This is a genomic window from Rickettsia endosymbiont of Orchestes rusci, from assembly GCF_964030945.1.
In the GTDB taxonomy this organism is placed as follows: domain Bacteria; phylum Pseudomonadota; class Alphaproteobacteria; order Rickettsiales; family Rickettsiaceae; genus Rickettsia.
In genome coordinates, this window is the sequence record NZ_CAXIQG010000005.1 from 1 (window position 1) to 51,739 (window position 51,739).

The following is a 51,739-nucleotide window of genomic DNA, read 5'->3' on the forward strand; positions in this document are numbered from 1 at the left end:
AAAAAAATGCAATTTTTTTATTGAACTGAATATTTGGAATATGAATCTCTAGTCCAATAATATTAGGAGAGCCAGTGACATTTTTCAGTGATGATTTATAGTGTTTTCGATTGGGAAAATAAGGGTTGCACTGGGTTTGACCTCGGGCAAAACCAGTTATGATGAAAATTTGCTCTAGGGCAATCCCAATCGAACATACATTTTTCATTTAGTGCTATAATATTGCACGGTAAAATTCTGTTTGAATTGAAATTATGGAATCATTGAACTTCTTGAAAATCTAATATTATGTTGTCTTTGCGTAGCGGCTGAAGTGACTCTGAACTAAACTAATTAGAAGTCCATTTCTCATTGCCAAATGACAAAATCTTGAGACCAATCAATAGTTTTGTATTATATAGATCATAGATAGGTACTAGGAACAACTTTTTTGAGAAATTAGGTATATGCACCAGATCTTAAATGAAATTAATTCCGTCTGGAGTAGGTACATGTTTTCCATAACTCGTCAACGCCAGTATTTTCTTTTTTCGGCACTACTAGATTCCAACATAATAACTCTAACTCGCAATCTGTTGTCCACTCACAGAATCACCTCACGCGACGTTTATATCCACCATTTTCATGATTTTTTTCAATTTTGCTAATGCACCAAAATTGCACTATACAAGCACGAGCTCAAAGACCTCGTGCCGAAAAATCTGCACTTAGTGCAAAACTCATTGACCCGGTTCCCCAATCGAACATAAAAATCATGTCTAAAACTGTCACCCCGTGGCTTGACCACGGGGTCCAGAAAAAATTAAAAAGCCTAACTGGATGCCGTGGTCAAGCCCACTACTGTACGAACGTTGAAAAAAGGCTGTGTCATGCCGTGACTTGATCACGGCATCCAGGAAAATAAAGCCATATTAGACTTATTTTAGAATCTTTTTATGATATTATAAGCTGGATTCCGTGGTCGTAGCCACGGAATGACAGAATTTTTACCTCTTTATTTAAACGTTCGTACAGTAGTGGGTCAAGCCACGGCATGACACCGATGCGTTTTTAAAAATACTCAAAATATAGTAATTTTTGATGTCATTCCCGCGAAAACGTATGGGTGTCAACTTAAGGAGCAAAAACGTAAGCTGTCATGGCGAGGAGGGACGTAGTCCCGACGTGGCAATCTAGGCTATCCCGAATGTAATGAGGGATTAATTAGAATATTAAACAAGTTTAGTATAACTGGATTGCCACGTCGGGACTACGTCCCTCCTCGCAATGACGGTATTTTTTGCAACGTTTTTGATCCACATAATTTTTTACTAGGAGTTAAATAAATGAATATTATTGACCAGTTTGAACAGGAACATATTTCCCGGCTTATCGCAAATAAAAAAATTCCTGCTTTTAACGCCGGTGATACCGTTAAAGTTACCGTCAAACTAATTGATAGATCAATAGAGAAAGACGGTAAGGAAAAAATAATTGAAAGATTTCAAGCTTACGAGGGCGTAGTAATCGCTAAAAGAAATAGAGGAGTTACTTCTTCTTTTCTAGTGCGTAAAATTAGCCATGGCGAAGGCGTAGAAAGGCGCTTTATGACCTACTCGCCGATAGTACACTCTATTGACGTAGTAAAATACGGCGTGGTTCGTCGTGCTAAGCTTTATTATTTAAGACAAAGAAGCGGTAAATCAGCCAGGATTAAAGAAAGGTTTGTGCATGCTAGTAAGAACCCTAAAGCTAAAGCTGTTTAATAGAAAATAGTATTATTGGATGTATGTCATTCCTGCGAAGGCAGGAATCCAGGTTTTTCTTTGTCATGCTGAAACAAGTTTAGCATGACGAGTATTAGATTGCCGCGTCTAGGCTTAAGCACCTCCTCGCAATGACATCATACTATAATACTCACAATATTCCCTAATCGGACAAATAGCACATTCCGGTTTTCTGGCTTTACAAATATATCGCCCGTGTAATACCAACCAGTGATGGGCATGTGCCAGCCATTTCTTACCGATAATTTGCAATAATTCGGCTTCCACTTTTCCGGGACTATTACCTTTGGCAAGCCCTAGCCTTTTTGCTACTCTAAATACATGAGTATCAACGGCTATGGTTGGCTGCTGAAATAAACAATTTAATATAACATTTGCTGTTTTTCTGCCTACTCCCGGCAATTTAATTAATTCTTCAAAGCCGTGCGGTACGCGGCTGTGATAATTATTTATTAGTAGGCTACACAAAGAAATTATATTTTTTGCTTTAGCGTTAAATAACCCGATAGATTTGATATAATTTTTTAGCCCTTCTTCGCCGAGCCGTAAGACTTTCTCCGGCGTGTCGTAAACCTCGAATAAGGATTTCGTCGCTAAATTTACCGATATATCAGTAGCCTGCGCCGATAATATTACCGCTACCAATAAAGTAAAATCATTCTTATATTCTAATTCCGTTTTAGGATTTTCATTATTATCGCTTAAAATTTTAAAAATTTTATCAACCCATAATTTATCTTTTATTTGTGCTTGCATAATACGCTATTAAAATGGTAAAATTTGACTTTCAAGAATAAACCTCTTGCATAACTTGCTTCTAAAGGTAATTTGTACGTCAATTCGATGCTCGAATCCTCACGTTACTTGCGTGTACGTTGCGGTTCTGCGCTTCGTGTTTCCTTCAAATTCCTCTTTATTAGCTACGTTATGCAAGAGGTCTAATTAAAGTTTACTAGGTTTTAAGATGACTGAAAACAAAAATTTTGCCAATAAGAATTTTGAATTTATAAAAAATGAAATAGACAATAATAATGTTGTGCTATTTATGAAAGGCACTAAAGAGTCGCCTATGTGTGGGTTTTCCGGTAGTGTGGTTGCTATTTTAGAAAAACTAGATGTAGAATTTCGCGATATTAACGTGCTTAGCGATCCGGAACTTCGGGAAGCTCTAAAAATTTTTAGCGATTGGCCGACCTTTCCACAACTATATATTAAAGGGGAATTTATCGGCGGTTGCGATATAGCCAAAGAAATGTATCAAAGCGGCGAACTTGCAGCGTTGTTAGTGAGAGTTTAAGAGATATTTTCTCGCACCTGTATTAGTAGAATGCATTTTGAGCAAACATCCCCGATGTCATTCCCGTGAAAACGGGAATCCAGGCTTTTCTTTGTCATGCTGAACTTGTTTCAGCATCTCTTGTAGTAGATCCTGAAATAAATTCAGGATGACTTTTGAATATTTCTCCGGATTCCCGCCTTTAGCTAGAATGACACCGAGAGCGTTTTTAACCATCCACGCAACAACGCTTGTAGCTTCTCGCAATGACGTTTTAGGTATCCACGCAACAACACCGGCTTGACCCACTACTGTACGAACGTTGAAAAAAGGCTGTGTCATGCCGTGACTTGATCACGGCATCCAGGAAAATAAAGCCATATTAGACTTATTTTAGAATCTTTTTATGATATTATAAGCTGGACTGAAGTGGTCGTAGCCACGGAATGACAGAATTTTTACCTCTTTATTTAAACGTTCGTACAGTAGTGGGCTTGACCACGGTATGATATTGTATTTATAATAACTATAAAAAATTAAAACCAATGAATAAAAATTTAATATATCCCGAAATTAACAGTAAAGAGCTACCGCCGAAAAGACTAGCGGTATTATTGCACGGCGTCGGTTCCGACGGTCACGATTTGATAGGGCTGGTGCCGTATATCAAAGATGATTTACCGGATTGTTATTTTATTTCTCCGCATGGGGTTGAGCCTTACGATATGGCACCTTACGGGCGGCAATGGTTTAGTTTGCAAGATCGCACTCCTCATAAAATGCAAAAATTACTGGAAAATAATGTTGCGCTTCTTGCAGAGATAATTAAGCAAAAACAAGCCGAGTTAAACTTGACTAATAAAGATACTATTATTATCGGTTTTTCTCAAGGCACGATGATCGGGCTATATTTAACGCTTGCTAGCCAAGAGCCGTTTTTATGTAGTATAGGTTTTTCAGGATTACTAGTTGCACCGACTGAATGCATTAATAAATCGACTCCTATTTGCTTAATTCATGGAGAGCTTGACGAGGTAGTTAGCATTAGCGAAATGGATAATGCCGCAAAATATTTATCCAAATATCAAATACCTTATGAAAGCCATAAAATTCCCAGGCTTGCCCACTCTATTGACGCAAAAGGGCTAGAATTCGCAATTAATTTTATTAAAAAACAATAGCGTTGTTGCCTGGATTGGAAAAATCTATAAACTCGTCATTGCGAGCGAGGATTGTTGCGTGGCTTGACATAAGTAGCAGTATGTCATTCCTGCTTTAGGTGCGGAATCCGGGCTAAAAAACCTTAACTTATAAGGCTTTTTTCTATATAATTGTAAGTTATCGTTACATCTTTAGTTTAATTTTTCTGGATTCCCGCCCGCGCGGGAATGACATAAGGGGCAGCGGGAATGACATCGAAAATTCAAGCTATGCAATAACGCCTTTAGTCGCTCGCAATGACGCGGTGTTAATCAAGCTATGTAACAACACTAAAAACAATAGGATAAATGAATGGATATTTTTGGCAATAAATTAGCAGATACTGATAGAGAAATTTACGAAATAATTAATAGTGAAAAGCATCGACAAAGAGACGTGGTTGAACTTATTGCCTCGGAAAATTTTACTAGCCGTGCCGTGCTAGAGGCTCAAGGCTCGGTACTTACTAATAAATACGCTGAAGGTTATCCTGGGAAGCGTTTTTATAACGGTTGCGAGGAGGTAGATAAGGCAGAGCTACTCGCCATAGAGCGAGCAAAAAAATTATTTAATTGTCAATATGCCAATGTTCAGCCTCATTCAGGCTCGCAGGCTAATCAAGCAGTTTTTTTGACGTTATTACAGCCGGGCGATACTATCCTTGGTATGTCTCTAGATAGCGGCGGGCATCTGACGCATGGAGCAGCTCCAAACATGTCCGGTAAATGGTTTAACGCGGTTTTTTACAGCGTTGATAAAGACAGCTATTTAATCGATTATGATGAAATAGAAAAACTAGCAATATTACATAAACCAAAGCTAATTATTGCCGGTTATTCCGCTTATCCAAGAAACTTAGATTTTGCCAAGTTCCGAGAAATTGCCGACAAAATAGGTGCATATCTTATGGCAGATATTGCTCATATCGCAGGACTTGTGGCTGTTGGTGAGCATGCAAGCCCTTTGCCCTTTGCACATATTGTAACTTCCACTACCCATAAAACTTTGCGAGGTCCAAGAGGTGGCTTAATTTTATCGAACGACGAAGAGCTTGGGAAAAAAATCAATCTTGCTTTATTTCCCGGAATACAAGGCGGGCCGTTAATGCATATTATAGCTGCCAAAGCCGTAGCCTTCAAGGAAGCCTTACAGCCTGAATATAAAAACTACATAAAGCAGGTTTTAAGTAATGCTAAAGCTCTAGCGCAAAGCGTGCAAGAAAGAGGATATGATATTTTAACCAAGGGTACCGATAACCATATCGTGTTAATAGATTTACGCAAAGACGGTATCACCGGCAAAATAGCCGCCAACTCTTTAGATAGAGCAGGCATTACCTGCAATAAAAACAGCATCCCGTTTGATGAAACCTCGCCCTTTATTACCTCAGGAATTAGGCTCGGCAGCCCCGCTTGCACAACTAGAGGATTTAAGGAACAAGAATTTATATTAGTCGGACAAATGATCGCCGATATATTAGATAGCCTTAAGGACCATCAAGATAATAGCGAATGCGAGAGAAAAATTCACGCACAAGTAAAAAATTTAGTCAAAAACTTTCCTTTTTATAGTATACTCAAATGATGCAGAAGAGTATTTAAGTTTTTGGAAGTTGTAAAAGTATAGTTATGAATACAAAATTAGTCTTTCCGGGATTTTCGTTAGAAGTAATTAATTTTCTTCAACAATTACAAGCTAATAATAACCGTCTATGGTTTAAAGAAAATAAACATATATTTAAGGATTTATTAGAGCCGGCAGCTAATATATTTGTTGAACAAATGACTCAAAATCTTCAGGAAATTGCCGAAGAACCTATGCAAGGCAAGATTTTTCGTATTTATCGTGATGTACGCTTCAGTAAAAATAACACTCCTTACGACCCGTCTTTAAGAATAGGATTCACCCGCCTAAATACTAAGCAAGCTCAATGTAGTGATTACCCTATGTTTTATTTCTCACTACAACCGGACAAGCTTATTCTCGCTTGCGGTCTACGTGAGTTTTCTAAAAATGGGTTAATTGCTTACCGCGAAGCGATAATTGATAATCAAAGAGGGGCAAAGCTTGAAACTCTTCTCAACAGCTATATCAAGAAGAATTTCAAACTTGATCCGCCGGACTTAAAAAATATACCAAGCGGTTACGATAAAGATCATCCTAGAGAAAATTTATTGCGTCGTAAAAAGCTTGCTATATGGAGTTATTACTCCTCCCTAGATAACATTACTACCCCGAATGCCCTAAAATTTTGTCTTGAACAATATCGTATTATGCAACCTATTTATGAGTGGCTAAAGATACTCACTAGCTTTAGAGAAGAATCAGCTATGCGTAAATATAGCTTCGCTTATTAAGGTCTATATACAGCGTCATCGCGATCGCTTGATACAAGCGAATTTTTCGGCATTCGCCTGTGCTCACGTACTTTAGTACGGTAGCTTAGCTCTTCCTCAAATTCATCTTGTCTGAAACTTTCTGAATTTAGCTGTACCTAGCGAAACCCGTCATTGCGAACGACTGGAGGCGTTGTTGCGTGGATGGTTAAATCGCTTAAAACTTGTCATACCGTGGTCAAACCCACTACTGTACGAACGTTGAAAAAAGGCTGTGTCATGCCGTGACTTGATCACGGCATCCAGGAAAATAAAGCCATATTAGACTTATTTTAGAATCTTTTTATGATATTATAAGCTGGATTCCGTGGTCGTAGCCACGGAATGACAGAATTTTTACCTCTTTATTTAAACGTTCGTACAGTAGTGGGTCAAACCGGCATTGTTGCATGGCTCAAATTTTTGATGTCATTCTAGCTAAAGGCCATAACTGTCCGAAGTTGAAAAATTAAGATTATTAAATAGTACTTTTTTTGCCGTTAATGCTAAAAATACTACTATTTTGATATATAATAGAGTGAAAAACTCAAACAGTTTCTCTATTTATTTTTCAACTTCGGACAGTTATGGCTAAAGGCGGGAATCCAGATTTTTCTTTGTCATGCTGAACTTGTTTCGGCATCTCTTGCAAAAGATCCTGAAATAAATTCAGGATGACTATTATTTTCTAGATTGCCGCGCTCCTTGCAGTCGCTCGCAATGACGATTATGGTAACCACGCAACAACGCCTCTTCGCGGGAATGACATACTGCTGCTTTTATCGAACCCTGCAATAATGCTGGTCAAGTCACGGTATGACACCATACTTGTAATAACTATAATGCGGTAAATTATGAGCCACGCAACAACACCGGCACCTTACAATGCCTCGGTATAACAAATTTTAAGCGTTTTCTTGATCAAGTTTTGCCGCAAGCTTACGCATTTTATTCATATAGAAACCTGTTCCTGCCGGTACTAAACGTCCGACAATAACATTTTCTTTTAATCCAAGCAATTTATCCACTTTCCCGGCAATAGCTGCTTCGGTTAAAACTCTTGTAGTTTCTTGGAACGAAGCGGCAGAAATAAATGATCTAGTTTGCAGCGAAGCTTTAGTAATACCTTGCAATATTGCTTGAGCTTCAGCCGGTTTTAGATTGTTTTTAATAGCTTTCTCATTTATTTCGGTGAATTCACGACGGTCTATTTTTTCACCTATTAATAAGGTAGTTCCGCCGGAATCGGTAACTTCCACTTTTTGTAACATTTGACGAATTATTACTTCTATATGTTTATCGTCAATTTTTACACCTTGCAGGCGGTATACCGCTTGAATTTCTTTTACTATGTAATTAGCAAGTATTTCTACACCCATTACTTTTAAGATATCTTGCAATACCGGATTACCGTCAATTAATAAGTCACCTTTTTTAACAAAATCACCTTCATTTATTACTACGTGCTTACCTTTCGGTACCATATATTCAATAGGGGTTGAGCTATCACCTGGGTGAATAACTATACGCCTCTTGGACTTATAGTCTTTACCGAATTCAATTCTACCGTCTATCTCGGCAATCACGGCATGATCTTTTGGACGTCTTGCCTCTACTAGTTCGGCAACTCTAGGCAGCCCGCCGGTAATATCTTTGGTCATAGTCGATTCTTTCGGAATACGCGCTACTATATCGCCTACCGATATCTGCATTCCGTCTTCCACACTTAAAATTGCCCCGACCGGTAAGTAATATCTAGCTTCCAAGCCGTTTGATAACGTAATGACTTCTCCCTTGCTATCAAGTAATTGAATACGAGGGCGTAACTCTGCGCCGCGTGAATATTGCTTTGATTCAATGATAACTTTGCTGGCAATACCCGTTGCTTCGTCGGTTACGTCACGAATTGAAATACCCTCTACCATGTCCTTAAACAAGACTTTACCGGATTTTTCGGTAATAATCGGCACGGTATAAGGATCCCACTCAGCCAATTTTTGTGTTTTAGTAACTATATCCGTATCATCAACCAGCAATCTAGCACCGTACGGTATTTTATGACGAGCTTTCTCGTTACCTTTAGTATCAAGTAACAATAATTCACAGTTACGACTCATAACAATCTTGCGCCCTTCAGAATTAATAACTACGTTACGGCTTAAGATTTTAACTTTTGCATCGTAAGAAGCTTCTACCGAAGATACTTCCGCACCCTTAGTTGCCGCTCCTCCGATATGGAAAGTTCTCATAGTTAACTGAGTACCGGGTTCGCCGATAGATTGGGCGGCAATCACTCCGATAGCCTCGCCTTCGGCTACTAACGAACCGGTAGCAAGATCCCTGCCGTAGCAAGTACTACATAGACCGGTAGCACTTTCACACGTTAAAACGGATTTAACCATGAGCCTATCTAAGCCCGCAGATTCAATTTCTTCTAATTTAGCTTCGTTAATCAGCTCGCCCCTGCTAAGAATTAAATCATTAGTAACCGGATGATAGGTATTAATAGCAACGGTACGCCCTAAAACTTGGTCGGCAAGAGCTACCATAACTTCACCGCCGTCGATAATAGATTTTACTTCAATACCTTTATTTGTTCCGCAATCTTTTTCCGTAATGATACAATCTTGCGCAACGTCAACTAATTTTCTTGTTAAATACCCTGAACTTGCTGTTTTTAGAGCTGTATCTATCTGCCCTTTACGCATTCCGTTGGCTGAGTTAAAGCACTCAAATTCAGTCAGTCCCTCACGGAAATTGGAAATAATCGGCGTTTGAATAATTTGTCCGTTTGACTTAGTCATCAAACCGCGCATACCGCCTAACTGCTTAATCTGTGCAAAAGACCCCCTCGCACCTGAAATAGCCATCATATAAATAGAATTTATTTTTTGATGACTTGGATCATCATTAACCGCGAGCGTCGCAATTTCTTTCATCATGTCATTTGCCACTCTGTCGGTACATCTTGACCAAGAATCCACTACTTTATTATATTTCTCGCCGTAGGTAATTAAACCGTTAGAATATTGTTGTTCAAATTCTTTTACCTCAGTACGCGTTTCTTCTATATGAGTACCTTTAGATTTCGGTACGACCATATCATCCATCCCGAAAGAAATACCGGAAGAACAAGCATATTTAAAGCCGAGTTTCATTAATTGGTCGGCAAAAATTACCGTAGCCTTTTGACCGCAATGACGATATACCAAATCTATTACCGCAGATATATCTTTTTTAGTTAGCGGTTTATTAATAAATTTAAATCCTATGTTAGGACTAGCCGGCAATAATTCACCGACCATTAACCGCCCAAAAGTAGTATCAACTATAGTAGAGGTCATTTCTCCTTCTGCATTTAATTGATTCCGGCGAAATTTTATTTTTGTATGGATAGTTATAAATTTCTCATATAATGCATGTTCCATTTCCGCTAAATCGGCAAATATCATCCCTTCACCGACTTCATTATCAAAAGCAAGAGTTAAATAGTAAAGACCAAGGACTATATCTTTATCGGGAACAATAATCGGTCTGCCGTTTGCAGGGCTTAAGATATTATTAGTAGACATCATAAATACCCTAGCTTCAAGCTGCGCCTCAATCGACAAAGGAATATGTACAGCCATCTGATCACCGTCAAAATCCGCATTAAAAGCGGCACAAACTAACGGATGAAGCTGAATAGCCTTGCCTTCTATCAATAACGGCTCAAATGCTTGTATCCCTAGGCGGTGCAATGTAGGAGCTCTATTAAGCAATACGGGATGTTCCCTTATAACCTCTTCTAATATATCCCAAACTTCCGGTTTTTCCGATTCAACCATTTTTTTGGCCGCCTTGATGGTGGTAGCAATTCCATATAATTCAAGCTTAGAATAAATAAACGGCTTAAATAATTCTAGCGCCATTTTTTTCGGTAAACCGCATTGATGCAGTTTAAGCTCAGGTCCTACCACAATAACCGAACGACCGGAATAATCGACCCTTTTGCCTAAAAGATTTTGACGGAAACGTCCTTGTTTACCTTTTAACATATCACTTAATGATTTAAAAGGACGCTTATTTGCATTTTTTACTGCTTTTCCGCGACGACCGTTATCAAATAATGCATCAACCGATTCCTGAAGCATTCTTTTTTCATTTCTGACTATTATGTCGGGTGCTCTTAAATCAATAAGCCTTTTTAAACGATTATTTCTATTAATTACTCTGCGGTAAAGTTCGTTAAGATCAGACGTTGCAAATCGCCCGCCGTCAAGCATAACTAGCGGTCTTATTTCCGGTGGAATCACCGGTAGGACGTTCATAATCATCCATTCAGGCTTATTTTCCGATTCAAGAAAATCTTCGACTAATTTTAAACGCTTTACTAACTTTTTCTTTTTAACCTCTGAAGTAGTATTTAATAATTCTTCATATAATTGTTCTTTTAATTTGGGGAAATCTAGCTCGGTAAGCATTTGCTGAACAACTTCAGCTCCTATAGATGCAGTAAAACTATCTTCTCCGTACTTATCTTTAGCTTTCTGCAATTCTTCTTCCGATAAAAGCTCGCCCTTTTGAAGGACTGACAGACCGGGATCAACAACTACATAACTTTCAAAATATAATATCTTTTCTATATCTCTCATCGTCATATCAAGAAGCGTACTAATTCTTGACGGTAATGATTTTAAAAACCATATATGAGCAACCGGCGCAGCAAGTTCTATATGCCCCATTCTTTCACGCCTTACCCTAGAAACAGTAACCTCAACGCCGCATTTTTCACAGGTAATACCGCGATTTTTCATACGCTTATATTTACCGCAAAGACATTCATAATCTTTTACCGGACCGAAAATTCTAGCACAAAATAAACCTTCTTTTTCCGGTTTAAAAGTACGGTAGTTAATAGTTTCCGGCTTTGTTACCTCACCGAAAGACCACGAACGTACTTGATCGGGGCTGGCTATATTGATCCTTATTTGATCAAATTGTTGAGTACTACTCAATTGCCCGTAAAAATTTACCACTCCAGTCATAAATATTTTTCCTTAAAATTTATAAGACGGTTTATATTACTCGTATTTCGTATAAGGTCGTCATTGCAAGAAGGCATTGTTGGGTGGCTCATAATTATCGTATTATGGTTATTACAAGTATGGTGTCATACCGTGGCTTGACCCACTACTGTACGAACGTTTAAATAAAGAGGTAAAAATTCTGTCATTCCGTGGCTACGACCACGGAATCCAGCTTATAATACCATAAAAAGATTCTAAAATAAGTCTAATATGGCTTTATTTTCCTGGATGCCGTGATCAAGTCACGGCATGACACAGCCTTTTTTCAACGTTCGTACACTAGTGGGCTTGACCACGGTATCCAGTCTTTTTACTAAGATTTTTTCTGGATACCGTGGGAGGGGCCACGGTATGACAATTTTAAGCGATTTTAACCATTCCATGCAACAACGCCCCGTTTTCACGGGAATGACATCGAGAACGTTTCATCGTTCCACGCAACACTACCCATTTACAATCCCTAACTTGAAGTTGTATCCTCAAGTTTTACGTTAAGGCATAACGATCTAAATTCTTTTATCATTACATTGAAAGATTCAGGGATACCGGATTCAAAATTATTATCACCGCGCACTATAGAATCATAGATTTTGATCCTACCGTTTACATCATCCGACTTAACGGTTAACATTTCCTGCAATGTATAAGCAGCACCGTAAGCTTGCAGCGCCCAACATTCCATTTCTCCAAAACGTTGCCCGCCGAAATGTGATTTTCCGCCTAAAGGTTGTTGAGTTACTAAACTATAAGGACCGATAGAACGAGCATGAATTTTGTTATCGACCAAGTGATGTAATTTTAGTAAATATTTTTGCCCGACCGTAACTCGGCGATCAAAATATTCGCCGGTTCTACCGTCAATTAATTTTACTTGACCTGAAGTATCTTGATCGGCAAGCTTTAGCATTTCCTTAACGTCTTCAACTTTTGCTCCATCAAATACCGGCGTCGCAAAATATACCCCTTTACTATTTTCTCGACAGAAATTAATAATTTCTTCATCTGACATTTTTAGTATTTGGTTAGCAGTTTCACCGTATAAATGGGATATAAAAGATTTAACTTCCTTTATACTAATTTCTTCATTTTTATATTGAGTAACTAACCCGGATATTTTTTTAGCTAAATTGACCGATGCCCAACCGAGATGCGTCTCTAAAATCTGCCCGATATTCATCCGTGAAGGAAGCCCTAAAGGATTAAGCACAATGTCTACTACTGTCCCATCTTCTAAAAACGGCATATCTTCTTCCGGCATTATACGAGAAATAACCCCTTTATTACCATGCCTTCCGGCCATTTTATCGCCGGGTTGTAATTTATGTTTAGTAGCAATAAATACTTTTACTACTTTTAAAGCCCCTTGCGGTAAATCATCACCACTTTGCACTTTTTCAACTTTAGTGGTAAATCTTTTATTAAGAATATCTTTTTTCTCATCGTAATGATGTTTTATTTGCTCAATTTCATTCATTACTGTTGAATCTTCAACTATAAGCTGCCAGAATTGACCTTTAGATAAATCTTCTAACATTTTCTTAGTAATCTCTTGACCGGCTTTTACTGATTTAGGTCCGTTAACAATTACTTGCCCTGTTAGAATTTTTTCTAATCTGGCAAAAACAAAATGTTCAATAATTGCTAGCTCATCATCTCTATCTTTAGCAAGTTTTTCTATTTGTTGTTTTTCGATAGCGATTGCACGCTCATCCTTTTCAACTCCTCTACGAGAAAATACTCTAACTTCTACTACCGTGCCGCTAACCCCTGAAGGTACATGCAATGATGAATCTTTAACGTCAAAAGCTTTTTCTCCAAAAATTGCTCTTAATAATTTTTCTTCCGGCGTAATCGGCGATTCACTTTTCGGCGTTACTTTTCCGACTAGAATATCACCGGCTTTTACTTCCGCACCGACATAAATTATGCCGACTTCATCAAGATGGCGAAGGTTTTCTTCACTAACATTAGGTATATCACGGGTAATTTCTTCAGGTCCAAGGCGGGTATCTCTTGCGATTACTTCAAATTCTTCAATATGAATAGAGGTAAAAACATCTTCTTTTACTATACGTTCCGATATTAAAATTGAATCTTCAAAATTATAGCCGCTCCATGGAATAAAGGCAACAAGCACGTTTCTACCTAAAGCAATTTCACCGTTATCGGTACTTGGTCCATCAGCTATAATATCGTTTTTCTTAACATGATAACCGACCTTAACTAAAGGCTTTTGATTGATACAAGTATTATGGTTAGATTTCTGAAATTTTAATAAATTATAGATATCAACAGAAGGTGATCCATCGGCTTTTTGCTGAGTAGTTCTAATTACGATTCTATTTGAATCAACTTGCTCAACTATGCCGTCATGCAGAGCTAATACGGACGCCCCCGAATCCTTTGCTACTACCCCTTCAACCCCCGTACCGACAAAAGGCGCATCCGATTTAATTAAAGGGACTGCTTGCCGCTGCATGTTTGAACCCATTAACGCTCGGTTAGCATCGTCATTTTCTAAAAAAGGAATGAGAGAGGCCGCAATAGACACGATTTGCATAGGAGTGATATCAATAAAATCTACTTCATTCGGTTCCGTCAAAGCAAAATTACCGCCTTCAATCCGGCAATTAATAACTTCATCCTGTAATACGCCGTTTTTATCGACTTTAGAATTAGCTTGCCCGATTTTATATTTTCCTTCTTCAATAGCAGACAAGTAAACTACTTCATTAGTTACCTTACCGTTAGCGACTTTTCTATAAGGACTTTCAATAAAGCCGTGTTTATTAATTCTAGCATAGGTAGCCATTGAATTAATTAAACCGATATTTTGACCTTCCGGCGTCTCAATCGGGCAGATACGACCGTAATGAGTAGGATGTACGTCACGTACTTCAAAGCCTGCTCTGTCACGACTCAAACCGCCGGGACCAAGTGCCGACAATCTTCTTTTATGCGTGATTTCCGATAATGGATTAGTTTGATCCATAAATTGAGATAGTTGTGAGGTACTAAAAAATTCTTTTACTACGGACACTAAAATTTTAGAATTCACTAAATCATGAGGCATTACGGTATCAACATCACCCGCCGACATTCTCTCAACTACCGATTTCTCCATCCGAACCAGCCCTATCCTAAATTGATTTTCAATCAATTCTCCGACAGACCTAACCCTTCTATTACCTAAATGATCGATATCGTCGATAATTCCCTTACCGTCTTTCAGCTCTACTAAAACCCTTAAGATATTTTTAATATCATCAGTGGTAAGAACTGTATTTTCTTCAGGAATAGTCAACTCTAATCTGGAATTCATTTTTATCCGACCGACTTCGGAAAGATCGTATCTTTCAGGCTCAAAAAATAAATTATGGAACAAGCTTTCGGCCGCTTCAATATTTGCCGGCTCTCCCGGTCTTAATACTCTAACTATATCAAATAAAGCCGATTCACGATCTTGATTTTTATCGGCAAATAAAGTATTCCTTATATAAGGACCTGATTGAGGATTTATGACTAACACGCCGATAGACGTAATTTTAAGTTCGGCAATAACCTTTAACATATCGGCAGTGATTATTTCACCGACACTCGCCAATATTTCTCCGCTAGCCGGATCTACCAAATCTTCCGATAGATATTTACCGATTAGGGATTCATGCATTACTAAAATATGCTTTATTCCTTCGCTTGAATATTTTTTAGCTAAACGCGGAGTAACTTTTTGACCTGCCTCAAGTATTATTTCACCCGTATCGGCATTTATTAAATCAGTTGTTAAACGATGAGCAGTAATAGATTTCGGCATGAACTCAACCGCCCAACCTTTATCTTTCGCTTGATAAGTTACCGTCTGATAGTAAAATTTTATAATTTCACTAGTATTCATCCCTATTGCTCTAAGTAAAGTAGTAGCATAGAGTTTTCTTTTTCTATCTATTCTAAAATAAACGATATCTTTAGCATCAAATTCCAAATCAAGCCATGATCCTCTGTAAGGAATAACTCTAGCGGAATATAAAAGCTTTCCCGATGAATGTACTTTCCCCTCATCATGATAGAAAAACACCCCAGGGGAACGATGCATTTGAGAAACTACTACTCGCTCCGTACCGTTAATAATAAAAGTGCCGTTTTTGGTCATTAACGGGATATCTCCCATATAGACTTCTTGCTCTTTAATCCCCTTAATTTCCCTTGCGCCGGTATCCTCATCAATATCCCAGATACTTAATCTTAAAGTTACTTTAAGCGGAGCAGCATAGCTAAGACTTCTTTGACTACATTCTTCTACGTCATATTTCGGGGTATCAAATTCATATTTAACAAATTCTAAATTAGCAATATTTGAAGGGTCGGAAATGGGAAAGATAGAGTTTAATATGGATTGCAATCCTTTATTTTTTCTTTCAGGATCTTTTACCGTAAGCTGTAAAAAATTCTTCTCGTAGGAATTTTTTTGAATTTCAATTAAATTCGGTATATCCGCTACTAGATTTATATGTCCAAAATTCTTTCTTATTCGTTTACTATTCGACAAGGGCTGAGTTGTGATATTATCCCTTAATGAAGCCATATAATCTCCTAATAAAACTGTTGCCAACGTTATTTTAATAACAAAAATGAGCTATTTAGTATTCTCTAAATTAACCGGCGTTGTTGCATGGCTCGATCTTACCCCGTCATTGCGAGGATATGCTAGCTATCTTCGTGGCAATCGAGTCTTTGTCATGCTGAACTTGTTTCAGCATCTCTTGCAAAAGATCCTGAAATAAATTCAGGATGACTATTATTTTCTAGATTGCCGCGCTCCGCGCAAATGCTCGCAATGACGATTCCGGTAGCCATGCAACAAAGCCAAATTAACTATAATATTTTCTAATTGTGTACAGCTAAATTCAGAAAGATTTAGACAAGATGAATTTAAAGGTGAGCCTGCGCTAGCCGTTAATAATACGTGAGCACAGGCGAATCCAGAAAATTCGCTTGTATCAAGCTTTCTGAATGACGCTGTAATAACCCTAAAAAATAAAATATCTATAAGCTTCTTCTATACAAAAGAAATTTACAGAAACTTATAGATTTAACTTTAAAAAATTGGTTATACTAAACTATTACGAAACATAATTTTATATAAAAATAATATTGAGTTGCCGATTATATCAGCATTTTTATCAATATATTTTTTTACTTTTAACTAATTAATATTACAAAAATTTATTTTTATAATTTATTTTATTCTTTAGAAAAATCAGCATTTTATATTTAAATATATAATTTACTAAATTTTAATAATTTACAAAAGTGACTTTATTTACTTTAGCAAGTTAAATAATCTAAGTGCTATGCTATAGAGTTTGCTATCCTTAAATGGACGTTGTTGTATGGCTCGATAAAGCAGCAGTATGTCATTCCTAGCTAAAGGCGGGAATCTAGAAAAAATACTTAAAATAAACAAACTTATATAAAATATAAAAATTTACTATATAATTCGCTTAAATGCTTTTCCGGATTCCCGTTTTCACGGGAATGACATCAAAAATTCGAGCCATGCAACAACGCCCCTTAAATGCGGATAGGGCGACAAATTATCATAAAGCTGATTAAAATAAAACAATCAAGGGTAAGGGGACTTAACCTTGATTGTAAATTAAAGGCTCAAATAATAGCGAAAAGCTAACATTTTTAATGGCAATAACAGATTTAATAATTTTAAATAAAAATAACTATTTGAGGTAAGCCAAGATTTTTTTAATAAAAAATTTTATAAATTTAATATTAAAAAAATACGGCTACTAATTTATAATTAAGAACTAAATCTTAATTACTTTAATTCAACTTTTGCACCTGCAGCTTCTAAGCTTGCTTTGATTTTTTCAGCTTCTTCTTTATTTACGCCGTGTTTAACCGGCTTAGGAGCTTCGCTTACTAAATTTTTAGCTTCTATCAAGCCAAGTCCGGTAATTTCTCTTACTACTTTAATTACTTCTATTTTTTTATCACCGCTACTTACTAATATTACATCAAAATCTGTTTTTTCAGCAGCCGCTTCAGCAGCAACCGGCGCAGCAGCAGCCATTGCCACAGGTGCGGCAGCAGATACGCCCCACTCTTCTTCAAGAGCTTTTACAAGCTCAGCTGCTTGTATTAATGTCAGGGATGATAATTCTTCTTTAATTTTAGCTAATTTTGCCATAGTTTTTTCCTTTTTACTTTAATGTCTTAATTAATTTTTACTAACATACGCCTGTATCACTCTTGCCAAGCTTGATGCCGGCGCTTGTAATACACCCACTATTTTCGTAGCAGGAGCTTGTAACAACCCTATAATTTTACCTCTAAGCTCGTTTAGCGACGGTAACTTAGAAAGCTCTCTTATTGAATGTTCATTTAATAGTTGGTCATTAACTATACCGCCTACTATTTTAAGATTGTCATTAGATTTAGCAAAATCTACAACAAGTTTTGCTACTTCAACCGGATCTTTAGAATAAGCAATAGCAGTAGGACCGGCAAATAAATTAACGGCACCGTCTAGCCCCGATTTATTAGCAGCTATTTTAGCCAGAGTATTTTTAACAACTTTAAAACCGGCTCCTTTAACTTTAAGAGACTCTCTAAGTGAACTAATTTGACTAACCGTTAACCCATGATAATGAGCAACAATTACGGAAGTTGATTCCTTATAAACCTTTTCAAGCTCTTCTACGACTATTGGCTTTTCCGATCTTAACACTTTTTAATTCTCCTTGAATAGTATTACAATATACTGGCTAAATCTATTTTTACTGATGGTCCCATAGTAGAAGACAAATATACCGCCTTTAAATAATTTCCTTTAACACCGGCAGGCTTTGCTTTAATTACCGCAGTGATTAAAGCTTGTAAATTTTTTCGTAAATCTTGCTCCGGAAAAGATAATTTTCCGACACCTGCATGGATTATACCGGCTTTCTCTGCTCTATATTCCACTTGTCCGCTTTTGGCATTTTTTACGGCAGTCGTAATATCTAATGTTACGGTACCAAGCTTTGGATTAGGCATTAAACCTTTAGGTCCTAAAATTCTTGCAACCGAACCGATGACAGACATCATATCCGGCGTTGCTATGCAGACATCAAAATTAATTTTACCGGCTTTAATTTCTTCAATAATCTCTACCGAGCCGACCATATCTGCTCCGGCTTTCTTCGCCTCTTCTATTCTTTCTTCTTTGCAAATAACTGCAACTTTCACGCTCTTACCGGTACCGGCAGGCAAAGTAATAACTCCTCGTACCATCTGATCGGAATGCCGAGGATCTACACCTAATTTCATTACTATTTCTAAAGTTTCGTTAAACTTTACATATGATGCAGATTTTAAAAATTCAACACCGCTTGTTAAATTATATAAAGCGGATGAATCTACTTTTTGCCTTGCTTCTCTTATTTTTTTACCGCCGCTAGCTTTAGCGGTAACAATTTTTTTATTTATTGACATATGATTAATTCCCTACAACTTCCAATCCCATGGATTCAGCAGTACCGCGAATAATTTTCGCCGCTGCATTAATATCGTTAGTATTAAGATCAACTATTTTAAGTTTAGCAATCTCACGACAGTCATCCATAGTAACTTTCCCGATCACGACTTCTTTTTTAGTAGCTTTCGATCCTTTTTCAATTTTGGCATATTGCTTTAAATAATAAGATGCCGGCGGCGTCTTAATTTTAAAAGTAAAACTACTATCTTCATAAACGGTAATCACGGTCGGTAAAGGCGTGTTAGGCGCAATACTTTGTGTCGCGGCATTAAAAGCTTTACAAAATTCCATAATATTTACCTTCCGCTGACCGAGCGCAGGTCCGATAGGCGGGGCAGGAGCAGCCTTAGCTGCCGGAATAATTAAATTAATATAACCTTTTATTTTTTTCGCCATTGATAAATCCTTACTTTATTCACGTATGTTATTTGTGAGTTTTATTACTTTTTTTATATCATTCCAGACGTTTTTACTTATCGCTGCCGACTTTGTTGCATGACTCGATACAAGCAACAGCATGTCATTCCTAGCTAAAGGCCGGGCTTTGTTGCACGGCTCTAAAAAAGTGCCGTATGTCATTCCCGCGCAGGCAGGAATCTAGCCGTATTTATGTCATGCTGAACTTGTTTCAGCATCTTTTAGTAGATACTGAAATAAATTCAGGATGACTTAAAAAGTATTTTTCTGGATTCCCGTTTTCACGGGAATGACATCAAAAATTCGAGCCATGCAACAACGCCGAAGGCAATGCTCGCGTGGATACCGGAATCGTCATTGCGAGGAGGGACGTAGTCCCGGCGCGGCAATCCAATATAAACATATTTTTATACTAAACTTGTTTAGTATTCTAATTAAATCCCTCATTACATTCGGGATAACCTGATTGCCGCAGCCACTTCGTGGCTTCGCAATGACGGTGTTTTTTGCAACGATTCCGATCCACACAACAACGCCGCCTCGCAATGGCGATTTTTAACCTCGTCAATTTCTTCTTTTACAAAACTGTATAGTACTAATTTATTTTAGTTATTTTTTTTCACTTGCGTAAAATTTAATTCTATCGGAGTTGCTTTACCGAAAATTGATATTGAAACCCTTAACTTATTTTTTTCTTGATCAACTTCTTCGACCATACCTGCGAAAGTTTCAAATGGTCCCTCTGTAACTATGACCGACTCGCCGATTTCAAATAATTTAAAATCCTTAGCTTCTTTAGCTTCTGATTCCAACTTACTAAAAATATTCTGTATTTCGCTTTCAGTAAGAGCTTTTGGAGTAGTTTTACTTCCTAAAAACCCGGTTACCCCCGGTATATTTTTTACTAAATGCCAAGATTTATCGCTCATATTCATCTTTATCAAGATGTAGCTAGGCATAAATTTTTTTTCAGTCTTAACGTTTTTGCCTCGCTTAACCTCAGGCACTCCGAAAACCGGTACTAATATATCTTCAAAAAATTCAGACATTTTTTGCTTAAGTATCTTATCGAGTATCATTTGTCTTATGCGTTTTTCAGAACCCGATAATGTATGAATAACGTACCAACGCATTTCATGTTTTTGAGAATCAGTTAATGTATTACTAATGCTTTGCTCTGTCACAATTTTCCCTATTTACCGGCTATTTACCAATGTTAAGTAAAATTTGTATTATATTATGTATAGTGTAATCTAGTACTAAACAAATTAAGCTAAAAATAAAAACCGCGACCACTACTATCGATGTTGAAGCAATTAGTTCTTTTTTAGCGGGCCAAACAACTTTATAAGTCTCTTGTTTGACTTGCTCAAAAAATTTATAGATTTTATTTTCTTTAAACATATCCTAAATTGCTAATTCCAAACTATAGCTTCAACCATTAAGGTACAGCGTCATTCATAAAGCTTGATACAAGCGAATTTTTCCGGATTTGCCTGTACTCACGTACTCTAGTACGGTAGCTTAGCTCACCATTAAATTCATCTTGTCTAAACCTTTCTGAATTTAGCTGTATATACACTAAATTTTGCAAGTCTCGCTTGTGCTCACGTTATTTAGTATACGCGTAGCTTAGCTCGCTCTGAAATTTAATGTCTATACCTTAATGCTTTTTGCTATACAAATCAATTTTTTACTTCTGCCTAAAGGTGGCAGGAGCGACAGGCATCGAACCCGCAACCTCCGGTTTTGGAGACCGGCGCTCTACCAATTGAGCTACACTCCTATCATATTTTAAAAAATAAATCAATATATATTTATTAAAATCCAACTATAAAGGTCTCTAAAGTCCGTCATTGCAAGGAGGCACAGGCGTCGTTGCATGGCTCGAATTTTCGATGTCATTCCTAGCTAAAGGCGGGAATCTAGACTTTTCTTTGTCATGTTGAACTTGTTTCAGCATCTGCTTGTATTAGATCCTGAAATAAATTCAGGATGACTATAATTTTCCGGATTTCCGTTTTCACGGGAATGACACCGAAAATTCGAGCCATGCACCACCACCACTAATGCTTCACAATGGCGTTTTCTATTTCTTAGCTTTGATAGTATCCGCTATTTGAGCCGGTACTTGGTCATAATGAGAGAATACCATGCTATATTGAGCTCTTCCTTGAGACAAAGACCTAAGCATATTGACATACCCAAACATTTCGGCTAAAGGAGCATTGGCAGTAATTACTTGCGCATTAGCACGCGGTTCCATACTTTGGATCGATCCTCTACGGCTATTCAAATCACCGATAATATCACCCATATACTCATCGGCGGTAATAACTTCAACTTTCATAATCGGCTCAAGTAATTTTGGGCTACCTTTCGGCATACCTTCTCTGAAGGCAGCTTTTGCCGCAATTTCAAACGCCAAAACGCTAGAATCTACATCATGAAACGCGCCGTCAATTAAAGTAGCTTTAAAATCAATCATCGGATAACCGGCAATAACACCGGTTTCACGAATATTATTTAATCCCTTTTCAACACCGGGAATATATTCTCTTGGAACAGAGCCGCCGACAATTTTACTTTCAAAAATAAAAGTTTTATTTTTATCTTCATCTTTTAAGTCTTTTACCTCTTTTAGAGGCTCAAAAATAATCTTTACACGAGCAAATTGACCGGCACCGCCTGATTGCTTTTTATGTGTATAGTCAATTTCACAAGTCTTAGTAATAGTTTCACGATATGCTACTTGAGGAGCGCCTATATTTGCTTCAACTTTGAATTCTCTTCGCATACGGTCAATGATGATTTCTAAATGAAGCTCACCCATGCCCTTAATAACCGTTTGACCTGTTTCTTGATCGGTTGATACTCTCAATGACGGATCTTCAGAAGCAAGCCTTGCCAGTGCCACCCCCATCTTTTCTTGATCTGCAGTTGATTTAGGCTCTACGGCTAGCTCAATAACCGGCTCAGGGAACTCCATCCTTTCCAAGATAACTTGCCTATCGGCATCAGATAACGTATCACCTGTAGTGGTATTTTTAAGACCTGCTAACGCTACGATAGCACCTGCTCCCGCTTCCTTTACGTCTTCACGATCGTTAGCATGCATCAATAACATTCTACCGACTCTTTCTTTTTGTCGTTTTACGGTATTAATAACTGTTGTACCGACACTAATTTTTCCGGAATATATTCTAATAAATGTTAAAGAACCGACAAACGGATCAGTCATTACTTTAAAGGCTAAAGCAGAAAAAGGCTCGGTTACCGAAATTGGAAAATCCCGCTCTTCTTCCGTATCGACATCTATACCTTTTACCGTACCGATATCAACCGGTGAAGGTAAATAATCTACTACGGCATCTAACAAAGGCTGCACGCCTTTATTTTTAAAAGCACTCCCACATAAAACCGGATAAAATTTGCTTTCTATCGTACCTTTTCTTATTAACTTCTTAATTTCCTCTGCCGCTACTTCTTCGCCCGATAAATATTTTTCCATTATCCGATCATCTAAATCAGCAACCATATCAAGCAAACCGGCTCGGTATTTTTCAGCTAACTCTAACATATCCGCCGGAATTTCTTCGTAAAAATATTCAGCTCCTAAAGATTCATCTTTCCAGATCACGGCTTGCATTTTTACTAAATCTATTAACCCTTTAAAATGTTCTTCAATCCCGATAGGTAATTGTAGAACAAGCGGTTTTGCACCCAAACGATCTTTTATCATCTCTACACATCTGTAGAAATCCGCACCCATTCTGTCCATTTTATTGACGAAACACATCCTAGGCACGTTATATTTATCCGCCTGCCGCCAAACAGTTTCCGATTGCGGCTCAACACCGGCTACACCGTCAAATACCGCAACCGCACCGTCAAGAACGCGCAACGACCTTTCTACTTCGATAGTAAAATCAACGTGTCCCGGCGTATCGATAATATTAATTTGTTTCCCGTTCCATTCGCAAGTGGTAGCAGCCGAAGTAATAGTAATACCGCGCTCCTGCTCCTGCTCCATCCAGTCCATAGTCGCGCCGCCCTCGTGGACTTCACCTATTTTATGAGACTTTCCGGTATAATATAAAATACGCTCCGTAGTAGTCGTTTTGCCTGCATCAATATGCGCACATATACCGATATTACGAATATCGTTAAGCTTCGCTTTTTCACTCATTTTTAGTTTACCTTATTTCATTTTTTTAGGACTAAAATGAGAGAAAGCTTTATTAGCTTCAGCCATTTTATGAGTATCTTCTTTCTTTTTGATAGCGGCGCCTCTATTATTTGATGCTTCAAATAATTCTTCAGCTAACTTATCGATCATCATTTTTTCGGATCGCTTTAATGCGGCATTAATAATCCAACGTGACGCCAGAGCATACCCTCTTCTTTCATCCACGGGAGCCGGTACTTGGTAATTAGCTCCGCCCACTCTAACCGAAGTCACTTCAAGATAAGGCTTTACATTATTCATGGCATTATTAAAAGCCTCATAAGGTTCTACCTTATGTTTTCTTTCCATCTTATTAAAGGCTGAATAAACTATTTTTTCCGCAAGAGATTTTTTACCTTCTTTCATAATATTATTAATAAATCTTGACAGCAAAGTACTGTTATATTTCATATCAGGTAAAATTACTCGCTTTTCCGCGGCGTGACGACGTGACATTTATTTTTCTCTCTATCTATTAATTATTTTTTTGCAGCTACGGCTTGTTTACGGGAAGCACCGTAACGTGAACGGCCTTGCTTACGCCCTTTAACACCTTGAATGTCATAAGCACCAAGTACTATATGATATTTCACCCCCGGAAGATCAGGAACCTGTCCGCCTCTAACTAATACTCTATCATGCTCTTTTACGCTATGTTTTTCACCCGGTATATAAGCATTAACGCTTCTTTTATTACTTAAACGTACCGTGGCAATTTTACGGAGAGCAGAGTTAGGCTTTTTAGGGGTCACCGTTTTGACTACAAGACAAACACCGCTTTTAAAAGGATTAGCCTCTAAGGCAGGAGATTTTGTTTTACGAGTTTTTGATTTTCTCCCAAAACGTACTAGTTGATTATATGTCGGCATTAAAAAAACACTCCAAAAAACTTTATTCAAAATATACTGTTCGTAAATGAAGAGTTGGAAACTGTCACCCCGTGACTTGATCACGGGGTCCAGAGAAGTAAAATACCGGATACCGTGGCGGGGCCTTGGTATGACAACTCTTTGAGTATATATATTATCGCACCTCAGACAGCACTAAATTTAAATTATAATTACTTTTTCCATAAAAGCAAGAACGTTTTAATTAACAATTAGCTTTTTCTCTATTATTTTTGCTATATTGCTGATTATCATTACTAAAATGTAGTAGCAAGAAGCGGCAATAAGTGCCGGGAAAAAGTAATTATACGTTTCCGCTGACACTATTGTTGCTCTACGCATTAAATCCATTCCACCGATCGTCGAAATAATTGCCGATTCTTTTATCAAATTAACCAGCTCGTTTATTAGTGAAGGAAATATATTTCTAATTGCCTGCGGCAAAATTATATCTTTCATTATTAACGCTTTCGGTATAGCAAGAGCTTCGGCGGCCTCAACCTGCCCTTTATCGACGGCATTAATTCCCGCTCTAATTATCTCCGAAACATACGCCCCCGAATTAAGGGAAAAAGCCGTAACTCCGGCTACAAACACGCTAAATTTAATACCGATTAAATAAGGTAACCCGAAATAAATAATACTTAACTGAATAAGTAAAGGCGTGCCACGAAAAATAGAAGTATAAAAATTTGCAAATAATCGTAATATAAAATTTTTGCTCACTTTACAAATTGCTAATAACGCCCCTATTAACAAACCTAATATAACCGCAATTACACTATATTTTAAGGTGACTAACGTTCCTTTAACAATATAAAGAATATGAGGGGAAAATTTAATAAAATATTCAAACATTATAATTTTGGAATAAAAATAAGTGGGGATAAGATAACATCTTGAAATATTTTTTGCAAGGAATCTAATAACTAGCTAGGGCATCGTCAAGTTAAGTTTATGTGCGTTAGATATTATACAGCTAAATTCAGAAAGATTTAGACAAGATGAATTTAAAGGTGAGCCTGCGCTAGCCGTTAATAATACGTGAGCACAGGCGAATCCAGAAAAATTCGCTTGTATCAAGCGATCGCGATGACGCTGTACTATCAATATATTACCTATTGATTAGCGTTGTTGCATGGCTCGATAAAAGCAGCAGTATGTCATTCTAGTTAAAGGCGGGAATCCAGACTTTTTATTGTCATGCTGAACAAGTTTTGTGCATCTTTTTTAGTAGATCCTGAAATAAATTCAGGATGACTTAAAAATATTTTCTGGATTCCCGCCTTCGCGGGAAGGCGTTGTTGCGTGGATCGGAAAACAGTGATTTTTTGACCATCTTTACAAAGCCTCGGGGGAATGACATCGAAAATTCAAGCCATGCAACAACACCCTATTGATTAGTATAATTGCTAAGAATTCTTGCTCCTTTTTTAGAGGCTATTTTACCATAATTAAAAATTATTTCCAATATATAATATAAATTATATATGCTTTTCTAAAGAATTATCTCTAAACTATTTAATTCCATTAATAAATTGAGGTATAAGTTAGTATGTCGTATATAAAATATATAGTTTTATGGTTAATTATATTAACTAATGTTAATCTTTATGCTGATAGCAAAGATATAATTTCCGACAAGGAAACTTTAAAAGTACCGGTAAGTAACGAACATCTTCGTACTCTTAATATAGCTTCTACTCTTCTTATTTCTTGTGTAGATTTTCGTCTAAAAAGTGAAACCGTTGAGTTTATGAACAAATTAAATTTACTAGAAGATTATGATGAAGTATCGCTTCCCGGCTCTTCCCTTGCTTTAGTTAACAATCAATATCTTTATTGGGGTAAAACAATTGAAGATGTTATTGAGATTTTATAAAAACTACATAATATTAAACAAGTTATCTTTCTCGATCATCGTGAATGCGGAGTGTATAAACTTCTTGTTGGAGCAGAATATCTTACAACGCCTAAAAAAGAAACAGATATACATACGGAAACTTTAAATAAAGCACGCAAAATCATTAACAAAAAATTTCCAAATTTGAAAGTCTATACTTTTTTAATGGGACTTGACGGGGTAATAGAGCAAGTTTACGATAGACCCAACTAATATATAATGAGTTATGTAACCCCAACTATGGATAAGTTGTAGCTTAAAAATTTATCCATAGTTCGCGTTATGTATGGTCATTGCCTCATTTATACGGCGTTGCTGCATGGCTCATAATTTACCGTATTATGGTTATTATAAGTACGATGTCATACCGTGACCCCTCCCACGGTATCCAGAAAAAATCTTAGTAAAAAGACCGGATGCCGTGGGAGGGGCCTCGGCATGACACCGAAACACTTTGCAAAAATTCGAGCCATGCAACAAAGCCTTCGGTCGCTCGCAATGACGATTCCGGTAGCCACACAACAACGCCCATTTATACTTAACTTGACAATGCCGCTAGCATAGATTATGATGCGTCCGTAGAGGATTTTAATACATTATGGGCAAAAACGAAGATTTTTGCTGCGTGATTCTTTAATTCTCACCGGAGCTAGTTTCAGAATGGGGGTAGTATGTTACGTCATAACAATTTAGCAGGAACTCATAAACAAACTACACCGTTAAATAATACCAACCCAGCTTCAGAAAAGCACGTGTTAGTATCCATTATTGCGAATTCATTATTCAAAGAATCTAATATAAATAATAATAATCAAGGGACGCAGAACAATAGCGTATATTCAGAGAATAATTTTAATAATATTACAGATGCCGATGATCATAACACAGGGTGCGGTATGTGTAACTGTCTCGGAGTTATAGCTACTGTCTGTTGTGATATTTTATTATTCCTATGTGAGTAAAAAACCTAGATATATACTATAGTAAAGTAGTTTTCATAATTGATTTCCTCATTACATTCGGGGTAAGTTGGATTGTCACGCAGCTTACAGCAGCGGCATTGTTGTGTGGCTCGAATTTTTGATGTCATTCTAGCTAAAGGCGGGAATCCAGAAAAATTATAGTCATCCTGAATTTATTTCAGGATCTACTAAAAAAAGATGCTGAAACAAGTTCAGCATGACATAAGTAAGGCTAGATTCCCGCCTTTAGCTAGAATGACATACTATATTAACCGATATATTCTTCAATAACACTCAAATAATCATCTAATATCGATTGGTTTTTATTAACGAATCTTAAAGCATTTTCTTGATAATCTTTTAACTCCTTCTTATTACTCGAAGTTAAGAGATATTGCAGCTTCACGAGTAAATCATTTCTGATTCTTTAATATATTATACCAATGTTCAAGTAACTTTTGAGTTTCATGATCTTCTTGTGCATATTCTGCTGTTTTTGCTACTAAATCCAAAATTTTCTTAATAGTATTATGATCCTCATTTACTAGTTTAGCTTTAACAAATTCTAAAAGCGTTACCATTTCAACAGGTAAAGGTCTATCTAGCCCTTCTTCATGCCATTTTTTAATATTTTCTTCACGAAATTCTTTATAGTCATTTATATCCCTATATAAAGAATCAAGCAAAAATGGTTTTATTGAGGCTTTATATTGCTTTTCTTTTTCTAATCGTAATAGGACTTCTGGGGAAAGTGGAGCATTAATAATTTCTAACGCTTTAAGGGATTTAGGTCCTAAATATTTGCGACATGCATCCACTGAGAATTTCGGATGGATATCGCACGTTTCACGAGGAATATCCTCTAAAAACATAGTCCAAGCAGCATTATCTGCATTTTCATCATCACACTCAACTAATTCTTCAATTAAATTAAAAATAAATGGTAAATATTTAGTATTTTCATTATCTATTTCTTTACCAGTAAAATCTAAAAGACAACCAATTTCTGTATGATAAGTCCTTTTATCCTCTCCCCACCACTCTTTCTCTTTTTCATGGTATTCTTTATATTCAGGAATATTATCAATTAAATATTTTACTAATGCTTCTTTACTATAATAGTATTCTTTCATTTTAAAGCATCTCTTAATATTTTTAATTATTCTGCTTCTTTTAACCCATTTTGCATATGTTATTAATAACATAACAACCTCCCAGCAACAATTTATATCAGCCAATATATTCTGCAATAACACTCAAATAATCATCTAATATCGATTGGTTTTTATTAACGAATCTTAAAGCATTTTCTTGATAATCTTTTAACTCCTTCTTATTACTCGAAGTTAAGAGATATTGCAGCTTCGCGAGTAAATCATTCTCGTCTTTAATTTGAATTGCCGATTTGTTGTTAATCGCACCACTCGCAATATCGGTGTTTTTACTCATATCAGGGCCGAATATAATACAATTAGCAAAATATGCCGCTTCTAATATGTTATGCCCGCCTTGCTTAAACGACCCGCCGATAAAAGAAATTGCAGCTAAAGAAAAGAATAAGCCCATTTCACCGAATTTATCGACAATATAAAGGTCATCGCTTAAAATCGGCAAATTATTTTGTGATTTAGCGGTAATTGCTAAATTTAACAAAACACAATTATCAATTATTGACTTTACACGCTCAGGGTGACGCGGGATTAAAATAAAATAACAATCTGAAAATTGCCGTTTTAAGCTTTTAAGAATAGGAAAAATTACTTTTTCATCTTCCGGATGAGTGCTGGCAAACACGATAATACGCTTATCCTTAAGGTGTGCAGCTAATATAGCTAATTCTTTTTCATTTACCTCAAGCTTTTGATTAGCGAATTTAATGTTACCTAAATTAACTACATCGGTAACGCCTAGATCATTAAATTTTTGTCGATCGACTTCACTTTGTACAATAATCTTACTAAAATTTTTAACGATCAAGGCGAAAAAACTTTTTCTTTTTTGCCAAGATTTAAACGATTTATCGGAAATACGCGCATTTAGTAATAATAATTTACTATATTTTGCCCCTTCGCTAATCATGCACGGCCATAATTCGGATTCTATAAAAATCCCTAAATCAGGTCGCCAATTTTTTAAAAATTTCTTAACAAAAATAATGTTATCGATCGGCAAAAATTGATGAATAGCTATATCCGGCAATTTAGCTACTAACATTCTAGCAGAGCTTGTTGTCCAAGAAGTGACTAAAAAACGTATTTGCGGGAATCGGCTATTTATGCTTCTAATTAAATTCAAAGCAGCTACCGATTCCCCGACGCTTGCCGCATGTATCCATATTAAAAACTCTTCATTACTTCTTTTTTGCCCTAAAGCAAAGCGTTCTTTTACTCGACTTATATCTTCTTTACCTATTAGCAACCGAATAAAAATTATGATAAAATATATCGGTAACAGTACAAAACTTAACAGATGATATAAATATAATATTGCCTGCAAATGAAGAATTGGTTTTTGTGGTATCATTTTCCTACTTTCTCAATGTCATTCACATATTGTATTGTTGCTCGAATCGCCTCATCACAAGCCATTCGTTGTTGCATGGCTAATAATTTACCGTATTATGGTTATTATAAGTACAGTGTCATGCCGTGGTCAAGCCCACTACTGTACGAACGTTGAAAAAAGGCTGTGTCATGCCGTGACTTGATCACGGCATCCAGGAAAATAAAGCCATATTAGACTTATTTTAGAATCTTTTTATGATATTATAAGCTGGATTCCGTGGTCGTAGCCACGGAATGACAGAATTTTTACCTCTTTATTTAAACGTTCGTACAGTAGTGGGTCAAGCCGGCGTTGTTGCATGGCTCGATAAAAGCAGCAATATGTCATTCCCGCGCAGGCGGGAATCCAGAAAATTATAGTCATTCTGAATTTATTTCAGAATCTACTAAAAAAGATGCGCAAAACTTGTTCAGCATGACAATAAAAAGTCTGGATTCCCGCCTGCGCGGGAATGACATAAGAGAGCAGGGAATGACATCGCAAATTCGAGCCATGCAACAAAGCCTGCTATCGCTCGCAATGACGGGCGTTTTGTATTACGTAATTGGAGTACACCTCATTTCGGTAAACTCTGTGTTAAACTGCTTAGCTGCTTCTCAAGGTTAATATCGTTTTGTTCTTTATTATCTGTAAAATTTAGAGGCGAGCCGACCATGACGGTTATAGTGCCGAACGGCAGCGGCATTATTAATTTATCCCAACTTTTTAACAAAAAATATCTCGATGTATTACTAACGATCGGTATTAATTTTTTATTATATTTACGTGCAATTTCGGTAATACCGCTATTTATTTTGTAAACCGGTCCTTTGGGACCGTCCGGCGTAATTATTACATTACTGCCTTTGGATAATTTTTTAATAATTACTTTCAATGCCCCAATCGGATTTTTATTAGTAGAGCCGATTATAACACCGCAACCGAATTTGCTAACGATATTATTTAGAAATTTGCCGTCTAAATGAGGAGATATTAAAGCGTAAACATCCGTATGTCCTTTAAACATACATGGACTTAAGGCAAGCATATTATGCCAAAAAGCAAAAATTACTCCTTGCTCTGCTAAAAATTTTTTCTTATCGCTTCCTTTTGGAAATATAAATTTCCGCCTTGAAGTAAAATAAACAAATTTTAAATAACCATATAGTAAAATCGTGATTATATTAACCGCACAATTATTATTTTTTAGAAATCTTTTAAAAGCTTTTCTCATTATTTTTTATAGTTAATTCAATCCAAACGTCATTGCGAGGAGGTGCTTTAGCGCCGACGTGGCAATCCGGGAAAAAATTAGTACAAAATGCTATGTAAATTATTATTTTCCGGATTGCCGCGCTCCCTTTGGTCGCTCGCAATGACGTTTGGGTATCCACGCGGGAATGACACCGGAAGTGCTTATAATCTAAAATACTTTAATCAACTTGTTTTAGCATACTACAAGCTTTTTCTATTCTAACACATGCTTCTTTTAAATCCTCAATAGACATAGCATAAGAAATTCTAAAATACCCTTCTAAGCCAAAAGCAATCCCCGGTACTACAGCAACTTTAGCCTCTTCAAGTAAATACTCGCCTAAATCATTACTATTTTTTATGATTTTACCGGATAAAGCTTTCAATCCAAATATTTTTTCACATTTAACAAACAAATAAAACGCTCCTTCCGGTTTATAGCAACTAAAATATTTTATCCTTTCTAAAATCGATAAAGCCAAATCACGTTTTTTCTGAAAATTTAAAGCATTTTGCTTAATAAAATCTTGCGGACCGTTTAAGGCTTCGATAGCAGCCATCTGACTGATAGAACAAGGATTTGAAGTACTTTGCGATTGGATAATAGCCATTGCTTTAATTAAATCCCTAGAACCCGCGCCGTAGCCTATTCGCCAACCCGTCATCGAGTAAGCTTTGGATACGCCATTTACGGTAAATATCCGCTCCTTTAAATCACTAGCTATTTGCGCTAAAGTATAAAATTTAAAATCGTCAAAAATAATATGCTCATAAATATCGTCCGACATTATGTTAACATGCGGATATTTTCGCAACAATTTAGTAATATTTTCCAGCTCTTCGTAAGAATAGCTAGAGCCGGTCGGATTACTTGGGGAATTAATAATCAGCCATTTAGTTTTAAGCGTAATTAACCGCTCTAACGCTTCGCTACTTAACTTAAAATTACTTTCAATTCCGCAATTAGCAAAGACGGGCTTACCTCCTGCAAGTAAGACCATATCGGGATAAGAAACCCAGTAAGGTGCCGGAATAATAACCTCATCACCGTCATTTAAAGAAGCCGTAAACAGATTATATATAACCTGCTTGCCGCCGCTACATATTATTATCTCATCAAGTTCATAATCTAAATTATTCTCACGTTTAAATTTATTTTGCACTGCTTGTTTAAGAAGCGGCATACCTTCAACATTCGTATATTTAGTAGCACCATCCCTTATTGCTTTGATTGCCGCCTCTTTAATATTATCGGGCGTATCAAAATCAGGCTCTCCCGCACCGAGTGAAATGATATCTATTCCGGCTTTTTTTAGTTCAAGCGTCTTTTTAACCACTGCCAAAGTCGGAGAAGGCTTGATAATACTTAAGCGTTTAGAAATGATGGACATAAATTAACCCCTAATTTGTTGACGGTAACATTTGTAAGATATATATTTGTATTATTAATAAATAAAATTTAGATATCATGTTTGGTAGCAAAATAACTTCTACGATAAAAGATAAGATAAAACTTTATTATTATAAAATAACAAACATCCCTAATTGGTGTAAAAATAAGATTCTAGATTCTACAAACTATTATAATGATTGTAAGCACAAACTCAGCCATTTAAAAGAGACCAATTTTGAGTTAGGAATCGATCATTTATATAAAGGAAATCTAAATGATGCAATATTAAGATTTAAATTGGTCGATAAATTTTTTGCACGTGCAGACCCTAAAATATATTATTGGCTTGCCTTAGCTTACTTTTTAAAAAATAATTATTCAACAGCTCTGGATTATACCCAAAAATCTTCTACGGAAGATAAGACTCAACTAGGAACGTTTTTACAAAATTATAAAAATGCCAAGGAAATTCCCGGAGCGATATGGCAACAATATAGAGATTTAACGGCAAGATACTATACTAATAGTTTTCGCAATGAAAATAATATCCATCTTCCTTATAGCTTTATTCACGAAACTATAAATCAGATAACCGATTTACCCGATAATTATAATATTTTAGAATTAGGCAGTAATGTCGGACTTATAGGATATGAAATTCAAAAACGTTTTCCTGAAAGCTTTAGCTTAACCGGTGTTGAAAGCTCTACCGTCATGAATAATTTACTAAGCGTATATTATCCTAATACCGAAATTTATGATCAAGTATTTGACGTTTCAATACCGGATTTTATCAAACAAACCTCCGATAAATTTAGACCTCTTGCAGAACTCGCTTATTCTCAGGAATTTGAAGGAGACACGGAACGCAGAACCGGAGCGTACTCTAACGTACGTGAGGATGAGGGGTTAGGCTCGACGTACAAATTACCAGAAGAAGTAGAGTTATCTAAGAGGTCTTTTGATGTAATATTGAGTTTTTGCGGCTTATCCTTTACTAGCGGTTTGGAAATTTATTTTGATGCTATTTATTCTTTATTAAATGAATCCGGCTATTTCGCCTTCTGTTTACCTATTGCGGCCGGTACAAGTTATTCTTTAAAACGAAAAGAATTTATTTTTAATTTAGATGAAATTATTGAAATCTTAAATACCGGCAAGTTTACTATATTAAGCTCTCAAAAATTAATACTGGCGGAAAATAATAAATATTGTATTGTAGTGTGTAAAAAAACTAGCATTTAAACTATGAAGATACTAATATTACCTATCATCTTATTAATGATCGGTCTTTGTCCTTTTATCGTTCAAGCCGATCTTGAATATATTGACGATGATAAGTATAATTACAATACTACCGGTATCGGCTGCAGTCAAATTTATGATCCGTATGAAAGATTAAATCGTAAAATTTTTGCTTTTAATTCGGTGTTAGATTATTTGATTTTACGTCCCTTAGCAGTCGGTTATAAGAAAGTTACCAATAATTATACTAAAACAAGAGTTAACAGCTTTGTTAATAATATCGATACTCCTCTTACTGCCGTAAATTACGGGTTACAGTTAAATTACGATAAAACCATGAAGAGTGCTTGGAGGTTTATCATTAATACGACTCTCGGCATAGGGGGGTTATTTGACGTGGCAAGCAAAGTAGGTTTACCTTCGGAGCGGCAAACTTTCGGTAATACTTTAGCACATTACGGCGTCGGTCCGGGACCTTATTTAGTATTACCCATAATCGGCAGTACTAACGCTCGCGATATGACCGATTCGATATTTACAAACTATGCACTTAATCCTATGATGTATTATACTCATAATGATTTTGATCTAACTGTTTTAGCGATTAGTAAAATAAATGACCGATATATCGCATTACCTTTTAGTGATTATATCATGAACAACTCTACCGATCCTTATATCGCTATTAGGTCGGCTCTACATCAAGCCCGTGAAGCATCGGTTCAATATCCGACAAATTTTAAATGCCCACAAGTTAAAACAAAATTTAATACAAAAAATATTAATTAAATTATAGAGGTTGCTATGAATAGAATTATTACAGCTATATTTTTATTATTTACTACTTTCTCTGCCTATTCGGATAATAGCGCGCCTGAGGGATTAAATGATTATATTACTAAGCTTGTAAGTGAAGCTTCCGGTACACTTAACGATCCAAACTTAACCCAAGACGTAAAAATTGCGAAAGCGCGCAGCTTAATTTCAAATAATTTAGATTTTGAGTGGATGGCTAATTATACGCTTGGACGTCAAGGTAGACAAGATTTATCACCTGAACAAACTAAAGAATTTGTAGGTGTCTACTCTAAATATGTTACTAAAGCTTATACGGATTTAATAAAAGACTATAAGGGTGAACAACCGAAAATAATAGGAGTTCGCCAATCAGGTTCCACCTCCACGGATTTTATAGTAACGATGAATATAGTCAGCAATACGGGACAAGAACCTATTAGAGTAGAATATTTAGTACGTCAAATAAAAAACGGCGGGAAAGATACTTTTAAAGTTTCGGATATAGTAACCGAAGGCGTGAGCCTTATCAGCGCCCAACAGCAAGAATTTACTAATACGCTACAGAATGAAGGTTTTGACAAATTAATAGAAAATTTGAAAAAACATTCTTAGTAATTAGAGGCGTTGTTGCATGGCTCGAATTTCCGATGTCATTCCCGCGCAGGCGGGAATCTGGAAGAATTATAGTCATCCTGAATTTATTTCAGGATCTATTACATGGGATGCTGAAACAAGTTCAGCATGACAAAGAAAAATCTAGATTCCCGCCTTTAGCTAGAATGACATCAGGGGTGTTGACCAAAAGTGCATTCCTTAAACTGTCCCCTATATAGAGGAAGGAACAACATAAATCAACTATACACAAGCTATAATTTTTTATTAGCACAAAAGAGCATTTTAGGTTTGCGTTTTTAATATCAAACCATTAATAATAAATAATATAATTAAATTTATTTTTACTATGAAAGCATTTGAGTTTGATTGTGATTTTGGCGGACAAAAATCAAAATTTAAATTTTATATCGGAACACCGGAACAAGGACATCACCCAATACAATTTCAAGCAGATTGGTTGTCAAAAGAGCGTGGAGGTACCGTACCATCAGAAGTAATGGATGCGATTAGTAAATTAAACGATCTTTCTAAAAAAAATAATGTGCCGCTTGAAGATTTGTGTGTATATGCTCTTGGATCAGCTCAAGAAGATCAAAACGCACCACCGGAAAATATAACAGAAGATGAGGAGGAGTTAGAAGAGAATAAGGAAGGGGAATAAATAACTTATATGTCATTCCCGCGGAGGCGGGAATCCAGGAAAAAATAGTCATCCTGAACTTGTTTCAGGATCTTGTGCAAAAGATGCTGAAATAAATTCAGCATGACAAAGAAAAGCCTAGATTCCCGCCTTCGCGGGAATGACATCGAGGACTTTTCAAGAACCATGCAACAACGCTGAAATGACATCAAAAATACGAGCCATAGAATAACACTTTAGCTAGGAATAACATCAAAAATTTATTAGAGATTAAAATGAAACAATATAACGATTTTTTAAAAATTATTCATCGTGAAGGGTATATATTCATTGCAAGCTTTGCGGTAGTAAGTTTTTTATTAGCTTCTTTTAATAGTAAACTTGGCGGCATAGGGTTTATCCTAACTGCTTGGTGTATATATTTTTTCCGTAACCCCGACCGCTACGTTCCTATAAATGATGACTTAATAGTAAGCCCGGCCGACGGAATAGTTCAAGAAATAAAAGAAGCTATGCCGCCGGCAGAATTAGGTCTTGGCGACGAAGAAATGATAAGAGTTAGTATTTTTCTTAATATTTTTAATGTGCATGTTAATAGGGTACCTGCTAGCGGAAAAATTTTATCGCTGCATTACAATCCGGGGAAGTTTTTTAATGCTTCGCTCGATAAGGCAAGTATTTATAATGAACGTCAATCGGTGTTAATGGAAACTAATACCGGTCAGAAAATAGCTTTTGTACAGATAGCAGGATTAATAGCTAGAAGAATAGTATGCGATTTAGAAGAAGGTACCGAGGTTAAAGCAGGAGAGCGATACGGTATAATTCGTTTCGGCAGTAGAGCGGATATTTATTTACCGTTAAAAACAGCCTTATTTGTTACCAAGGGTCAAACCGCTATCGGCGGCGAAACTATCATCGCCGATTTTGGTCGTAAAAAAATAGCGGAATTTAAGTTTGAGAGGAGATAACGTCATTGCGAAGCCACGAAGTGGCTGTGGCAATCCAGGCTATCCCGAATGTAATGAGGGATTTAATAGAATGCTAAACATAGTTTAGCATAAAAATATGTTTATACTTGATTGCCGCGTCGGCATAAATGCCTCCTCGCAATGACGATCCGCGAGTGTTGTTGCGGGGTTCGTAATTTACCGTATTATGGTTATTACAAGTATGGTGTCATACCGTGGCTTGACACCGAACATTTTGCAAAAATTCGAGCCATGCAACAACGCCCGCCTTTAGCTAGAATGACATAGATCACGGGAATGACCTCAGAATTTGATCGATATTATTATTTGAGTATATAAATTGTTAAAAATACGTAAAGCTATAATAAATAAGCCTATTCCCTTTATAAAATTAATTCCTAACTTTATTACCTTATTAGGGCTTATTACCGGTATGAGTTCTTTGAGATTTGCCTTAGACGGTAGATGGGAAATCGCCGTATATTGTATTATAGTCGCGGCAATTCTTGACGGCATTGACGGCAGGGTTGCAAGAATGCTAAACGCTACCAGCCCTTTCGGTGCCGAACTTGATTCATTATGTGATTTTGCCAATTTCGGTATAGCTCCCGCATATCTAATATATTTATGGTCTTTTCAGCAATATGAGTATAAAGTGTTTTCATGGGCAGTGATGCTACTATTTATCGTATGCATGGCACTACGTCTTGCACGTTTTAACATTAGTATTTTTCAGCAAGATAGAGCGGAATATTTTTTTACCGGTGTACCTGCCCCTTGCGGCGCGTTACTTGCTTTAATGCCGGTGATGTTAGATTTTGAAATTAGTACTTTACTAAATATAAATATTCGCGTTCACACTATAACCATTAATATCTATTTAGCTATAATAGCTTTTTTACTTGCTAGTAGGTTACCGACTATTTCAACAAAAAATTTAAATATAAAACCGGAATATTTATCCCTTGCAATGATTTTATTTGCAATCATTATTATAAACCTTATCATATATCCATGGTATTCGTTACCGTTAATAGCGATTATATATATTCTTTCTATACCTGCTTGCTATTTTCTCAAGCAAAAACTCGGTAGTAAATAACTATGCTTAATGTAACTCAAAATATTGAGAAATATAAAACTCATCCTTTAGCTAAATATTTGTTAGCGATAATTATAATAGCATTAATTAGTGCCGGTTACGGTATTTATGTCTGGGTCAATACGCAATCTACCGATAATGCTTATATTGATGCCGATATATCAAATGTAAGTTCCGAGATTAACGGCGTCTTAACTAACTTATTAATCTCTAATAACGCAAGAGTTAACAAGGGTGATTTGATTGGTGAAATTGACGATAGAGATTATAAGGCGCGCTTTAATGCGTTAGACGCCTCTATTAATGCCTCGCTAAAAAATATAGAAATTATCGATCAGAAAACTTTAATAGGGCAAATTAAATTAGAACAAGCAGAAGAAAAATTAAGTTTAGCGAAAATAAGCTTTGAGATTATTTCCACCGATTTTGCTAGAACTAAAGAGTTAAATAAAGAAAAATTTGCCAGTAGCAAAGCCTTGGATGATTCAAAGAATCTATTTGCAAAAGCAAAAACCGACTATAATCAAGCTAAATTAGATTTACAGATTGCTAAGCAAAATTTGCTACTATTAAGCCTTGAGAAGTCGGCAGAAGAAGAAAACCTAAAAGAATTGACGGAGAATAAAAAAATCACCGAGAGGAGTCTGCAAAATACTAAAATTATTGCGCCCGTGAGCGGTATATTTAGTAATAGCAGTTTAGAAGTCGGGAATTATATAGTTTCCGGTAGAATATTATTTTCTATCGTCCAAGATAAAACAATGTATATCCAAGCTAATTTTAAAGAAACGCAAATAGAAAAATTCCGCCCCGGTTTAAAAGTAAAAATACAATTTGATTCTCTACCGAAAAAAGTAATATACGGCAGAATTCGTAATATCTCACCGGCAACCGGTTCAAAATTTACTCTAATTCCGCCTGATAATGCCACGGGCAACTTTACTAAAATCGTTCAGCGCGTACCGGTTTTAATAGATTTTGAAGTCCCTAGTAATGCTAATCTAATACCGGGTATGTCTACTATCGTTTCAATTAGAACCGATCAGAAAAAATAACTACTCTCTCAATATTTTACTTCTTAATTCCCTCTTACGAGGCGTTGTTGCATGACTCAAATTTTCGATGTCATTCTAGCTAAAGGAGGGAATCCAGAAAAAACACCCAAAATAAACAAAATTATATAAAAATTTACTATATAATTCGCTTAAACATTTTCTGGATTCCCGCGAAAGCGGGAATGACATAAGAGAGTAGGGAATGACATCACAAATTCGAGCCACGCAACAACGCCCGCAAATGCTCGCCATGACGATTCCGGTAGTCATGCAACAACGCTCTCTTACAACTAAAATTATTAACTAATGCTAGTAATTAAGATTAGTAATATTGCTAAAAGATTATTGGATTTGTACCTCATTCATGTTAATATAATTTACGAATAAACTTATTTTACGGTATTAACATGAATTTAAAAACTCTTCTCTTACTACTCACTAGTTTAACCTGTTCTGTAAGCTACGCTACTTCTACTAATCCCCCTGCTGCACCGACAGCGGCGGCAGTTCCTTCTTCTACCCCTCAATCCGATAGTAACGCACCTATTGCGGCAATGGCCGATCTTAGTTTTGTTAATGCTTGGGCAAGGCCTGCAACAAGTACGGCAGGTAAAATTAATAATTCCGCTATGTATTTAGTAATTAAAAATGATAGCGGTACTAATTATAATTTAATAAACGTATCGTCGGATATCGCCAATAAAGTAGAACTTCACCAAACTTTTACCGATGAAAAAGGAATTAGTAAAATGGTAAAACTAGATAATCTTTTAATTCCTACGAAAACTAGCGTAGAGCTTAAGCCCGGCGGCGCGCATATAATGCTGTATGATTTAAAGCAATCTTTAAAGGAAGGAGACGAATTTAAAGTATATTTGTTCTTTGATGACACCTCTATGAAAACAATTAAAGTAAAAGTAGCAAATAATGCTCCGACTCAATAACTAAAAAACTGAATTTGGGTTTTTAAGATATAGTAGCTTATGATTTTTGTGGAAGAAAAAAATAAAAAAGCCTAAAATCGTCATTGCGAGGAGGCATTGCCCGCATGGATACCCTAAACGTCATTGCGAGCGACTAGAAGCCTTGGTGCATGGCTCGATAAAAGAAGCAGTATGTCATTCCTGCTGCCCCTTATGTCATTCCCGCGAAAGCGGGAATCCAGGCTAAAAAGCCTTAGCTTGTAAGGCTTTTTTCTATATAATTGTAAGTTATCGTTACATCTTTAGTTTAATTTTTCTGGATTCCCGCCTTTAGCTAGAATGACATAAGGCACTTTTTTAGAGCCATGCAACAATGCCGGTCAAGCCCACTACTGTACAAACGTTTAAATAAAGAGGTAAAAATTCTGTCATTCCGTGGCTACGACCACGGAATCCAGCTTATAATATCATAAAAAGATTCTAAAATAAGTCTAATATGGCTTTATTTTCCTGGATGCCGTGATCAAGTCACGGCATGACACAGCCTTTTTTCAACGTTCGTACAGTAGTGGGTCAAGCCACGGTATGACACCGAACGCTTTGCAAAAATTCAAGCCATGCAACAAGACCCGTGGCAATGCCCGCGTGGATCAAAAATTAATAAAAAACTCGTCATTGCGAAGCCACGAAGTGGCTGCGGCAATCCAGGCTATCCCGAATGTAATGAGGGATTTAATCTAAATTCTTTTCTCTAATCTTTTTAAAAAAACTTTTCATCAATATTTTTGACTCTAGGGCGAGTATATCACCGTATATTTCCGGTCTATGAAAACAAGCTTTACTATTAAAAAAGCGTAAATTACTCTCAATAGCTCCCTGTTTAGGATCGTTTGCGCCGTAAAATAAACGACTTAATCTGCTATGCGCTATTGCACTAGCACACATTGCACACGGCTCTAAAGTAACATATATATCATGATCTATTAGATTTTTACTAGTCAAAATTCGGCATGCCTTATTAATTGCAATAATTTCGGCATGAAAAAGCGCATTATTTTTTTCTTCGGTAATATTATGAGCTACCGCAATAATTTTTTGATTTAACCGATTAACTATAACCGCACCAACCGGAATTTCGTTTTTGCCGAAAGCGAGCCTAGCTTGCTTTAGTGCTTCTTGCATAAAGAAATTATTTAATCTCATCACGATAATTAACTTGCTCTTCTAGGCCGTAAGGGTCTTGATGAATTATTATCTCGGCACCGGGAAATTCTTTTAATATTTCAAGAAGAATTTCATCGCTAATTTCATGCGCATTATGTAGCGATATATTACCGTCCATCTCTAAATGACACTGGATAAAAGGTTTGTGTGCTGCATATCTAGTTTTCATATCATGCATCCCTCTTATTTTTTTATGCTTATTAACTATCTCAATGATTTTTCGCCTATCTTCCTCCGGTAATTCTTGATCAATCAAATTCTTAAAAGCTTTTTTAAATAAGGAATAAGAAGCATAAAATATATATAGTGATATAGCAACGCCGAATAACGGGTCAATAAACCAAAAACGACCGCTTAAATTTATAGATATTATTACTAAAATATTTGTCAGCAAATCAGTGAAATAATGTAATTTATCGACTTTAATAATTTCCGAATGAGTTTTTTTTATTACATATGTTTGATAAAGCACTAATATCACTGTAAGAAATATACATAAATACATTACGTTAGTGCCGTGCGCAATATTTTCAGGGTAACTGCCGTCCGCTAAAGATTTAAATGAGGAAAAGCTGGTAAAAAGAGCCGAAGCAAAAAAGAACATCGATTGTGAAAAAATTGTTAAATCCTGCACTTTTCCGTGACCGAATCGATGATAATAATCCGGAGGTTGAAAAGCGAATCGTATTGCAATTAAATTAACGAAGGAAGATGAAATATCAAGCATTGAATCAATCAAAGAGGCAAGCATTGATTGCGAATTTGTTATAAACCAGCCGTAAGTTTTAATAATTAAGATAATCGCAGCTATCGTAAATGATAAATAAGACGCCGATTTTATTAAATTATTCTGCTTAATAGTATTCATAAAATATTTTGATTGTTTTGCGGTATAAAGTTAAGTAACATAATTGTTATGTAGTTTAGCTAAAAAAATATAAAATTCAATTATATTAGAGTAGATAATTATATTCAGCTTTACAAAAATACTTTTATAAGATAACTTTCAAACTTATATTTTACAATAGGCGATTTATATGAAATTAATATCTAAATTTATTGTTATTATCTTAGCATGCGGGATGTTACAAGCTTGCTCCGGGCCGGGCGGCATGAATAAACAAGGTAGCGGTACGTTAATCGGCGGAGCAACCGGTGCTTTACTAGGAGCTCAATTCGGTAAAGGTACAGGAGCATTATTTGCCACCGGCGCAGGTGCGTTAATCGGTGCATTAATAGGCGGTCAAATCGGTGCCGGAATGGATGAGCAAGATAGAAAACTTGCGGAACTCAGTTCTCAAAGAGCTTTAGAAGCCGCACCTACCGGCAATACCGTAGAGTGGCGTAATCCTGATAACGGTCACCGTGGTTCCATTACACCTACCAGTACTTTTAAAAATGATCACGGTCAATATTGCCGCGAATATACTCACACGGTCGTAATAGGCGGACAGCAGCAAAAAGCTTACGGAAAAGCATGTCGTAAACCCGACGGACAATGGGAAGTCGTGAATTAGAGTATCGAAACGTCATTGCGTGTAGACAATGGTCTTGTTGCATGGCTCGAATTTTTGCAAAGTGTTTCGGTGTCATGCCGTGGCCTGACCCACTACTGTACGAACGTTGAAAAAAGGCTGTGTCATGCCGTGACTTGATCACGGCATCCAGGAAAATAAAGCCATATTAGACTTATTTTAGAATCTTTTTATGATATTATAAGCTGGATTCCGTGGTCGTAGCCACGGAATGACAGAATTTTCACCTCTTTATTTAAACGTTCGTACAGTAGTGGGCCTGACCACGGCATCCAGTCTTTTTATTAAGGTTTTTCCGGATACCGTGGTCAAGGCCACGGGGTGACACCGTACTTATAATAACCATAATACGGTAAATTATTAGCCATGCAACAACGCCAATCCCTCCTCGCAATGACGCTCTACCTATACTAATAACATGGCACAACTTAAAAAAAACCAAAAGGAGTAAATAAATATGACTTTTGAATTAATAAGTACGGCATTTAATAATAAAGAACGCATTCCCGATAAATTCACCTGTAAAGGCGAAAATATTTCCCCTGCTTTAGAATGGAAAAATGCGCCGTTAGGTACAAAATCTTTTGCTTTAATTATGGATGATCCCGATGCTCCTATTGAAATAGCCCCGCCTATAGGGGTGTGGGATCACTGGATAATTTATAATATTCCGGCATCTATATTAAAATTGTCGGAAGGAAAAATAGATGCTGCTATTAAAACGCTTAATAACGGTTGGAAAGAAAAGCAATACGGCGGTCCTTGCCCTCCTCCCGGAAAAGCACATCGTTACTTTTTTAAATTATATGCCTTAAAAGCTTATCTTGAGCTTGACGAAAATGCTAGCAAGCAGGATTTATTATCGGCAATAGAAGAGCATATTTTAGGAAAAACCGAATTGATCGGCATCTATTCTATCGATAAATGAAGAGGTGTCATTCCGTGGTTTGATCGGCGTTGTTGCATGGCTCGAATTTTTGCACAGCAATTCGGTGTCATTCCGTGGCTTGACACCATACTTGTAATACCGTAATACAGTAAATTATGAGCCGCAACAACGCCTAAAAACGGCAATCCAGCCTTTACTTTGTCATGCTGAAGCAAATTCAACATCTCTTTAGTGTTCTACTTTTTATACTTCTTTCTAACCGATAACTAACTTTGAGTAGTATAAAAAGATTGTACTTTATTCAACAAATTATTATAATGATGCGGATATAAATAAAATTCAAAGAATAAAATGATTGTTTGGGGATGGAGCACAAGGGAAATTGGTACCAAAAAGATAGATGGAGCCTGTAAAATCTGTAATGCTAACCAGCTTTACTTGGTAGGATTACAGCGTACATTTAATCTTTTTTGGATTCCTGTTGTACCTCTTAATAAAATCACTTATGTATCTTGCTTATCTTGTGGATATGAATATCACATCACAGCAGATTTACGAAAAATACAACGAAACGATTTAAATTTTAAAACTCCTTGGTGGTTTTTTTCCGGTCTTATTATTATTATAGTTATTATATTGTTTAGTATTTTTGATAGTAGTAAAAACGCAAAAAATATTCAAACCTTTAAAAACAATCCTCAAGCAGGAAAGTATTTTACATTTAAGATTCCGCATGATGAGGATTTCAAAAGTACACCGTTTACTTTAGGAAAAATTGAAGAGATAAAAGATAATAAAATATTAGTACGTTTTGCCAACTATGCTTACTCTCGAGATTACAAGGCAAAACAAGCTGCAAAGGATTCTAAGAATAATGCCGACAAGGAGCTAGCTCCGGAAATTATTGAATTCAACATGCAGGATTTTCAGAAAATAGATATTCAAGAGGTGATAGGTAATTAATTTGATTATCATTTAATTCTCTGGATATCCGTGACGAATGACATTGGGAACGTGTTTATCGATCCCCACCACATTAATAATATAAAATAACATACTTACCTTGGAAAATCCTTTAATAGAATTTCGTAATGTATCTAAGAAATTCGGTAATAAGTTACCGATCAATAATATTAGTTTTACTATAAAAAGAAATAATATTACTACCTTAATAGGTCCAAACGGTGCCGGTAAAACTACTATAGTCCGGCTAATACTGGGCTTAGAAAAGCCAAGTAGCGGCGAAATAATAATTAACTCTAAATTAAAAATCGCCAAATTAAAAATCGGTTACGTCCCGCAAAAATTTAATCTGAGTACTTCTTTACCGATTACGGTCAAAAATTTTCTAGATTTATTAGCACCGAATAATAAAAATAATAAACTGAAAGAAATTATTACTTTTATTAATTTAGAGAAATTAAAAGAGCATGATATCTCAGAGCTTTCTATGGGGCAATTCCAAAAATTGGTTTTAGCGAGTGCTATACTTAGCAAGCCGGATTTAATTATCTTAGATGAACCTATCCAATCTCTTGACGTTGCAAGCCAACAAGAATTTTATCAGATCATTAACCACATCAAAAAAAATCTTGATATTACGGTTTTTATGATTTCGCACGATTTGTTTACCGTGATGAAAAACTCCGATCAAGTAATATGTTTAAACGGGCATATATGTTGTAGCGGGGTGCCGAATGAATTAACGCCTAATTCAGATTTTTCTAATGTACTTTCTTCGTTAGGATTTTATACTCATCACCACGATCATAAACATTAACCTAGCTACTCATGAAAAATATTTTTCTGCAATCATTAACCTTAGAGAATTATCGTAATTTTCGGCATTTTGAGGTTAAGACAGATAACAAAGCTATAATATTAATCGGCGAGAACGGGAGCGGCAAAACCAGCATTTTAGAAGCGATATCGCTACTTTATCCCGGAAGAGGGTTACGCTCTGCAAAATTCGCTGATATCTGTAAAAGCTGCGAAGATTATTGTATCATTCGTGCATTATTGCAAAGCAAGCTGGGACCGGCTGAGATTACCACGCATTTTAAACGTAGCTCCAATAAACGGCTTACCGAATTTAACGGCGCCAAAATACCGAATAACGAACTAAGTAAATTTACTAGTATGGTATGGCTGACGCCGCAAATGGAAGGTATATTTTCGGCGGGAGCTAGTGACAGAAGAAAATTTTTTGATAGAATTGTTTATAATTTCGATCCAAACCATGCGGGTTTAGTTAGTAAATACGAATATTATATGCAAGAGCGCAATAAAATCCTTATAGAAAATTATATAGATGAGAATTGGTCTAAAGTGATTGAGGAAAAAATGGCGGAGCTCTCTGCTCAAATCGCTTCTAACCGACTCAAAACTTTAAAATATATGCAACAAGCAATCGATGAGCTTGATAACGAGTTTCCTAAAGCCGACTTAGCTATTGACGGGGTAGTAGAGCAAAAAATATTAGCAGGAGAAAAGGAAATAGCGGGGTTCATAACCGATGAGCTTTACAGCACACGCAGTAAAGATAAATTAATCGGACGCACTAGTTTCGGGGTGCATAAAAGCGATATTATAATTAAGCACAAGAAAAAAAATATTTTAGCAAAACTTTGTTCTACGGGTGAGCAGAAAGCAATATTAATTGCTATAATGCTGGCGGAAGTTAATTATTTTATTAAATCTAATCAAGCAACTCCCATTTTATTATTAGACGAGGTTTTTGTTCATCTTGATGACAAAAGACGAGAATATTTAACGGAGTTTTTCATAACCGTCGGTTTACAATTATGGATTACCGCAACCGACCTTCAGGGTATAGAAAGCCTTGCTAACCATGCTCAGTTAATAGAGTTATAAAATCCTTGCTTAATTTCTCCAAATTTCTTAAAATTGATTTTTTTATTAAGGACAAATATGACCCAACAAAACAATAAAATATCTTATGACGAAGTTCCGTACTCCCCGTTTTCTTTTGGCTATACCACCCCTGAACATTTAAGAACTATCGGGTTGTTATTCGGGTTAAATCCCCCGGAGGTAAAAACCGCAAGAATATTGGATATAGGTTGTGGAGTCGGGAGTAATATGTTCAATTTTGCCGAAACTTATCCTAAATCTTATTCCCTCGGTATTGATTTATCAAAAAAACAAATAGAACAGGGGCTTAAAGCAGTTGATGATTTAAAGCTTAAAAATATTGATTTAAAACATTTATCCATAATGGATATTGATGAGTCTTTAGGTAAATTTGATTATATAATCTGTCACGGGGTATTTTCTTGGGTGCCGGACGCGGTAAAAGAAAAAATTCTTGAAGTTGCAAATAAATTACTAAATCGAAACGGCATTGCTTTTGTCAGTTATAATACTTTGCCCGGTTGGAATATGCAAAGAACCATTAGAGAAATGATGATGTTCCACTCGGAAATTTTTCAAAATAATAATGATAAATTACAACAAGCAAAATTATTGTTAAGCTTTATTAATGAGTCGTTAGACAAATCGCCCTCTTCATATTCTAAATTCTTGCAAGATGAAGCAAAAATTTTAGCTTTATATGATGATTCATATCTGTTGCATGAGTATTTAGGTGAAGAAAATACCGGCTTTTATTTTTATCAATTTATGGATATGGCAAGGAAGCATCAGCTTAATTATCTTGGTGATACTTCACCTTCCTCGATGTTTACCGGTAATTTACCGATAAAGGCAGCAGAGCAATTACAAACTATTAATGATATAGTCCGTACCGAGCAATATATGGATTTTATTACTAACCGCAAGTTTCGCTCTACTTTGTTATGCCATAATGAGGCAGCTATAAATAGAAATATTGAATTTAATAAATTAAAAGGTTTCTACACCACCTTCAATGTTAGACCGGTAACTAATCGGAATGATATTGATCTCTCTAACGCGCAGGAAAATATTAGCTTCTATTACGAGAATTTACCGGAGCCTTTTATCTCAACCGCTTCGCCGGTTATGAAAGCTATTTTATACGTCTATAGCGAAAATATCGGTAATCCGATGAGTCTGGAGCGAGTTGCCGAAGCAGCATTTAAAAAACTCGGAAAATTTCAATTAACGGATTTTCTAGCAACATTAGAAGCAAATTTTATTAAACTTATATTCCAAGGTTTCGTAAAAATATATGCCGAGAAGCCGAATGCTATAGCAAGTATTACCGCAAAACCGAAAGTTAGCGAGCTTATGAGATATCAGGTAAAACATGCAAATTTCAATAATGCTAATAAGCTAATAAGCGTCACTAATCGGCTTAATAATATGATAGGGATACAAATACAAGAAAAATGTATTTTGGAATTATTAGACGGTACTAATTCTCTCGAGAATATTGAGGAAAAAATTCTTAAAAAATTTATTTCTAAAGAATTAACGGCTCTTGATGAAAAGGCACAGCCGGTAACAAATGAAGCATTACTTAAAGAATTTGTTAAGCATTTTGTTACTCTAACGTTAGAAAAATTTAGAATTAATTATTTTCTGATTGGGTAAAGATTATAGAGGAGCGGTAAGGTAACGCCGCAATCGGCGTTGTTGCATGGCTCGAATTTTCGATGTCATTCCCTGCTCTCTTATGTCATTCCCGCGTAGGCGGGAATCTAGAAAAAAGCACTTTTTAGGTCATCCTGAATTTATTTCAGGATATTGTTCAATAGATGCCGAAACAAGTTCAGCATGACAAAGAAAAGGCCGGATTCCCGTTTTCACGGGAATGACATCGAACACGCTTTAACCTATTCATGCAACACAGCCATCCTAACTTTGCATTAACACTATACTTAATTCGTTATTTTCCACTGTTACTTTAACAGCCATACCGCCGCTTACCTCACCGCTAAGAATCATTTTAGCCAGATTATTTTGTAATTCTCGCTGGATAAGACGCTTTAACGGGCGCGCGCCAAACATCGGATCATAACCTTTTTCAGCTAAATAATTTAAAGCCGACTCGTCAAATTCCAAAGTTATATTTTGTTGCAATAAAATTTTTTTCAAATTTTCCAACTGGATTTTAACTATATCGTGAATATTATCGCGGTTTAACCTATGAAATAATATAATTTCGTCTAACCTATTTAAGAATTCCGGTTTAAATACGGCTCTTACATATTCCATAACTTGATCTTTTACTTTATAGGTGTCTTCTCCTTCTTGCTGATTAATTAATATCTCAGCACCAAGATTGGACGTTAAAACTATAATAGTATTTTTAAAATCAACAGTTATACCTTGGCTATCGGTAAGCCTTCCCTCGTCGAGTATTTGCAGCATAATATTAAAAATATCCGGATGGGCTTTCTCAACTTCATCAAACAATATTACCTGATAAGGACGTCGCCGCACCGCTTCGGTCAATACTCCCCCTTGATCATAACCGATATAACCCGGAGGCGCACCGATCAACCGCGAAATAGCATGCTTCTCCATATATTCCGACATGTCAATACGCAAAATTGCGTTACGATCATCAAAGAGAAAATAGGCAAGCGCCTTAGTCAACTCAGTTTTACCGACGCCTGTAGGACCGAGAAATAAAAACGAACCTAAGGGGCGGTTAACATCCTGAATACCGGCACGTGATCTACGTACCGCGTCACTAACGCCTTTTATTGCCTCATCCTGCCCTATTACCGACTCCCTTAATTTTTGCTCCGTAACAAGTAATCGCTCGCGTTCACTCGATAGCATTGTGTCGATAGGAATACCGGTAATTTTGGAAATAATATTTGCTATATCACTCTCTAATACTACTTCTTTTAAAACATTTTTTCCGCCGTTTAACTCTATTTCTTTAATCTTTTTTGTCAGCTCAGGGATAATACCGTATTTTAATTCACTTGCTTTAGTTAAATTTGTACTTCTCTCGGCACGTTCTAGTTCTCCTTTTGCTTTTTCTAGCTCCTCTTTTAATTTTTGCTCAAGCTGCATTTTTGCCTTTTCCGCTTGCCATTTTGTACTCATATCGTAAGAAACCGCTTCGAGTTTATTTAATTCTTCCGTTAAATGAGAGATTTTCTTTCTAGAATGCTCATCATTTTCTTTATTTAAAGCGGCAAGTTCCATTTTTATTTGAATAATACGACGGTCAAGCTCGTCTAGCTCCTCAGGTTTGCTTGATAATTCAATCTTTAACCTACTACAAGCCTCATCAATCAAATCAATTGCTTTGTCGGGTAAATAACGATCGGTAATATATCGATTTGATAAGGTAGCCGCCGCCACTATCGCGCTATCGGCAATTCTAACGGCATGATGTAGCTCATATTTTTCCTTAATACCTCGAAGTATCGAAATAGTATCTTCGACCGTCGGCTCGCTAATATAAACGGGCTGGAACCTCCTAGCAAGTGCGGCGTCTTTCTCTATATATTTACGATATTCATCCAAAGTAGTGGCACCTATACAATGTAATTCACCTCTCGCAAGCATCGGTTTTAAGAGATTAGACGCATCCATTGCACCGTCGGTTTTACCGGTACCGACTAGCAAATGCAACTCATCGATAAATAAAATAATCTCGCCGCCTGCTTCTTTAATCTCTCTAAGCACTGCTTTAAGACGCTCCTCAAATTCTCCGCGATATTTAGCACCGGCGATAAGCGCACCCATATCTAGCTCAATAATACGGCAATTAACTAAAGTTTCCGGTACGTCTTTACTAAAAATTCTTTGAGCTAACCCTTCAATTATAGCGGTTTTACCTACTCCGGGTTCGCCGATCAGAACAGGGTTATTTTTCATCCTGCGAGATAATACTTGCACCGTTCTTCTAATCTCCTCATCCCTGCCGATTATTGGGTCTAACTTACCGCTTTCGGCAAGCTCGGTAACGTCTCTGCCGTATTTTTTAAGAGCATCGTAACTATTTTCCGCTGATTCGGTATCGGCTTTTTTACCCTTTCTGAGCTGTAAAATTGCCGCAGCAATTTTTTTATTAGTGATAGAAGCGATTGTTAAAATCTTGCCTGCCGCCCCGTTATCATACGATAAGGATTCAAAAATTCGCTCAATCGTGACAAAATTATCACCGTTATCTTTGGCAAGGCTAGTAGCTTTTTCTAGGCATTTCAGGCTTTCGGCAGCGAAATAAAGCTGTCCTCCCCCCTCTACTTGAATTTTAGGAACTTTATTTAGCTCTAATTGTAAATTATCGTTAAGATTATTTAAATTACCGCCGATAATATTAATAAGACCGGCAATAATTCCTGTATCTTCATTTAAAAGAGCCGCTAATATATGCAGCGGCAACACTTGTTGATGATCGTTTTTGGCGGCTACTGCTTGACTACCGGCAATTATATTTTTAGCATGTGCAGTAAATTTATCAATGTTCATATGAATAATATTATCAAGTTAAAATGATTAAACATTTTTCAGTGGATTATTTTTATATAATTATTTTAAACTAGAAATACAAGACATAGGGAAACTAAATCATGGCACTATCATTAAAAGAACGATTTGATAACGATAAAGACTTTTTGATAAAACAAACAAATGAGTTTTTAATAGGTAATAAACAAGAACCTTTACAAACGAATAGAGATGAAATTATCAAGGCAGTTAAAGAAAGAAATTTTACTGATGCATTACAAAAATTAGAAATTTTACGGGAAGAAAAAACCGGTATTCAGCTTACTAAAATTGATCCTCTACTAGAAGGTACAGCATAATCCATTAAGATATGGACAGATTATAACAAACAGCATCAAAAAAATGTTCGAAGTCTTTTGCAGTTTTTCTAATTTGATTTTTTAATTTAAACCAATAATGCTCAATTGGATTTAAATCAGGAGAGTAAGTAGGTAAAAATAAAATACTACAACCTACAGATTCTATTAGCTCTTTGACCTTGGAATTCTTATGGAAATTAATATTATCCATAACAACCT

Annotated in this window: 64 protein-coding genes, 1 tRNA gene and 3 pseudogenes; 29 read left to right on the top strand and 39 right to left on the bottom strand. The window is 36.3% G+C overall.

The annotated features are described in order from the left end of the window. Positions 1 to 208: hypothetical protein (locus AAHM91_RS10545; RefSeq protein ID WP_342270780.1), on the bottom strand; the 208-nt coding region annotated here is incomplete at its 3' end. A gap of 1,117 nt (positions 209 to 1,325) precedes the next feature. On the opposite strand from AAHM91_RS10545, the gene rplS reads away from it, so the two are divergent. Continuing rightward, complete coding sequence (gene rplS / locus AAHM91_RS10550) at positions 1,326 to 1,745, top strand: 50S ribosomal protein L19 (protein ID WP_341793154.1); 420 nt, start codon at positions 1,326 to 1,328, stop codon at positions 1,743 to 1,745. Positions 1,746 to 1,859: 114 nt separating this feature from the next. On the opposite strand, the gene nth is transcribed toward rplS, so the two are convergent. Both nth and AAHM91_RS10560 read right to left on the bottom strand, forming a co-directional pair. Next, positions 1,860 to 2,522, bottom strand: a complete 663-nt coding sequence (nth, locus tag AAHM91_RS10555) for an endonuclease III (RefSeq protein ID WP_342270781.1) — start codon at positions 2,520 to 2,522, stop codon at positions 1,860 to 1,862. Positions 2,523 to 2,554: 32 nt separating this feature from the next. After that, positions 2,555 to 2,708, bottom strand: a pseudogene (locus tag AAHM91_RS10560) (palindromic element RPE1 domain-containing protein); the annotation flags it as partial. A gap of 22 nt (positions 2,709 to 2,730) precedes the next feature. Here AAHM91_RS10560 and grxD point away from each other — a divergent pair. Then, complete coding sequence (gene grxD, locus AAHM91_RS10565; RefSeq protein ID WP_253308431.1) at positions 2,731 to 3,063, top strand: Grx4 family monothiol glutaredoxin; 333 nt, start codon at positions 2,731 to 2,733, stop codon at positions 3,061 to 3,063. Between the two features lie 57 nt (positions 3,064 to 3,120). Here the strand turns inward: grxD and AAHM91_RS10570 are convergent, their stop codons facing one another. Continuing rightward, complete coding sequence (locus AAHM91_RS10570) at positions 3,121 to 3,384, bottom strand: hypothetical protein (protein ID WP_342270782.1); 264 nt, start codon at positions 3,382 to 3,384, stop codon at positions 3,121 to 3,123. 51 nt (positions 3,385 to 3,435) lie between these two features. Next, the gene (locus AAHM91_RS10575) at positions 3,436 to 3,588 is read right to left on the bottom strand and encodes a hypothetical protein (protein ID WP_341793157.1); all 153 of its coding nucleotides are present in this window, start codon (positions 3,586 to 3,588) and stop codon (positions 3,436 to 3,438) included. Between AAHM91_RS10575 and AAHM91_RS10580 the strand changes: the two genes are divergently transcribed. The 3 genes from AAHM91_RS10580 to AAHM91_RS10590 all read left to right on the top strand — a co-directional run bounded on the left by AAHM91_RS10580 (position 3,588) and on the right by AAHM91_RS10590 (position 6,599). Beyond that, positions 3,588 to 4,223: a dienelactone hydrolase family protein gene (locus tag AAHM91_RS10580; protein WP_341793158.1), complete on the top strand. Its 636-nt coding sequence runs from the start codon at positions 3,588 to 3,590 to the stop codon at positions 4,221 to 4,223. The genes AAHM91_RS10575 and AAHM91_RS10580 overlap by 1 nt on opposite strands. Positions 4,224 to 4,554: 331 nt before the next feature. Beyond that, the gene (gene glyA / locus AAHM91_RS10585) at positions 4,555 to 5,826 is read left to right on the top strand and encodes a serine hydroxymethyltransferase (protein WP_342270783.1); all 1,272 of its coding nucleotides are present in this window, start codon (positions 4,555 to 4,557) and stop codon (positions 5,824 to 5,826) included. Between the two features lie 44 nt (positions 5,827 to 5,870). Continuing rightward, on the top strand, positions 5,871 to 6,599 hold the full coding sequence (locus tag AAHM91_RS10590) for a DUF2461 domain-containing protein (protein ID WP_342270784.1): 729 nt from the start codon (positions 5,871 to 5,873) through the stop codon (positions 6,597 to 6,599). 8 nt (positions 6,600 to 6,607) lie between these two features. Here AAHM91_RS10590 and AAHM91_RS10595 read toward each other — a convergent pair. From AAHM91_RS10595 to AAHM91_RS10690, 20 genes and pseudogenes are all read right to left on the bottom strand, one after another. Further along, positions 6,608 to 6,736: pseudogene (locus AAHM91_RS10595) on the bottom strand (palindromic element RPE3 domain-containing protein); the annotation flags it as partial. A gap of 13 nt (positions 6,737 to 6,749) precedes the next feature. Continuing rightward, positions 6,750 to 6,875, bottom strand: coding sequence for a hypothetical protein (locus AAHM91_RS10600; protein ID WP_341793161.1), 126 nt, complete (start codon positions 6,873 to 6,875; stop codon positions 6,750 to 6,752). A gap of 647 nt (positions 6,876 to 7,522) precedes the next feature. Continuing rightward, positions 7,523 to 11,644: a DNA-directed RNA polymerase subunit beta' gene (gene rpoC, locus AAHM91_RS10605; RefSeq protein WP_342270785.1), complete on the bottom strand. Its 4,122-nt coding sequence runs from the start codon at positions 11,642 to 11,644 to the stop codon at positions 7,523 to 7,525. 284 nt (positions 11,645 to 11,928) lie between these two features. Further along, positions 11,929 to 12,069, bottom strand: a complete 141-nt coding sequence (locus AAHM91_RS10610) for a hypothetical protein (RefSeq protein ID WP_342270786.1) — start codon at positions 12,067 to 12,069, stop codon at positions 11,929 to 11,931. Beyond that, a complete protein-coding gene (locus tag AAHM91_RS10615; RefSeq protein ID WP_342270787.1) occupies positions 12,047 to 12,169 on the bottom strand; it encodes a hypothetical protein in 123 nt (40 codons plus the stop codon). Before AAHM91_RS10615 ends, AAHM91_RS10610 begins: the two co-directional genes overlap by 23 nt. Further along, a complete protein-coding gene (rpoB, locus tag AAHM91_RS10620) occupies positions 12,147 to 16,268 on the bottom strand; it encodes a DNA-directed RNA polymerase subunit beta (RefSeq protein WP_342270788.1) in 4,122 nt (1,373 codons plus the stop codon). The genes AAHM91_RS10615 and rpoB overlap by 23 nt, the downstream gene beginning before the upstream one ends. A gap of 738 nt (positions 16,269 to 17,006) precedes the next feature. Beyond that, entirely contained in the window at positions 17,007 to 17,150 is a 144-nt protein-coding gene (locus AAHM91_RS10625; RefSeq protein ID WP_341793166.1) for a hypothetical protein, read from the bottom strand. Positions 17,151 to 17,516: 366 nt separating this feature from the next. Beyond that, the gene (rplL, locus tag AAHM91_RS10630; protein ID WP_253308425.1) at positions 17,517 to 17,888 is read right to left on the bottom strand and encodes a 50S ribosomal protein L7/L12; all 372 of its coding nucleotides are present in this window, start codon (positions 17,886 to 17,888) and stop codon (positions 17,517 to 17,519) included. Positions 17,889 to 17,918: 30 nt separating this feature from the next. Next, positions 17,919 to 18,428, bottom strand: a complete 510-nt coding sequence (rplJ, locus tag AAHM91_RS10635) for a 50S ribosomal protein L10 (protein WP_341793167.1) — start codon at positions 18,426 to 18,428, stop codon at positions 17,919 to 17,921. Between the two features lie 23 nt (positions 18,429 to 18,451). Then, positions 18,452 to 19,174 carry a 50S ribosomal protein L1 gene (gene rplA, locus AAHM91_RS10640; protein ID WP_342270789.1) on the bottom strand — a complete coding sequence of 241 codons (723 nt, stop codon included), beginning with the start codon at positions 19,172 to 19,174 and terminating at the stop codon, positions 18,452 to 18,454. 4 nt (positions 19,175 to 19,178) lie between these two features. After that, positions 19,179 to 19,613 carry a 50S ribosomal protein L11 gene (rplK, locus tag AAHM91_RS10645; RefSeq protein ID WP_253308422.1) on the bottom strand — a complete coding sequence of 145 codons (435 nt, stop codon included), beginning with the start codon at positions 19,611 to 19,613 and terminating at the stop codon, positions 19,179 to 19,181. A 15-nt stretch (positions 19,614 to 19,628) separates the two neighbouring features. Continuing rightward, positions 19,629 to 19,796: a hypothetical protein gene (locus AAHM91_RS10650; protein ID WP_341793169.1), complete on the bottom strand. Its 168-nt coding sequence runs from the start codon at positions 19,794 to 19,796 to the stop codon at positions 19,629 to 19,631. A 443-nt stretch (positions 19,797 to 20,239) separates the two neighbouring features. Continuing rightward, positions 20,240 to 20,818, bottom strand: coding sequence for a transcription termination/antitermination protein NusG (gene nusG, locus AAHM91_RS10655; protein ID WP_342270790.1), 579 nt, complete (start codon positions 20,816 to 20,818; stop codon positions 20,240 to 20,242). Between the two features lie 19 nt (positions 20,819 to 20,837). Further along, positions 20,838 to 21,038: a preprotein translocase subunit SecE gene (gene secE, locus AAHM91_RS10660; RefSeq protein ID WP_253308420.1), complete on the bottom strand. Its 201-nt coding sequence runs from the start codon at positions 21,036 to 21,038 to the stop codon at positions 20,838 to 20,840. 37 nt (positions 21,039 to 21,075) lie between these two features. Then, positions 21,076 to 21,216 carry a palindromic element RPE3 domain-containing protein gene (locus AAHM91_RS10665; protein ID WP_253308419.1) on the bottom strand — a complete coding sequence of 47 codons (141 nt, stop codon included), beginning with the start codon at positions 21,214 to 21,216 and terminating at the stop codon, positions 21,076 to 21,078. Between the two features lie 128 nt (positions 21,217 to 21,344). Continuing rightward, positions 21,345 to 21,420 (bottom strand) — tRNA-Trp (locus AAHM91_RS10670). A 303-nt stretch (positions 21,421 to 21,723) separates the two neighbouring features. Next, positions 21,724 to 23,823, bottom strand: coding sequence for an elongation factor G (gene fusA / locus AAHM91_RS10675; RefSeq protein ID WP_342270791.1), 2,100 nt, complete (start codon positions 23,821 to 23,823; stop codon positions 21,724 to 21,726). 12 nt (positions 23,824 to 23,835) lie between these two features. Continuing rightward, on the bottom strand, positions 23,836 to 24,318 hold the full coding sequence (rpsG, locus tag AAHM91_RS10680; protein WP_253308417.1) for a 30S ribosomal protein S7: 483 nt from the start codon (positions 24,316 to 24,318) through the stop codon (positions 23,836 to 23,838). A 23-nt stretch (positions 24,319 to 24,341) separates the two neighbouring features. After that, positions 24,342 to 24,731 (bottom strand): 30S ribosomal protein S12, encoded by a 390-nt coding sequence (gene rpsL / locus AAHM91_RS10685; RefSeq protein WP_253310106.1) that lies wholly within the window; start codon positions 24,729 to 24,731, stop codon positions 24,342 to 24,344. A 219-nt stretch (positions 24,732 to 24,950) separates the two neighbouring features. Continuing rightward, positions 24,951 to 25,607, bottom strand: a complete 657-nt coding sequence (locus tag AAHM91_RS10690) for an amino acid ABC transporter permease (RefSeq protein ID WP_342270792.1) — start codon at positions 25,605 to 25,607, stop codon at positions 24,951 to 24,953. A 697-nt stretch (positions 25,608 to 26,304) separates the two neighbouring features. On the opposite strand from AAHM91_RS10690, the pseudogene AAHM91_RS10705 reads away from it, so the two are divergent. Then, positions 26,305 to 26,865, top strand: a pseudogene (locus tag AAHM91_RS10705) (carbonic anhydrase). A 149-nt stretch (positions 26,866 to 27,014) separates the two neighbouring features. On the opposite strand, the gene AAHM91_RS10710 reads toward AAHM91_RS10705, so the two are convergent. After that, a complete protein-coding gene (locus AAHM91_RS10710) occupies positions 27,015 to 27,170 on the bottom strand; it encodes a hypothetical protein (RefSeq protein ID WP_342270793.1) in 156 nt (51 codons plus the stop codon). Positions 27,171 to 27,323: 153 nt separating this feature from the next. Between AAHM91_RS10710 and AAHM91_RS10715 the strand changes: the two genes are divergently transcribed. After that, positions 27,324 to 27,614 carry a hypothetical protein gene (locus AAHM91_RS10715; protein WP_253308415.1) on the top strand — a complete coding sequence of 97 codons (291 nt, stop codon included), beginning with the start codon at positions 27,324 to 27,326 and terminating at the stop codon, positions 27,612 to 27,614. A gap of 413 nt (positions 27,615 to 28,027) precedes the next feature. Here AAHM91_RS10715 and AAHM91_RS10720 read toward each other — a convergent pair whose 3' ends face one another. Continuing rightward, positions 28,028 to 28,819: a DUF7674 family protein gene (locus AAHM91_RS10720; protein WP_342270794.1), complete on the bottom strand. Its 792-nt coding sequence runs from the start codon at positions 28,817 to 28,819 to the stop codon at positions 28,028 to 28,030. A 25-nt stretch (positions 28,820 to 28,844) separates the two neighbouring features. Next, positions 28,845 to 30,101: a lipid IV(A) 3-deoxy-D-manno-octulosonic acid transferase gene (gene waaA, locus AAHM91_RS10725; protein WP_342270818.1), complete on the bottom strand. Its 1,257-nt coding sequence runs from the start codon at positions 30,099 to 30,101 to the stop codon at positions 28,845 to 28,847. 51 nt (positions 30,102 to 30,152) lie between these two features. Here waaA and AAHM91_RS10730 point away from each other — a divergent pair, with 51 nt between their 5' ends. After that, positions 30,153 to 30,293 (top strand): hypothetical protein, encoded by a 141-nt coding sequence (locus AAHM91_RS10730; protein ID WP_342270795.1) that lies wholly within the window; start codon positions 30,153 to 30,155, stop codon positions 30,291 to 30,293. Positions 30,294 to 30,473: 180 nt separating this feature from the next. Further along, positions 30,474 to 30,785 carry a hypothetical protein gene (locus AAHM91_RS10735; RefSeq protein WP_342270796.1) on the top strand — a complete coding sequence of 104 codons (312 nt, stop codon included), beginning with the start codon at positions 30,474 to 30,476 and terminating at the stop codon, positions 30,783 to 30,785. Here AAHM91_RS10735 and AAHM91_RS10740 read toward each other — a convergent pair. Genes AAHM91_RS10740 through AAHM91_RS10750 form a run of 3 tightly spaced genes read right to left on the bottom strand, consistent with a single transcriptional unit; the run spans position 30,736 to position 32,803 of the window. Next, entirely contained in the window at positions 30,736 to 31,392 is a 657-nt protein-coding gene (locus AAHM91_RS10740) for a lysophospholipid acyltransferase family protein (protein WP_342270797.1), read from the bottom strand. The two genes, AAHM91_RS10735 and AAHM91_RS10740, sit on opposite strands and share 50 nt — an antisense overlap. After that, positions 31,376 to 31,552: a hypothetical protein gene (locus tag AAHM91_RS10745; RefSeq protein WP_342270798.1), complete on the bottom strand. Its 177-nt coding sequence runs from the start codon at positions 31,550 to 31,552 to the stop codon at positions 31,376 to 31,378. Before AAHM91_RS10745 ends, AAHM91_RS10740 begins: the two co-directional genes overlap by 17 nt. A 39-nt stretch (positions 31,553 to 31,591) precedes the next feature. After that, complete coding sequence (locus tag AAHM91_RS10750; protein ID WP_342270799.1) at positions 31,592 to 32,803, bottom strand: pyridoxal phosphate-dependent aminotransferase; 1,212 nt, start codon at positions 32,801 to 32,803, stop codon at positions 31,592 to 31,594. A gap of 77 nt (positions 32,804 to 32,880) precedes the next feature. Here AAHM91_RS10750 and AAHM91_RS10755 point away from each other — a divergent pair, with 77 nt between their 5' ends. The 4 genes from AAHM91_RS10755 (at position 32,881) to AAHM91_RS10770 (ending at position 36,124) form a co-directional block, all read left to right on the top strand. After that, positions 32,881 to 34,050: a palindromic element RPE1 domain-containing protein gene (locus AAHM91_RS10755; RefSeq protein WP_342270800.1), complete on the top strand. Its 1,170-nt coding sequence runs from the start codon at positions 32,881 to 32,883 to the stop codon at positions 34,048 to 34,050. 3 nt (positions 34,051 to 34,053) lie between these two features. Then, on the top strand, positions 34,054 to 34,839 hold the full coding sequence (locus AAHM91_RS10760) for an MlaA family lipoprotein (protein ID WP_341793184.1): 786 nt from the start codon (positions 34,054 to 34,056) through the stop codon (positions 34,837 to 34,839). Positions 34,840 to 34,854: 15 nt separating this feature from the next. Next, entirely contained in the window at positions 34,855 to 35,460 is a 606-nt protein-coding gene (locus AAHM91_RS10765; RefSeq protein WP_341793185.1) for a Tgt2/MlaC family protein, read from the top strand. Between the two features lie 349 nt (positions 35,461 to 35,809). Beyond that, complete coding sequence (locus AAHM91_RS10770) at positions 35,810 to 36,124, top strand: DUF2610 domain-containing protein (RefSeq protein ID WP_341793186.1); 315 nt, start codon at positions 35,810 to 35,812, stop codon at positions 36,122 to 36,124. A gap of 5 nt (positions 36,125 to 36,129) precedes the next feature. On the opposite strand, the gene AAHM91_RS10775 is transcribed toward AAHM91_RS10770, so the two are convergent. Further along, positions 36,130 to 36,291: a hypothetical protein gene (locus tag AAHM91_RS10775; RefSeq protein WP_342270801.1), complete on the bottom strand. Its 162-nt coding sequence runs from the start codon at positions 36,289 to 36,291 to the stop codon at positions 36,130 to 36,132. 87 nt (positions 36,292 to 36,378) lie between these two features. On the opposite strand from AAHM91_RS10775, the gene AAHM91_RS10780 reads away from it, so the two are divergent. The 4 genes from AAHM91_RS10780 to AAHM91_RS10795 all read left to right on the top strand — a co-directional run bounded on the left by AAHM91_RS10780 (position 36,379) and on the right by AAHM91_RS10795 (position 39,231). After that, entirely contained in the window at positions 36,379 to 37,074 is a 696-nt protein-coding gene (locus tag AAHM91_RS10780; protein WP_253308409.1) for a phosphatidylserine decarboxylase, read from the top strand. Between the two features lie 111 nt (positions 37,075 to 37,185). After that, the gene (locus tag AAHM91_RS10785) at positions 37,186 to 37,362 is read left to right on the top strand and encodes a hypothetical protein (protein ID WP_342270802.1); all 177 of its coding nucleotides are present in this window, start codon (positions 37,186 to 37,188) and stop codon (positions 37,360 to 37,362) included. Positions 37,363 to 37,414: 52 nt separating this feature from the next. After that, positions 37,415 to 38,176 carry a CDP-diacylglycerol--serine O-phosphatidyltransferase gene (gene pssA, locus AAHM91_RS10790; protein ID WP_342270803.1) on the top strand — a complete coding sequence of 254 codons (762 nt, stop codon included), beginning with the start codon at positions 37,415 to 37,417 and terminating at the stop codon, positions 38,174 to 38,176. A gap of 2 nt (positions 38,177 to 38,178) precedes the next feature. Beyond that, the gene (locus AAHM91_RS10795; RefSeq protein ID WP_342270804.1) at positions 38,179 to 39,231 is read left to right on the top strand and encodes an HlyD family secretion protein; all 1,053 of its coding nucleotides are present in this window, start codon (positions 38,179 to 38,181) and stop codon (positions 39,229 to 39,231) included. Positions 39,232 to 39,306: 75 nt separating this feature from the next. Here the strand turns inward: AAHM91_RS10795 and AAHM91_RS10800 are convergent, their stop codons facing one another. Then, on the bottom strand, positions 39,307 to 39,501 hold the full coding sequence (locus AAHM91_RS10800; RefSeq protein WP_342270805.1) for a hypothetical protein: 195 nt from the start codon (positions 39,499 to 39,501) through the stop codon (positions 39,307 to 39,309). A gap of 137 nt (positions 39,502 to 39,638) precedes the next feature. Here AAHM91_RS10800 and AAHM91_RS10805 point away from each other — a divergent pair, with 137 nt between their 5' ends. From AAHM91_RS10805 to AAHM91_RS10815, 3 genes are all read left to right on the top strand, one after another. Then, positions 39,639 to 40,175 carry a copper chaperone PCu(A)C gene (locus AAHM91_RS10805; RefSeq protein ID WP_253308405.1) on the top strand — a complete coding sequence of 179 codons (537 nt, stop codon included), beginning with the start codon at positions 39,639 to 39,641 and terminating at the stop codon, positions 40,173 to 40,175. Positions 40,176 to 40,221: 46 nt separating this feature from the next. Beyond that, entirely contained in the window at positions 40,222 to 40,401 is a 180-nt protein-coding gene (locus AAHM91_RS10810; protein WP_342270806.1) for a hypothetical protein, read from the top strand. A 272-nt stretch (positions 40,402 to 40,673) separates the two neighbouring features. Beyond that, positions 40,674 to 40,895, top strand: a complete 222-nt coding sequence (locus AAHM91_RS10815; protein ID WP_342270807.1) for a hypothetical protein — start codon at positions 40,674 to 40,676, stop codon at positions 40,893 to 40,895. Here AAHM91_RS10815 and AAHM91_RS10820 read toward each other — a convergent pair. Together AAHM91_RS10820 and AAHM91_RS10825 are read right to left on the bottom strand one after the other, a co-directional pair. Then, the gene (locus AAHM91_RS10820) at positions 40,887 to 41,357 is read right to left on the bottom strand and encodes a nucleoside deaminase (protein WP_253310103.1); all 471 of its coding nucleotides are present in this window, start codon (positions 41,355 to 41,357) and stop codon (positions 40,887 to 40,889) included. The two genes, AAHM91_RS10815 and AAHM91_RS10820, sit on opposite strands and share 9 nt — an antisense overlap. Continuing rightward, positions 41,344 to 42,246, bottom strand: coding sequence for a cation diffusion facilitator family transporter (locus tag AAHM91_RS10825; protein ID WP_341793195.1), 903 nt, complete (start codon positions 42,244 to 42,246; stop codon positions 41,344 to 41,346). The genes AAHM91_RS10820 and AAHM91_RS10825 overlap by 14 nt, the downstream gene beginning before the upstream one ends. A 169-nt stretch (positions 42,247 to 42,415) precedes the next feature. Between AAHM91_RS10825 and AAHM91_RS10830 the strand changes: the two genes are divergently transcribed. Together AAHM91_RS10830 and AAHM91_RS10835 are read left to right on the top strand one after the other, a co-directional pair. Continuing rightward, entirely contained in the window at positions 42,416 to 42,895 is a 480-nt protein-coding gene (locus AAHM91_RS10830) for an RT0821/Lpp0805 family surface protein (RefSeq protein WP_253308403.1), read from the top strand. Beyond that, a complete protein-coding gene (locus tag AAHM91_RS10835; protein WP_342270808.1) occupies positions 42,877 to 43,005 on the top strand; it encodes a hypothetical protein in 129 nt (42 codons plus the stop codon). The genes AAHM91_RS10830 and AAHM91_RS10835 overlap by 19 nt, the downstream gene beginning before the upstream one ends. Before the next feature lie 143 nt (positions 43,006 to 43,148). Here the strand turns inward: AAHM91_RS10835 and AAHM91_RS10840 are convergent, their stop codons facing one another. Next, positions 43,149 to 43,355, bottom strand: coding sequence for a hypothetical protein (locus AAHM91_RS10840; RefSeq protein ID WP_342270809.1), 207 nt, complete (start codon positions 43,353 to 43,355; stop codon positions 43,149 to 43,151). A gap of 15 nt (positions 43,356 to 43,370) precedes the next feature. Here AAHM91_RS10840 and AAHM91_RS10845 point away from each other — a divergent pair, with 15 nt between their 5' ends. After that, positions 43,371 to 43,841 (top strand): YbhB/YbcL family Raf kinase inhibitor-like protein, encoded by a 471-nt coding sequence (locus tag AAHM91_RS10845; RefSeq protein ID WP_342270810.1) that lies wholly within the window; start codon positions 43,371 to 43,373, stop codon positions 43,839 to 43,841. Here the strand turns inward: AAHM91_RS10845 and AAHM91_RS10850 are convergent. Beyond that, positions 43,823 to 44,026 (bottom strand): hypothetical protein, encoded by a 204-nt coding sequence (locus tag AAHM91_RS10850; protein WP_342270811.1) that lies wholly within the window; start codon positions 44,024 to 44,026, stop codon positions 43,823 to 43,825. The genes AAHM91_RS10845 and AAHM91_RS10850 overlap by 19 nt on opposite strands. A 127-nt stretch (positions 44,027 to 44,153) precedes the next feature. On the opposite strand from AAHM91_RS10850, the gene AAHM91_RS10855 reads away from it, so the two are divergent. The 5 genes from AAHM91_RS10855 to AAHM91_RS10875 all read left to right on the top strand — a co-directional run bounded on the left by AAHM91_RS10855 (position 44,154) and on the right by AAHM91_RS10875 (position 48,525). Next, positions 44,154 to 44,765 (top strand): hypothetical protein, encoded by a 612-nt coding sequence (locus tag AAHM91_RS10855; RefSeq protein WP_253308401.1) that lies wholly within the window; start codon positions 44,154 to 44,156, stop codon positions 44,763 to 44,765. Between the two features lie 100 nt (positions 44,766 to 44,865). Continuing rightward, on the top strand, positions 44,866 to 45,582 hold the full coding sequence (locus AAHM91_RS10860) for a metal ABC transporter ATP-binding protein (RefSeq protein WP_342270812.1): 717 nt from the start codon (positions 44,866 to 44,868) through the stop codon (positions 45,580 to 45,582). A gap of 11 nt (positions 45,583 to 45,593) precedes the next feature. Next, complete coding sequence (recF, locus tag AAHM91_RS10865) at positions 45,594 to 46,676, top strand: DNA replication/repair protein RecF (protein ID WP_253308399.1); 1,083 nt, start codon at positions 45,594 to 45,596, stop codon at positions 46,674 to 46,676. A 57-nt stretch (positions 46,677 to 46,733) separates the two neighbouring features. Then, positions 46,734 to 48,338 (top strand): class I SAM-dependent methyltransferase, encoded by a 1,605-nt coding sequence (locus tag AAHM91_RS10870; protein ID WP_342270813.1) that lies wholly within the window; start codon positions 46,734 to 46,736, stop codon positions 48,336 to 48,338. A 46-nt stretch (positions 48,339 to 48,384) separates the two neighbouring features. Beyond that, positions 48,385 to 48,525, top strand: a complete 141-nt coding sequence (locus tag AAHM91_RS10875; protein WP_341793203.1) for a hypothetical protein — start codon at positions 48,385 to 48,387, stop codon at positions 48,523 to 48,525. Positions 48,526 to 48,602: 77 nt separating this feature from the next. Here AAHM91_RS10875 and clpB read toward each other — a convergent pair whose 3' ends face one another. Then, entirely contained in the window at positions 48,603 to 51,182 is a 2,580-nt protein-coding gene (gene clpB, locus AAHM91_RS10880; RefSeq protein ID WP_342270814.1) for an ATP-dependent chaperone ClpB, read from the bottom strand. Between the two features lie 101 nt (positions 51,183 to 51,283). On the opposite strand from clpB, the gene AAHM91_RS10885 reads away from it, so the two are divergent. After that, entirely contained in the window at positions 51,284 to 51,520 is a 237-nt protein-coding gene (locus tag AAHM91_RS10885) for a hypothetical protein (protein ID WP_342270815.1), read from the top strand. 4 nt (positions 51,521 to 51,524) lie between these two features. Here AAHM91_RS10885 and AAHM91_RS10890 read toward each other — a convergent pair. Next, the coding region (locus AAHM91_RS10890; RefSeq protein ID WP_342270816.1) for a transposase at positions 51,525 to 51,739 on the bottom strand (215 nt) is incomplete at its 5' end.

What these genes read in the sequence shown, in the direction of transcription:
- rplS (WP_341793154.1), top strand. Translation starts at nt 1,326, where the DNA reads ATGAATATTATTGACCAGTTTGAACAGGAACATATTTCCCGGCTTATC.
- nth (WP_342270781.1), bottom strand. Translation starts at nt 2,522, where the DNA reads ATGCAAGCACAAATAAAAGATAAATTATGGGTTGATAAAATTTTTAAA.
- grxD (WP_253308431.1), top strand. Translation starts at nt 2,731, where the DNA reads ATGACTGAAAACAAAAATTTTGCCAATAAGAATTTTGAATTTATAAAA.
- AAHM91_RS10570 (WP_342270782.1), bottom strand. Translation starts at nt 3,384, where the DNA reads ATGACACAGCCTTTTTTCAACGTTCGTACAGTAGTGGGTCAAGCCGGT.
- AAHM91_RS10580 (WP_341793158.1), top strand. Translation starts at nt 3,588, where the DNA reads ATGAATAAAAATTTAATATATCCCGAAATTAACAGTAAAGAGCTACCG.
- glyA (WP_342270783.1), top strand. Translation starts at nt 4,555, where the DNA reads ATGGATATTTTTGGCAATAAATTAGCAGATACTGATAGAGAAATTTAC.
- AAHM91_RS10590 (WP_342270784.1), top strand. Translation starts at nt 5,871, where the DNA reads ATGAATACAAAATTAGTCTTTCCGGGATTTTCGTTAGAAGTAATTAAT.
- rpoC (WP_342270785.1), bottom strand. Translation starts at nt 11,644, where the DNA reads ATGACTGGAGTGGTAAATTTTTACGGGCAATTGAGTAGTACTCAACAA.
- AAHM91_RS10610 (WP_342270786.1), bottom strand. Translation starts at nt 12,069, where the DNA reads ATGGAATGGTTAAAATCGCTTAAAATTGTCATACCGTGGCCCCTCCCA.
- rpoB (WP_342270788.1), bottom strand. Translation starts at nt 16,268, where the DNA reads ATGGCTTCATTAAGGGATAATATCACAACTCAGCCCTTGTCGAATAGT.
- rplL (WP_253308425.1), bottom strand. Translation starts at nt 17,888, where the DNA reads ATGGCAAAATTAGCTAAAATTAAAGAAGAATTATCATCCCTGACATTA.
- rplA (WP_342270789.1), bottom strand. Translation starts at nt 19,174, where the DNA reads ATGTCAATAAATAAAAAAATTGTTACCGCTAAAGCTAGCGGCGGTAAA.
- rplK (WP_253308422.1), bottom strand. Translation starts at nt 19,613, where the DNA reads ATGGCGAAAAAAATAAAAGGTTATATTAATTTAATTATTCCGGCAGCT.
- AAHM91_RS10650 (WP_341793169.1), bottom strand. Translation starts at nt 19,796, where the DNA reads ATGACATACGGCACTTTTTTAGAGCCGTGCAACAAAGCCCGGCCTTTA.
- secE (WP_253308420.1), bottom strand. Translation starts at nt 21,038, where the DNA reads ATGTTTAAAGAAAATAAAATCTATAAATTTTTTGAGCAAGTCAAACAA.
- fusA (WP_342270791.1), bottom strand. Translation starts at nt 23,823, where the DNA reads ATGAGTGAAAAAGCGAAGCTTAACGATATTCGTAATATCGGTATATGT.
- rpsG (WP_253308417.1), bottom strand. Translation starts at nt 24,318, where the DNA reads ATGTCACGTCGTCACGCCGCGGAAAAGCGAGTAATTTTACCTGATATG.
- rpsL (WP_253310106.1), bottom strand. Translation starts at nt 24,731, where the DNA reads ATGCCGACATATAATCAACTAGTACGTTTTGGGAGAAAATCAAAAACT.
- AAHM91_RS10690 (WP_342270792.1), bottom strand. Translation starts at nt 25,607, where the DNA reads ATGTTTGAATATTTTATTAAATTTTCCCCTCATATTCTTTATATTGTT.
- AAHM91_RS10715 (WP_253308415.1), top strand. Translation starts at nt 27,324, where the DNA reads ATGTTACGTCATAACAATTTAGCAGGAACTCATAAACAAACTACACCG.
- AAHM91_RS10720 (WP_342270794.1), bottom strand. Translation starts at nt 28,819, where the DNA reads ATGTTATTAATAACATATGCAAAATGGGTTAAAAGAAGCAGAATAATT.
- AAHM91_RS10730 (WP_342270795.1), top strand. Translation starts at nt 30,153, where the DNA reads ATGTCATTCACATATTGTATTGTTGCTCGAATCGCCTCATCACAAGCC.
- AAHM91_RS10740 (WP_342270797.1), bottom strand. Translation starts at nt 31,392, where the DNA reads ATGAGAAAAGCTTTTAAAAGATTTCTAAAAAATAATAATTGTGCGGTT.
- AAHM91_RS10750 (WP_342270799.1), bottom strand. Translation starts at nt 32,803, where the DNA reads ATGTCCATCATTTCTAAACGCTTAAGTATTATCAAGCCTTCTCCGACT.
- AAHM91_RS10755 (WP_342270800.1), top strand. Translation starts at nt 32,881, where the DNA reads ATGTTTGGTAGCAAAATAACTTCTACGATAAAAGATAAGATAAAACTT.
- AAHM91_RS10760 (WP_341793184.1), top strand. Translation starts at nt 34,054, where the DNA reads ATGAAGATACTAATATTACCTATCATCTTATTAATGATCGGTCTTTGT.
- AAHM91_RS10765 (WP_341793185.1), top strand. Translation starts at nt 34,855, where the DNA reads ATGAATAGAATTATTACAGCTATATTTTTATTATTTACTACTTTCTCT.
- AAHM91_RS10770 (WP_341793186.1), top strand. Translation starts at nt 35,810, where the DNA reads ATGAAAGCATTTGAGTTTGATTGTGATTTTGGCGGACAAAAATCAAAA.
- AAHM91_RS10775 (WP_342270801.1), bottom strand. Translation starts at nt 36,291, where the DNA reads ATGGTTCTTGAAAAGTCCTCGATGTCATTCCCGCGAAGGCGGGAATCT.
- AAHM91_RS10780 (WP_253308409.1), top strand. Translation starts at nt 36,379, where the DNA reads ATGAAACAATATAACGATTTTTTAAAAATTATTCATCGTGAAGGGTAT.
- AAHM91_RS10795 (WP_342270804.1), top strand. Translation starts at nt 38,179, where the DNA reads ATGCTTAATGTAACTCAAAATATTGAGAAATATAAAACTCATCCTTTA.
- AAHM91_RS10800 (WP_342270805.1), bottom strand. Translation starts at nt 39,501, where the DNA reads ATGACTACCGGAATCGTCATGGCGAGCATTTGCGGGCGTTGTTGCGTG.
- AAHM91_RS10805 (WP_253308405.1), top strand. Translation starts at nt 39,639, where the DNA reads ATGAATTTAAAAACTCTTCTCTTACTACTCACTAGTTTAACCTGTTCT.
- AAHM91_RS10820 (WP_253310103.1), bottom strand. Translation starts at nt 41,357, where the DNA reads ATGAGATTAAATAATTTCTTTATGCAAGAAGCACTAAAGCAAGCTAGG.
- AAHM91_RS10825 (WP_341793195.1), bottom strand. Translation starts at nt 42,246, where the DNA reads ATGAATACTATTAAGCAGAATAATTTAATAAAATCGGCGTCTTATTTA.
- AAHM91_RS10830 (WP_253308403.1), top strand. Translation starts at nt 42,416, where the DNA reads ATGAAATTAATATCTAAATTTATTGTTATTATCTTAGCATGCGGGATG.
- AAHM91_RS10835 (WP_342270808.1), top strand. Translation starts at nt 42,877, where the DNA reads ATGGGAAGTCGTGAATTAGAGTATCGAAACGTCATTGCGTGTAGACAA.
- AAHM91_RS10845 (WP_342270810.1), top strand. Translation starts at nt 43,371, where the DNA reads ATGACTTTTGAATTAATAAGTACGGCATTTAATAATAAAGAACGCATT.
- AAHM91_RS10850 (WP_342270811.1), bottom strand. Translation starts at nt 44,026, where the DNA reads ATGTTGAATTTGCTTCAGCATGACAAAGTAAAGGCTGGATTGCCGTTT.
- AAHM91_RS10855 (WP_253308401.1), top strand. Translation starts at nt 44,154, where the DNA reads ATGATTGTTTGGGGATGGAGCACAAGGGAAATTGGTACCAAAAAGATA.
- recF (WP_253308399.1), top strand. Translation starts at nt 45,594, where the DNA reads ATGAAAAATATTTTTCTGCAATCATTAACCTTAGAGAATTATCGTAAT.
- AAHM91_RS10870 (WP_342270813.1), top strand. Translation starts at nt 46,734, where the DNA reads ATGACCCAACAAAACAATAAAATATCTTATGACGAAGTTCCGTACTCC.
- AAHM91_RS10875 (WP_341793203.1), top strand. Translation starts at nt 48,385, where the DNA reads ATGGCTCGAATTTTCGATGTCATTCCCTGCTCTCTTATGTCATTCCCG.
- clpB (WP_342270814.1), bottom strand. Translation starts at nt 51,182, where the DNA reads ATGAACATTGATAAATTTACTGCACATGCTAAAAATATAATTGCCGGT.
- AAHM91_RS10885 (WP_342270815.1), top strand. Translation starts at nt 51,284, where the DNA reads ATGGCACTATCATTAAAAGAACGATTTGATAACGATAAAGACTTTTTG.